General features: G+C 70.5%; 45 protein-coding genes and 8 pseudogenes (1 of these 53 only partly in view). 22 read left to right on the forward strand and 31 right to left on the reverse strand.

The features are described 5' to 3' along the window. Positions 1-98: 98 nt before the first annotated feature. From EAO77_RS20645 to EAO77_RS20655, 3 genes are all read right to left on the reverse strand, one after another. Positions 99-692, reverse strand: coding sequence for a hypothetical protein (locus EAO77_RS20645; RefSeq protein WP_147989780.1), 594 nt, complete (start codon positions 690-692; stop codon positions 99-101). A 113-nt stretch (positions 693-805) separates the two neighbouring features. Further along, positions 806-1,498, reverse strand: coding sequence for a hypothetical protein (locus EAO77_RS20650; RefSeq protein WP_315986103.1), 693 nt, complete (start codon positions 1,496-1,498; stop codon positions 806-808). 536 nt (positions 1,499-2,034) lie between these two features. Next, complete coding sequence (locus EAO77_RS20655; protein ID WP_147989782.1) at positions 2,035-2,400, reverse strand: DoxX family protein; 366 nt, start codon at positions 2,398-2,400, stop codon at positions 2,035-2,037. A 60-nt stretch (positions 2,401-2,460) separates the two neighbouring features. Between EAO77_RS20655 and EAO77_RS20660 the strand changes: the two genes are divergently transcribed. Further along, complete coding sequence (locus tag EAO77_RS20660; RefSeq protein ID WP_147989783.1) at positions 2,461-3,342, forward strand: LysR family transcriptional regulator; 882 nt, start codon at positions 2,461-2,463, stop codon at positions 3,340-3,342. 378 nt (positions 3,343-3,720) lie between these two features. On the opposite strand, the gene EAO77_RS20665 is transcribed toward EAO77_RS20660, so the two are convergent. Then, positions 3,721-4,047, reverse strand: a complete 327-nt coding sequence (locus tag EAO77_RS20665) for an STAS domain-containing protein (protein ID WP_147989784.1) — start codon at positions 4,045-4,047, stop codon at positions 3,721-3,723. 745 nt (positions 4,048-4,792) lie between these two features. Between EAO77_RS20665 and EAO77_RS20670 the strand changes: the two genes are divergently transcribed. Further along, on the forward strand, positions 4,793-5,164 hold the full coding sequence (locus EAO77_RS20670; protein ID WP_261994078.1) for an ATP-binding protein: 372 nt from the start codon (positions 4,793-4,795) through the stop codon (positions 5,162-5,164). Between the two features lie 250 nt (positions 5,165-5,414). Here the strand turns inward: EAO77_RS20670 and EAO77_RS20675 are convergent. Further along, positions 5,415-5,774: pseudogene (locus EAO77_RS20675) on the reverse strand (PfkB family carbohydrate kinase); the annotation flags it as partial. Between the two features lie 168 nt (positions 5,775-5,942). Here EAO77_RS20675 and EAO77_RS20680 point away from each other — a divergent pair. Beyond that, positions 5,943-6,263 carry a DUF6355 family natural product biosynthesis protein gene (locus EAO77_RS20680; RefSeq protein WP_147989786.1) on the forward strand — a complete coding sequence of 107 codons (321 nt, stop codon included), beginning with the start codon at positions 5,943-5,945 and terminating at the stop codon, positions 6,261-6,263. Positions 6,264-7,376: 1,113 nt separating this feature from the next. Next, positions 7,377-7,682, forward strand: coding sequence for a DUF6191 domain-containing protein (locus EAO77_RS39485; RefSeq protein ID WP_222723683.1), 306 nt, complete (start codon positions 7,377-7,379; stop codon positions 7,680-7,682). Positions 7,683-7,902: 220 nt separating this feature from the next. On the opposite strand, the gene EAO77_RS20690 is transcribed toward EAO77_RS39485, so the two are convergent. Further along, on the reverse strand, positions 7,903-8,358 hold the full coding sequence (locus tag EAO77_RS20690) for a MarR family winged helix-turn-helix transcriptional regulator (RefSeq protein WP_147989788.1): 456 nt from the start codon (positions 8,356-8,358) through the stop codon (positions 7,903-7,905). Between the two features lie 129 nt (positions 8,359-8,487). Then, entirely contained in the window at positions 8,488-9,093 is a 606-nt protein-coding gene (locus EAO77_RS20695) for a maleylpyruvate isomerase family mycothiol-dependent enzyme (RefSeq protein WP_147989886.1), read from the reverse strand. Positions 9,094-9,164: 71 nt separating this feature from the next. On the opposite strand from EAO77_RS20695, the gene EAO77_RS20700 reads away from it, so the two are divergent. Together EAO77_RS20700 and EAO77_RS20705 are read left to right on the forward strand one after the other, a co-directional pair. Next, positions 9,165-10,085, forward strand: coding sequence for a LysR family transcriptional regulator (locus EAO77_RS20700; RefSeq protein ID WP_147989789.1), 921 nt, complete (start codon positions 9,165-9,167; stop codon positions 10,083-10,085). Between the two features lie 148 nt (positions 10,086-10,233). Further along, positions 10,234-11,271 carry a COX15/CtaA family protein gene (locus EAO77_RS20705; RefSeq protein WP_147989790.1) on the forward strand — a complete coding sequence of 346 codons (1,038 nt, stop codon included), beginning with the start codon at positions 10,234-10,236 and terminating at the stop codon, positions 11,269-11,271. On the opposite strand, the pseudogene EAO77_RS40185 reads toward EAO77_RS20705, so the two are convergent. Then, a pseudogene (locus EAO77_RS40185) lies at positions 11,231-12,122 on the reverse strand (IS5 family transposase); the annotation flags it as partial. The gene EAO77_RS20705 and the pseudogene EAO77_RS40185 sit on opposite strands and share 41 nt — an antisense overlap. Before the next feature lie 206 nt (positions 12,123-12,328). Continuing rightward, on the reverse strand, positions 12,329-12,697 hold the full coding sequence (locus tag EAO77_RS20720) for a low affinity iron permease family protein (protein ID WP_147989791.1): 369 nt from the start codon (positions 12,695-12,697) through the stop codon (positions 12,329-12,331). Between the two features lie 132 nt (positions 12,698-12,829). On the opposite strand from EAO77_RS20720, the pseudogene EAO77_RS20725 reads away from it, so the two are divergent. Beyond that, positions 12,830-13,287: pseudogene (locus EAO77_RS20725) on the forward strand (IS5 family transposase); the annotation flags it as partial. A 29-nt stretch (positions 13,288-13,316) separates the two neighbouring features. Then, positions 13,317-13,604, forward strand: a complete 288-nt coding sequence (locus EAO77_RS38740) for a hypothetical protein (protein WP_187283343.1) — start codon at positions 13,317-13,319, stop codon at positions 13,602-13,604. 210 nt (positions 13,605-13,814) lie between these two features. On the opposite strand, the gene EAO77_RS20730 is transcribed toward EAO77_RS38740, so the two are convergent. Beyond that, the gene (locus EAO77_RS20730) at positions 13,815-15,242 is read right to left on the reverse strand and encodes an endo-1,4-beta-xylanase (protein ID WP_147989792.1); all 1,428 of its coding nucleotides are present in this window, start codon (positions 15,240-15,242) and stop codon (positions 13,815-13,817) included. Positions 15,243-15,807: 565 nt separating this feature from the next. Here EAO77_RS20730 and EAO77_RS20735 point away from each other — a divergent pair. Then, on the forward strand, positions 15,808-17,274 hold the full coding sequence (locus tag EAO77_RS20735) for a non-reducing end alpha-L-arabinofuranosidase family hydrolase (RefSeq protein ID WP_147989793.1): 1,467 nt from the start codon (positions 15,808-15,810) through the stop codon (positions 17,272-17,274). A 212-nt stretch (positions 17,275-17,486) separates the two neighbouring features. On the opposite strand, the gene EAO77_RS40195 is transcribed toward EAO77_RS20735, so the two are convergent. The 5 genes from EAO77_RS40195 to EAO77_RS20760 all read right to left on the reverse strand — a co-directional run bounded on the left by EAO77_RS40195 (position 17,487) and on the right by EAO77_RS20760 (position 23,320). Continuing rightward, positions 17,487-17,612, reverse strand: coding sequence for a hypothetical protein (locus tag EAO77_RS40195; protein ID WP_261994060.1), 126 nt, complete (start codon positions 17,610-17,612; stop codon positions 17,487-17,489). Positions 17,613-17,864: 252 nt separating this feature from the next. Continuing rightward, on the reverse strand, positions 17,865-20,462 hold the full coding sequence (uppS, locus tag EAO77_RS20740; RefSeq protein ID WP_261994061.1) for a polyprenyl diphosphate synthase: 2,598 nt from the start codon (positions 20,460-20,462) through the stop codon (positions 17,865-17,867). 243 nt (positions 20,463-20,705) lie between these two features. Then, the gene (locus EAO77_RS20745; RefSeq protein ID WP_147989795.1) at positions 20,706-21,044 is read right to left on the reverse strand and encodes a hypothetical protein; all 339 of its coding nucleotides are present in this window, start codon (positions 21,042-21,044) and stop codon (positions 20,706-20,708) included. Continuing rightward, complete coding sequence (locus EAO77_RS20750; protein WP_410088620.1) at positions 21,041-21,604, reverse strand: ATP-binding cassette domain-containing protein; 564 nt, start codon at positions 21,602-21,604, stop codon at positions 21,041-21,043. The genes EAO77_RS20745 and EAO77_RS20750 overlap by 4 nt, the downstream gene beginning before the upstream one ends. A 1,284-nt stretch (positions 21,605-22,888) precedes the next feature. Continuing rightward, positions 22,889-23,320 (reverse strand): hypothetical protein, encoded by a 432-nt coding sequence (locus EAO77_RS20760; protein ID WP_147989797.1) that lies wholly within the window; start codon positions 23,318-23,320, stop codon positions 22,889-22,891. Between the two features lie 607 nt (positions 23,321-23,927). Here EAO77_RS20760 and EAO77_RS20765 point away from each other — a divergent pair. Further along, a complete protein-coding gene (locus tag EAO77_RS20765; RefSeq protein WP_187283334.1) occupies positions 23,928-24,665 on the forward strand; it encodes a PQQ-binding-like beta-propeller repeat protein in 738 nt (245 codons plus the stop codon). A gap of 71 nt (positions 24,666-24,736) precedes the next feature. Beyond that, entirely contained in the window at positions 24,737-25,330 is a 594-nt protein-coding gene (locus EAO77_RS20770; protein ID WP_147989799.1) for a PQQ-binding-like beta-propeller repeat protein, read from the forward strand. A 57-nt stretch (positions 25,331-25,387) separates the two neighbouring features. Here EAO77_RS20770 and EAO77_RS20775 read toward each other — a convergent pair whose 3' ends face one another. Next, the gene (locus tag EAO77_RS20775; RefSeq protein WP_187283335.1) at positions 25,388-26,290 is read right to left on the reverse strand and encodes a helix-turn-helix domain-containing protein; all 903 of its coding nucleotides are present in this window, start codon (positions 26,288-26,290) and stop codon (positions 25,388-25,390) included. A 447-nt stretch (positions 26,291-26,737) separates the two neighbouring features. On the opposite strand from EAO77_RS20775, the gene EAO77_RS20780 reads away from it, so the two are divergent. Next, complete coding sequence (locus tag EAO77_RS20780) at positions 26,738-28,075, forward strand: cytochrome P450 (RefSeq protein WP_315986104.1); 1,338 nt, start codon at positions 26,738-26,740, stop codon at positions 28,073-28,075. A gap of 87 nt (positions 28,076-28,162) precedes the next feature. Here EAO77_RS20780 and EAO77_RS20785 read toward each other — a convergent pair whose 3' ends face one another. The 4 genes from EAO77_RS20785 to EAO77_RS20800 form a co-directional block, all read right to left on the reverse strand. Then, the gene (locus EAO77_RS20785; protein ID WP_147989802.1) at positions 28,163-28,660 is read right to left on the reverse strand and encodes a hypothetical protein; all 498 of its coding nucleotides are present in this window, start codon (positions 28,658-28,660) and stop codon (positions 28,163-28,165) included. Positions 28,661-29,790: 1,130 nt separating this feature from the next. Further along, entirely contained in the window at positions 29,791-31,188 is a 1,398-nt protein-coding gene (locus tag EAO77_RS20790) for a cytochrome P450 (RefSeq protein WP_147989803.1), read from the reverse strand. A gap of 242 nt (positions 31,189-31,430) precedes the next feature. Then, positions 31,431-32,753, reverse strand: a complete 1,323-nt coding sequence (locus EAO77_RS20795) for a cytochrome P450 (protein ID WP_261994062.1) — start codon at positions 32,751-32,753, stop codon at positions 31,431-31,433. 368 nt (positions 32,754-33,121) lie between these two features. Continuing rightward, positions 33,122-33,493, reverse strand: a complete 372-nt coding sequence (locus tag EAO77_RS20800; protein WP_222723684.1) for a BlaI/MecI/CopY family transcriptional regulator — start codon at positions 33,491-33,493, stop codon at positions 33,122-33,124. A gap of 193 nt (positions 33,494-33,686) precedes the next feature. Between EAO77_RS20800 and EAO77_RS20805 the strand changes: the two genes are divergently transcribed. After that, positions 33,687-35,024, forward strand: coding sequence for a cytochrome P450 (locus EAO77_RS20805; RefSeq protein ID WP_147989805.1), 1,338 nt, complete (start codon positions 33,687-33,689; stop codon positions 35,022-35,024). Positions 35,025-35,107: 83 nt separating this feature from the next. Here the strand turns inward: EAO77_RS20805 and EAO77_RS20810 are convergent, their stop codons facing one another. After that, entirely contained in the window at positions 35,108-35,857 is a 750-nt protein-coding gene (locus tag EAO77_RS20810; protein WP_147989806.1) for a hypothetical protein, read from the reverse strand. Positions 35,858-36,356: 499 nt separating this feature from the next. On the opposite strand from EAO77_RS20810, the gene EAO77_RS20815 reads away from it, so the two are divergent. The 3 genes and pseudogenes from EAO77_RS20815 to EAO77_RS20830 all read left to right on the forward strand — a co-directional run bounded on the left by EAO77_RS20815 (position 36,357) and on the right by EAO77_RS20830 (position 38,334). Further along, on the forward strand, positions 36,357-36,689 hold the full coding sequence (locus tag EAO77_RS20815; protein WP_147989807.1) for a hypothetical protein: 333 nt from the start codon (positions 36,357-36,359) through the stop codon (positions 36,687-36,689). 815 nt (positions 36,690-37,504) lie between these two features. Next, positions 37,505-37,741, forward strand: a pseudogene (locus EAO77_RS20820) (transposase); the annotation flags it as partial. Positions 37,742-38,019: 278 nt separating this feature from the next. Continuing rightward, positions 38,020-38,334, forward strand: a complete 315-nt coding sequence (locus tag EAO77_RS20830) for a hypothetical protein (RefSeq protein ID WP_147989810.1) — start codon at positions 38,020-38,022, stop codon at positions 38,332-38,334. Between the two features lie 642 nt (positions 38,335-38,976). On the opposite strand, the gene EAO77_RS20835 is transcribed toward EAO77_RS20830, so the two are convergent. From EAO77_RS20835 to EAO77_RS41395, 6 genes and pseudogenes are all read right to left on the reverse strand, one after another. Then, positions 38,977-41,988, reverse strand: coding sequence for a hypothetical protein (locus EAO77_RS20835; RefSeq protein WP_147989811.1), 3,012 nt, complete (start codon positions 41,986-41,988; stop codon positions 38,977-38,979). A gap of 18 nt (positions 41,989-42,006) precedes the next feature. Next, on the reverse strand, positions 42,007-43,935 hold the full coding sequence (locus tag EAO77_RS20840; protein ID WP_147989812.1) for an HSP90 family protein: 1,929 nt from the start codon (positions 43,933-43,935) through the stop codon (positions 42,007-42,009). A gap of 147 nt (positions 43,936-44,082) precedes the next feature. After that, positions 44,083-45,072, reverse strand: coding sequence for a hypothetical protein (locus tag EAO77_RS20845; RefSeq protein ID WP_147989813.1), 990 nt, complete (start codon positions 45,070-45,072; stop codon positions 44,083-44,085). 51 nt (positions 45,073-45,123) lie between these two features. Beyond that, positions 45,124-45,573, reverse strand: a complete 450-nt coding sequence (locus EAO77_RS38745) for a hypothetical protein (RefSeq protein WP_187283336.1) — start codon at positions 45,571-45,573, stop codon at positions 45,124-45,126. Between the two features lie 39 nt (positions 45,574-45,612). Next, positions 45,613-46,194, reverse strand: a pseudogene (locus tag EAO77_RS20855) (SMI1/KNR4 family protein). Positions 46,195-46,243: 49 nt separating this feature from the next. Next, positions 46,244-47,850: pseudogene (locus EAO77_RS41395) on the reverse strand (ISL3 family transposase). A 633-nt stretch (positions 47,851-48,483) separates the two neighbouring features. Here EAO77_RS41395 and EAO77_RS41400 point away from each other — a divergent pair. From EAO77_RS41400 to EAO77_RS20880, 5 genes and pseudogenes are all read left to right on the forward strand, one after another. Continuing rightward, positions 48,484-48,696, forward strand: a pseudogene (locus tag EAO77_RS41400) (GntR family transcriptional regulator); the annotation flags it as partial. Positions 48,697-48,819: 123 nt separating this feature from the next. Further along, on the forward strand, positions 48,820-51,063 hold the full coding sequence (gene tap, locus EAO77_RS20865) for a telomere-associated protein Tap (RefSeq protein WP_261994064.1): 2,244 nt from the start codon (positions 48,820-48,822) through the stop codon (positions 51,061-51,063). 12 nt (positions 51,064-51,075) lie between these two features. Next, complete coding sequence (gene tpg / locus EAO77_RS20870) at positions 51,076-51,636, forward strand: telomere-protecting terminal protein Tpg (RefSeq protein WP_147989815.1); 561 nt, start codon at positions 51,076-51,078, stop codon at positions 51,634-51,636. A 271-nt stretch (positions 51,637-51,907) separates the two neighbouring features. Beyond that, the gene (locus EAO77_RS20875) at positions 51,908-52,414 is read left to right on the forward strand and encodes a hypothetical protein (RefSeq protein ID WP_261994065.1); all 507 of its coding nucleotides are present in this window, start codon (positions 51,908-51,910) and stop codon (positions 52,412-52,414) included. Between the two features lie 226 nt (positions 52,415-52,640). Next, positions 52,641-52,868: a hypothetical protein gene (locus EAO77_RS20880; protein ID WP_147989816.1), complete on the forward strand. Its 228-nt coding sequence runs from the start codon at positions 52,641-52,643 to the stop codon at positions 52,866-52,868. A 953-nt stretch (positions 52,869-53,821) separates the two neighbouring features. On the opposite strand, the gene EAO77_RS20885 is transcribed toward EAO77_RS20880, so the two are convergent. The 3 genes from EAO77_RS20885 to EAO77_RS39490 form a co-directional block, all read right to left on the reverse strand. Beyond that, positions 53,822-54,064 (reverse strand): hypothetical protein, encoded by a 243-nt coding sequence (locus EAO77_RS20885; RefSeq protein ID WP_147989817.1) that lies wholly within the window; start codon positions 54,062-54,064, stop codon positions 53,822-53,824. Positions 54,065-54,156: 92 nt separating this feature from the next. Beyond that, entirely contained in the window at positions 54,157-55,494 is a 1,338-nt protein-coding gene (locus EAO77_RS20890) for a hypothetical protein (protein ID WP_147989818.1), read from the reverse strand. Between the two features lie 6 nt (positions 55,495-55,500). Further along, positions 55,501-55,956 (reverse strand): hypothetical protein, encoded by a 456-nt coding sequence (locus tag EAO77_RS39490; protein ID WP_222723686.1) that lies wholly within the window; start codon positions 55,954-55,956, stop codon positions 55,501-55,503. 265 nt (positions 55,957-56,221) lie between these two features. Here EAO77_RS39490 and EAO77_RS39495 point away from each other — a divergent pair. After that, positions 56,222-56,404, forward strand: a pseudogene (locus tag EAO77_RS39495) (DUF6009 family protein); the annotation flags it as partial. A 193-nt stretch (positions 56,405-56,597) separates the two neighbouring features. On the opposite strand, the gene EAO77_RS20905 reads toward EAO77_RS39495, so the two are convergent. Next, positions 56,598-57,261 carry the 3' portion of an ABC transporter ATP-binding protein gene (locus EAO77_RS20905; protein WP_147989819.1) on the reverse strand. It continues 80 nt past the right edge of the window, so the window shows 664 of its 744 coding nt (coding positions 81-744); the start codon falls outside the window, past its right edge — the gene reads right to left on this strand; it ends in the stop codon at positions 56,598-56,600.

The following is a 57,261-nucleotide window of genomic DNA, read 5'->3' on the forward strand; positions in this document are numbered from 1 at the left end:
CCGCCATGCCCTGCGGAACACCCCTCTGCCGGGCCCGCACCCCTCGGGCAGCAGGCCCGGCTCCTGACGAGCCCCGGCCCCGGGGCGCCTGCCGCCGTTCAGTCGCCGTCGGATCCGGCCGTGTCCGCATCGCCGCCGGCGGTGCCGTCGTCGTCGTCCTCCCAGCCGTGCCCGCCCGCCGCACGGCGCCGCGCCCGCACGCGGTCGGAGACGACGCCCCCGGCGATCAGGCCCGCGATGCAGGCCAGCACGAGGGCCGTCCCCATGAACAGCACGGCGCCCCACTGCGCGTCCGCGTCCGCGCCGAAGAGGAGGAGCAGCACCACGCCGGGGATGAAGGCGAGGAAAAGGACGCCGAAGAGCGTGGTCGTCGTCAGGCCCTCGTGGATGCCGGCGTAGTCCCTGACGTCCTGCGGTGTCGCCCTGCGTCCCGGTGACACGACGGGGAACAGGGCGACCGCCTGGCAGAACAGGCACGCGAGTTGGACGAGCAGGTAGTCGGCGAACACGAGCGGATCCGACCAGTGCCGCACCACCCCGGCGACGGCGCAGACGACGGTTCCCGCGTTGCCGACGGCCACCCAGATCGAGCGGGACAGCACGACGTCGACCAAGGGCTCGCCCACGTCCTCCCAGAAGGACCGCCAGGTCAGCTCCCTGAGTCTGCTGCTGTTCCTGATGCCGTCGAACATGCGCCCCCCGCGTCCTCGTCACCGCCCCTGCCGGACAGCATCCCCGCACGGGGCACGCGGTATTCGCGCAGGGCGGCCCAGCCGATCATGGTCAGTCCCTCGACCCGGGTGGGCTACGTCATCAACTCGATGTGCGGATGCTCGGGCTCCGCCGGGCAGACGAACAGGTGCTGCCGGTAGCCGCTGCCTATCTGGACACCGGTCGCGTTGTAGCCGCGGTGGCCGGGGTACGGTCCGGCGCCTGGGTGGGGGTGCGGAGACCAGCTGTTCCCGGCGTCGTCCCCTTCCTCGAACGTGGCGACCGTCATCAGGACCTCCATGCCGGTGCCGCACTCGGAGCAGGTGTGCGAGCTGGGGTCGGTGGAGTTCCAAGCGGGCCAGCCGCCGACCTTCCAGCCGGGTGCGTTGGACAGCACACAGTCGTAGTACGTGTCCGGGTCCATGTCTTCCTCTGCTGCCTGCGGCACACTCCATTGCCTGAGCTGCTCCCGCAGTTCTTCGCTCAGCTCCAGATGGTCGGGGTACTCGGTGATCCGCTCCGGTTCGAGCACGCACGGATCCGGCAGATAGCCGTCGAACTGCACCGCGGGCGGCTCGGGGGGCGCGTCGAGGACGTCGGTGACGGCGGCTGCCGAACGCCAGAAGAGCAGGGTCCTGGGCATGATCGGATGATCGAAGGGGCACCACAGAACCTGCAGCAGGTCCTTGCCCTCCGGCGGGCTCAGATCGGGCACGTCCTGTACGTACAGCTGCGCGACGGGCAGCATCGCCATGGGGCCGTCGTACGCCTGGACCGCGAGCCTCACCGGATACGTCCGAGGGGGTCGGATCCGCTCGAGTGTCTCCCTTTCCTCCGGAGTCAGGTCCCGGCCCTGCGAGGCGGCGAGGATCCGTCGTTCCAGCCGCAGATCCGCTGGGGACCGGGCTGGGTTGATGCCATCCACCACATGCGGTTCCTCGCAGTGTGGCCACGGCTCCTCGGCGGGCCACAGCAGCGGCCCGCCGATCGAGCTGTCGTGCCAGGTCGGCGTCCCAGGGCGGGGGTGCAGGCGGGTCGCCGTGCGGGCCAGCGGAGCCAGTTCGGGAAAGACCGCGGCAACGTCGATCGGCCGTGGCGGCGTGGAAGGAGTGACATGCATGGCCGCAATCTTGCCAATCGCCTCTGACAACGGCCCTTGTGACCGACCCACGAAGAGTTCCGGCACGGGCGGCACCCGGGAGAGCGCTACCGCCGATCCGTTGCCATTCGCAGTCCGCCTTCCATGGCTGCGGGTCACTCAAGGCTCCCCGCAGCGCTTCACAGGAGTGACAGTTGCTCGCCGGATACCGAGAGGTGTCGCCATCAGGAGGACACGGCCAAGCCCAGCGAGGCGACCGCAGTGGCGAAGTAGAAGCCGGGAAACGCGATGTTGTGGAGCACGCGGGCGCGCAGATGGAAGGTGATCGCGCCCAGGTAGAGCAGAGCGAGACCGCAGGCCGCGGCCACGCCGACAGGGCGTAGCGCAAGGTCGTGGAGGCCGAGGAGGAGGCCTGCCGCACCAGCGAGCTTGAGGGCCGCCAGCCGGGGGAGCCAGGAGCGAGGGACACCCACCTGTGCAGAGTTGGCCAGCACGAAGCGCGCCCGGGCGAGGTCCGCGGCGGCGATACCGACGTTGACGGCGGCAGTGAGCAGGGTGACGACGAGGAAGGCGAGCCGGGCAGCAGTCATGCCTTCAGCTTTCGCAGGCACCGTGCAACTGTCCAATGCCTGCTTCTATAACCTGGTGGCATGGACGTGGACACGCGCCTGCTTCGGTACTTCGCCGCAGTGGCGGAGGAGGGCAGCCTGACCGGGGCAGCGAAGAGGCTGTTCGTCTCGCAGCCCGCGCTGACCAAGCAGATCCGGCGCCTGGAGGATGATGTGGGGGTACGGCTCTTCGCGCGTTCGCGGTCCGGGATGGCACTGACCGAGGCCGGTCGAGAACTCGCCGCGCGTGTGCCCGCGCTGCTGGACGGCTGGGACGAGGCGGTGCAGGCGACCGGCAGGGCGGCGCGGGTGCTGCGTCTGGGCTTTCTGGACGCGGGCGCGGTGGGCGCCGTCCCCGAGGTCATCGCCGAGTTCCGCCGCACGCGGCCGGGATGGCAGGTGGAGATGCGACAGGTCGACTGGTCGGACCCGAGCGCTGGCCTGGCCACAGGGGAGATGGATGCCGCAGTGGTGCGTTTGCCGTTCCCGGGGCAGGAAGGCTTCGCGGTGCGGGAGTTGTTCACCGAGGAGCGTGGAGTACTGCTGCCGGCTCGGCATCCGCTGGCGAACAACGAGACGGTGGAGTTCTGCGAGTTGTGGGGCGAGCCGTTCGTCGCGGCCGGAGCGGAGACCGGAGCTTGGAGGGAACACTGGCTGGCCGCGGATGAGCGGGACGGGCACCCCGTCCGGGTCGGTGCCGTCACCAGCCGTCCCGACGAGTGGCTCGGAGCGGTGGCCGGCGGCTGCGTGGCGCTGGCCCCGGTGTCGGTGGCCCGCTTCTACTCCCACCCGGATGTGGTGTTCCGTCCGGTCCGCGGGGTCTCACCGAGCCAGGTGGCACTGGCCCGGTCTCGGCGGCGGACGCAGGAGGCGGTGCTGGATGAACTGCTCCAGGCCATCACACGGCGGCTGAGCCGGGAATGAGGACTGCGACGGCAGCTCACCGGCGTGCTGCCCGGCCGGGTCGGCACCGCGTGCCGCCGTGAGCTGTCGCAGGCGGGTGGTGGAGCACCGAGGGGGCCGAGCGCCTCATGGTCGTCCAGTCCGGGATCAGATGCCGGGAGAACGTCCGTCGAGCCCTCCGCCCCCGCGGCGCACGCGACCTGTGCGCGCTCCGCGGGATGACGGACCAGCAGCACGTCCACCCCCTTTGATGCAGATGGCCGAGGAATCAAGGCGGCAGGGCTGGTGGCCTCGCACGGCATGACCCTGGTCGTTCCGCCCTGCAACGTGCCTGTCTTCCCCCGCCTCGCCCCGACTGCGCCTCTGGGCCGCGTGCCTCCCACGGAGCTGCCCGTGGTCCTACGCGGCGTGCGCTGCGCCGGGTCCGTCCAGGTAGCGGTGGAAGTCCGCGTCGGGGAAGACCTCGCACGCGACGGCAAGGAATCTGCGGGGCTGCGGGCGCAGGTTGGCGAGGCCGGTCTCACGGGGGGAATCGTCCCCGCTGCGGAGGAGGTGGAGGCATGCGACGTCGACGAAGGATGTGTCGCGCAGATCCCATGTCACTGCGGTCACCGTGGACGGAAGCTGGTCCAGGCTGTGGCGCAGCTGGTCGAGGTGCTGGAAGTCGATGTCGCCGTGCGGCGTCAAAGTCGCGCTGGTGCCGTGGATCTCGGCAGTGATGTCCATGGCGGGCACCCTCCTTCCCGAGGGTTGATGAGCCCACGGACGAGGCGGCCCTGTGCTGCGGCCGACGACCATGGCAGGTCCCGGGATGCCCGGATCGGGGGCAGTACCCGGAAACCCAAAGGAGCCGGGCCTTGGCGGCACCGGCTCAGTCTCGTGTTCGTCCAGACTGGCACACCCAGTGCCATGAACGCCAGGAATGGGCAATCCTTGACCGGCCGTGAGGTACCGGAGCTCGCGCACGCACACCATGAGAAGGCACATGCGCCGTGAGCCCAGACATGCTGGATTCGAGGGCGGTCCGTTGGACGGGGGGCAATGGCGGTCGGCGCGGACGGGGAGGGTCTGCCGCCCTTCCGGGAGGAACGGCGCGGAGCCGTAGGCCGGGTGCCGTTCTGTATCGCACCGTCCGACGACCGGTGGCACTATTGCTGTCGCCCTGAACCGGCAGCGGGGCCGGGCCGCGGGCGAGAGTACGAGCGTCGACGAGTGCCGGCCGTAGGCCAGGGCGGGGCAGCGTGTGAGCGAGCGCACCACGAGACGTCAGGTTCTCTCGTCCCGCTGAGCGGCCGCGCACGGACGAGGATGCGTCTGTGGAGGTACGTTGCGGGTGTACGGGGGAGAAGAGTGGGGGGCCATGGACGATACAGAACCTGCGCCGGCCGGCGGCAGCGATGTCGGCACGAGCGAGCCGGTCTTCAGCGCCGCTCTGGACGGTGACGGCTCCTGCATCTCTACCGCGCGCCGTATGGCCGCGGACTTTCTCACCCGGGTCCAGGCCGTACACGGACTGCCGGTGTCGGAGCGTGCGATGGACCTCACCCAGCTGGTCGTCAGCGAGCTGGTCACCAACGCGTGCAAGTACGCCCCGGGCCCGATGCGGTTGGAACTGCGGATCCTCGGCGACCTGGTCGAAGTCGTCGTCTGGGACAGCGACCCCATCCTGCCCATGGCCCGCGCAGCGGACCCCACGCGCGTCGGCCAGCACGGCCTGGAGATCGTGATGACCGTCGCCCAGTCCTTCGAAGCGCAACGCCGGCCCGTCGGCAAGAGCATCACCGCCCGCATCGCCCTCCCCGACGACCCGGGCGGAGCCGTCGCCGGACGCCGCCCCCTGTAGGCGCGGCCCGCGAAACAGCCACGCAGCTGCCCCGTCGGAGGGACGGAAACGGTGTACGTGGTCGGGTCCTGAGGACGGGGTACGGCCGGGCGCCGGCCGTGTTCCCCCGGCCCGGCCCGCGGTGSCACCGCGGGCCGGGCCGGGGTCCAGGGCCGGGCCGATCGGCCTCGGCGTTGCCCGCGGTCGTCGCCAGGCCGAGAGCAGCCGGCCCCGGACGGCATACGTGCGGTCCTGTTCGACCGCAGGGGTCTCATCCTGCTGGACGTGGGAGGCCGTCTGCGTCGCCCTGTTCCATCTGACCGGCCCAGGGCGGGTCGGCGCCGGGGACGGAGCAGGTCAGAGCGGCGACGCGGGCTGCGAATGCGCAGGCGTCGTGGATGTCGTCGGGGGTCAGCGTGTCGAGCCGGCTCCCGAGGTGCCCGCGTGCGGCAAGGCGGTGGAGGAGGCCTGCGGTGAAGGAGTCTCCGGCGCCGACGGTGTCGACCACGGTGACGGGCGGGGCCGTGACGGTCACGCGTGTGCCGTCGAGGGACGCGAGGGCACCGTTCTTGCCCCGGGTGATGATGACGAGGCGGGCGCCGGCGGCGTGCCAGGTGTCGCATGCTTCGTCGAGTCCGGTGGAAGCTGTGACGGCGGCTGGTGAGGAACGGTCATGGTCCCGTCACACTCGCCGCGCGGTGCGGTCATGGATTGCTGGGAGTCTCCTGTGTGGCCCCGCGACAGGTCCGGGGAGATGGAGAGGCACAGCATGTCTTCGCAGAAGAAGAGGAATCCTTCCATGCAGAAAACCGCAAGCACGCTCCGCCTTGCCGCGGCCGCGTTCGGCGCCGTACTCCTGGCGGGCACGGCGCTCTCCGGAAGTTCCCACGCCGCGCCCGAGGGGAAAGCCGCCGCAGAGATGGGGGTCAAGGCCTGCGGCTACTACGAGACGCAGACAGACGCGTACTACGGACACTGCGGCAGCACGTGGGTCAAGATCCAGGTCGACATCGACTGGTGGCCGACCGACATCAAGAGGTGCGTCCCGCCGGGCGAGACCCATCTCGGGACGACCGACGGGATCGACAACGCATGGGCCATCGAGGGCACCTGCGGCTGAGTGCACGGCGGTCACGCTTCCGCTGCCCCGGGAGTGCGACAGGTCCTGGTACGCGAGCGACGCCCCGCTCCGGCCCCGGAAACGGGCGGGACAGCCGCTGTTGCTCACCGCGCTGCCGCACCAGGGCCTGGCGCCGCCGTTCGCGTCCGGCAGGCGTCACGCGGGTCCCCTGCCCGTGACGGGTACGCGTGCGTGCTCGCCCTCGCCCTTCGTCCTTCGGCAACGCCTGTTGCCGGCCGGCCCGCCCGGCGGTCGGCACCGGGCATGGTCCGTCGTGTCCCGGCCTGTCCCGGCCTCGCTGGTCCCCGCGGCACGGCGGCACGGCGGGGGCCTGGCGGTCTCCGCCGTGCCGCGAGGGGGCCCCGCCCGGTTTCGACGCTCCACGGCCTCGTTTTCTCGCTCCAACGGACGCGCGTGATCGTCGCTACGGCGTGCCGGGTCGTCCCGGCCAGCGCCTCGACAAGGAAGCCGACCGGGGTGCTGGTGCAGGTCCGGCCGTCGTGGCCCGGCACCGGCCGGCTGGAGGTAGGGGACGGCCGCGGCCGCAAGCGGGCCGGTGAGGGGCTGCGAGAGAGCGACCTGGCCGTCCGGGCGGCGTACGGCGCGTGCCCGCGGCCGTGACCGCGCGCCGGTGCAGCCGACGACGACCAGGTCCTCGACTGACGACAAGGTATCGACTGTTGAATGGCGCATTGTCTGCCAGTCGCGGGAGCCGCCCCGGTAGGGCCCGCCCGCTCGCTGACACGATCCCCTCAACACACTGCCCTTGGCGGGCGTCGTACCAGACCATCGCCGTCTCGTAGTCGTCGGTGGCCGGCCGCACCTGGATCGGTGGCCCGACTCCGCCGATCCAGGTGCGGCCGGGCCGCTCCGAGCACGGGCGTCCCCGGACGTCGCCCGGCTCGGGGTGGGCGAGGACGTCCCCGACAACGTACGACGCCGACAGATGCTCGGCGAGCGTCCGGGCCCCGGGAACGGGTGGAGCTTTTCAGACTGCGAGGTGTCTCATGAGACACCGGCGCCTGCGCTGCCCCTCTTGCCGCCAAGTGATTGGCTTGGCTCGGCCTGGCGGTCGTGCCCCGCTGGTCAGCAGACTGTCAGCACGAATCATCGGTGCCCGGAAGGCGAGAACCTTTGCTGCTTGCGACTGGCAGTGTCGTCATTTGCCTATGGCTGTTCCTCTTCACGTGGGTCGGCTGGCGGCGGCGCAGGCATGGCGGTGGCGGGGCATCCACTGCCGAGGCGTGGAGCGAGCTCTTCCATCCGTCACAGCGCCACGTGCACCAGGAGCGGGAACGCCGACTTGTTCTCCGGGACGACGCCGAATCCGGTGCACCCCCCAGCTCTGTGGACCTCGACTCCGGCACGGCGGTCATCCGCCCCGTGCAGGGCGCCGCGAGCAGGTACGACGCGCCGTAACGTTTTCCTGTGCGCCCGTGCTCGACTGCCGGGAGTTCGTCTTCGGCTCGTACCACCAGCGCGCTGCGATGTCGGGCGACGCCGCCAGCCGGGCAGCGAAGAGCCAGGCTTGCAGACACATGCACCACGAGACGGCAGGTGTGCCGCCGCCGCTGTCCGAAGCGGCACTGAACCGGGGCGGGCCCGACCCGGGGTTGCGGCAGGCGGGGCGGGCCGAGCATCACCCCTGGGACACGTCTCCACCCGCGTTGTGCAGCATGCGTTGCAGTACCTTCAGAGTGATCAGGTATTCCTGGTCCGGGATACCGGTGTGCACCTGTGTCCGGCTGGCGCGCTGCGTCTCGCCTGCACGCCGGTGCAGCGCCCTGCCTTCCTCGGTGATCTGGAGCCGGCCGGTCCCGTCCAGTACGAGCAGCTTCCGCTCCTCCAGAAGGTCGATGTCGGGAGCAAGGCCGGCGCCGACGTCCAGGTGGGCCTGGTGGGCACTGATGACCTCGTGCCGCGTGGCGCCGGCTTTGCTGAACAGCACGTGGTGCAGCACCCACCACTGAGGTTGGGTGATTCCGATGGCCGCGAGCCGCCCCCTGACATACGCCGTGAGAGTCTTGTTCGCGGCCCACGTCCAGTACCCGATCGGCTGGTTCACCAGCTCCTCGTCGTTGTGCGAGTACTCCATCACGCCACCTCTTCTCCGTGAGTCGGCTCACCGCGCCCTCCGAGCGGCCGTGCCACGCGGACGTCCTTGACGCCATAGCGGCTCACCTCGGTCATCGCTGCGGTCCGCATGGGGGGGACCGCAACGGCGTCAGTCGTCTGCGGCCACCGCTGGGAGCGTGCGCCCGTAGGCAAGCAGCAGGAGCTCTTGAGCGGGGCGCGCCACCCGGGTGCCCCCGCCGTACGTCCATTCCAGGTCGGTGGCCCGCAGTTCGACATCGTCGAGGTGCGCCCGGAAGAAGCGGAGCGTGCTCGGTCTGACGGTGTCCAGCACGATCCGCAGACGCTGCGGGGGGACCTGCCGTCCAAGCCGTAGCGCGACGGTGATGTCCAATCCGTGAACGACGTCGTGCCCGAGCGCCGTTGCCAGGCCGCCCACCGGCGGCTTCCAGGGGTGATGGGCGTTGTCCCGCATTGCTGTGGCGAGTTCATGGGGCATCAGGACGGAGGCGTCACGGCGCGCGACCCGGTCCGTCATCCGGTGCAGGTTGCCGCCCGACCGGGCAAGCTCCAGGGCAGTGCTGCCGAACGAATAACGGAATCCCATGCTCATGTGTGCGGCGACGTCCCGAACCCGCCACCCCTTGCACAAGGTCGGCGCGTCCCACTGCTGCTCGGTCAGTGTGTCCAGCACATCCGCCAGTTCACTCCGCTCGGCCGCGATCTCGGCACGGACGTCCACCGCTGCGCTCTCCATGATCACCAGCGTCTCCGGCGCTGGGCCAGAAGTCCAAGAGACAGCAATTCTCGCAACTAGCATCTCTGCTTATGGAACTCCGCCAGCTGCAGTACTTCCTCACGGTCGTCGAAGAGGGCAACTTCACCCGCGCTGCGGCGCGCCTGCATGTAGCGCAACCAGGGGTGAGTGCCCAGATCCGGCAGATGGAGAAGGAGCTGGGGCAGCCCCTGCTGGACCGGTCCGGTCGAAGGGTGACCACCACCGAGGCGGGCGGGGCTGTCCTCCCCTACGCGAGGGCAGCACTGGCGGCCATCGAGGGGATGCGGCAGACGGTGGACGAGTTCACCGGTCTGGTCCGAGGCCATGTCACCATCGGCGTCGTCTCAGGGGCGGCCACCGACGAGTACGACCTGGCCGCCCTGCTCGCCGATTTCCACGACGACCACCCGCAGGTCGAGATCTCCCTCACCGAGGACACCTCCGCAGGCATGATCACCGCCCTGCGTCGCGGTGAACTCGATCTCGCCATCGCCGGCGTCACCGATGAGGCTCCGCCGACGGGCATCAGCCTCCAGGTCGTGATCGACACTCCACTGGTCGCCGCCATGACGCCGAACGATCCGCTGTCCCTCCCCGGCCGCACAGTGCTCCCACTGGCGGCGCTCGCCGACCGCCCACTCATCAGCCTTCCACGCGGCACCGGCATACGCAGCGCACTCGAACGCGCCTGCCGACAGGCCGGTTTCCAGCCACGCATCGCGTTCGAGGCTGCCGCACCGAGCCTGCTCACACGCTTCGCCGCCCGCGGCCTCGGAATTGCCATCCTCCCGGAGATTCCCCCCGACGCCGCAGCAGCTCTCGGCATCCGCACCCTCCCCCTGGCCTCTCCCCGTGTCCGCGGCCGGATCGCTCTCGCATGGCGGACGGACGGCCCCACCACTCCGGCAGCCAGGGCACTCCTCAGCCGCATGCGAGAAGCGCTCCCGCCGGCCAGGCCTTTTGGGGCCTAGGATCCGGCCAGGCCGCTTTGGAGCATGCCGCTTCACACATGGCCACGCAGCCGTTCATGCCCCGGTACGCCGCAACCGCCTCGGTCGTCGCTGCACTCCCGGCGAACCCCCTCCATGAGGAATGACGTCATGAAGTTAACGTGAGCCCATGCACACTCCTGCATCCCCGGCTCGCGCGCCGTTCGCGCGGTTAGCCGCACGCTGGAATCCGCCCCCGCGGACCGTCCGCCGCGCCACGACGACGGCTCTGGTGATGGCGGTGGTGATCGTGGTCACCGGCGGCGCCGTTCGTCTGACCGGTTCTGGACTGGGCTGCCCCACCTGGCCGAGCTGCACCGACACCAGCCTGACCACCACCGCGGCCATGGGCTGGCGCGGCGCCATCGAGTTCGGCAACCGCCTGCTCGCCTACGTCCTGGCCGCCGCCGTCGGCTGGATCATCCTTGCCGCGCGCTGTACCCAGCCGGCCCGGCCCGATGTGCTGCGTCTTGGCTGGGGACAGTTCGCCCTCGTCGTGGCCAACGCCCTGCTCGGCGGCATCACCGTCCTGACCGGCCTCAATCCCTACACGGTCGCCGGGCACTTCCTGCTCTCCACCGCCCTGATCACCCTGGCGTACCTCGCCCGCAGCCGTACCGCACCCGCGCCCGTCGCCGTGAGCGACCAACCCTCTTGCGCGCTTGCCCGCGCCCTGCTGACCGCCTGTGCGCTGCTGATCGCCGCCGGAACCGTGGTCACCGGCACAGGCCCGCATGCCGGCGATTCCGGCGACGTCGCCCGCATCCCCCTCGACTGGACGCTCGTCACCCGCGTCCACTCCGCCCTCGCCTGGACCGTCCTCATCCTCGCCGTACTCCTCCACACACGCCTGCGCCGCACCGGCGCACCACACGTCACCTTGCGCCGTACCCGCCTGCTGCTCGCCGTGCTGGTGGCGCAGGGGGCCGTCGGGTATCTGCAGAGCGCGCTGGGTCTGCCCGAGCTGCTGGTCGGTGTGCACATGCTCGGCTCCTGCCTGATGTGGATCGCCGCGCTGCACGCGGCGGCCTGGCTCACGACAGCAGTCGGCCCCGGGGTGCGGGAGAACGGTGGGGCAGCGGCATGCACATCGGCGAGCAGCCGCCTCCTTGATCAATCGACGGCTGGAGGTCTGGACAAAGGCGCTGAACGTGTCGGTGGGTCATGAGGCTGGCTGCGAGGCCGAGGAGGGCGTCGTGGACGTCGTCGCGTCGTTCCTACCGGATTCGTAGGCGACCACAGCCGTGCAGCCAGGCGATGGTTCGCCCGGCGACCCACCGGTGCACTCCGAGGCCCGACCCGTGCGGGACGCCGCGGCGGGCGATCACCGGTGTGATACCCAGGGCAGGACGAGCCGGCGGTACTTGTCGTGGTCGTGGTCCTAGCCGCGGTCGCCGAGCACTACGTCAGGCCTTCGCCGCGGCCGCCCGGCCAGACCGGCGACGGACGGGACCTTGTCGAGGAGCGGCAGCAACTGTGTGACGTCGTTGCGGTTTCCGCCGGTCAGCGACACCGCGAGCAGGATGCCCTGTCCGTCGACGAGGACGTGGTGCTTGCTGCCCGGACGTGCGCGGTCGACCGGGCTGGGGCCGCTTCTGGGCCCCGCCGAGCGGCCCGCCGTGTCTGGGGCCGATCACCCCCTGTTCCAGTCGAGCCGGTCCGCCGCCCGCAGCTGCGACAGCAGGACGACGTGGAGCCGGTCCCACACGCCCGCCTCGTTCCAGGCGGCGAGCCGCCGCCAGCAGGTCATGCCGGAGCCGAAGCCGAGCTCCTGACCCGACCTTGCTCTTCTCCGAACTGCAGGTGAGCGAAATCCCGTTTGGGTGAGGCAAGCCGGTCTGGGCAGGCTCTCGCCGACTCAACCGCGCGGCACGTACTCCCACGGGATCCGGTGTGCAGCACGAACAGGATCCCCCACAGAGCCTGCCGGTCGGGGACCCTCGGCCGCGCCGCGGCCGACTTCGGCCCCGGCTCCGGCAACAACGGCTCGATCAACGAGCACAGTTCGTCCGACAGGATCTACGGACGCGAGTTCCTCTTCCCTGCGAACAGAGCAACGAGCATCCGAGCCGACGGTCACACCATCAGCCGCTGCTGTGACAACCTCTCACGACCTCACGCTCATCACGCACGAGGTCGTAAGGCTGGGCTTTCGGGCGTCGCGGGCAGGGCGGCCGCCACGACAGCGCACGTTCTGTCGGGCGGGCCTGCCATCACGGTCTCTCTCAGGTCTGCTCCTCGATACCGATGGCCGTGCGCAGGGCGCGCTGGGCCGGGCCGGGGGCGCCGTGCTGGGTTTCGATCAGAGCGGCGGCGATGGCGTCGAGTTTGCGCTGCACGGCATGCTCGGCCCGGCGTTCGCTGTTCTTCAGCAGCGCCAGCAGGAGGAGAGTCACCGCGGTCATGGACTCGCCGGCGAGCAGCATCCAGGTGAGCGGCGCCTTTGCGATGTGCACGCCGATGACGGTGCCGACCAGGAGCATGCAGATCCCGAAGAACGCCGGGCTGCTGGTGAAGTTGGACGCGCGCTCGGCGAGCCGCTCGAAGGGCCCGCGTCTGCTGCCACCGCGGTCGGCCGGGTGCTCCAGGGTCATGTGTCGCCTCTTTCGGTGCGGCTGGGTGCCGGTGCGGTGCTCCTGCCCGTTGGGCGGCGGACCAGTCCGGACCGGCTCGGGGTGGGCGAAGGCCGGGCCCTTCAGACCGTGTCCTGCGTGGTGAGGCGAGCGTTGGGCAGTTCATGGGGCGGGAGTTGGATTGTTCCGGACGGGCTGTGGGACATCGCGAAGCCGTTGATCCCTTCGTCGAGGGTGCGGTCGCAGGGCGGTGGGACTCGGGACACGCCTGATGAGACGGTGTTCGCGGCTCTCGTCTATGTGTTGGTCAGCGGTTGTGCCTGGCGCGCGTTGCCGCCGTGCTTCGGGATATCGAAGTCGACGGCCCATCGTCGGTTCATGATCTGGTCGAGGGCCGGCGTGTGGGACCGACTTCACGAGGCGGTCCTCGACCGGATCGATGAGTGCGGCCTCCTCGACCTGTCCCGGACGGTGCTTGACTCCGCGCACGTGCGGGCCAAAAAAAAGGGGGCGAACTCACAGGTCCGAGCCCCATGGACCGGGGCAAAGCAGGTTCCAAGATGCACGCCCCGTCGGACGCGAACGGACTGCCCCTGGTCGTCGGCGTCTCCGGGCGCGGCCGTGTGGTTACGGTGCCGGTGTGGTGTTTGATCTCGTCCTTGCTGTGGCTGAGGCGTTGGCGCGGGCGGGTTTCGAGGAGCCGGCGCCGGGGACGGACAGTCTGCGTCTGCTCGACGACGACGGTGCCAGTGACTATGTGCGAGGGGGCTGGCAGCCGGATGACCTGCTGCGCCCCTCGTGTGACCTCGAGGCCGACGCCCATCTGGTCGCAAAGGCCCTGGAGGGTCTGCACCGTGCTTTCGACAACGCGCGGACCGCGGTTCTCACCAGCGCGGGCGTCCATGTCGAGTCGTGCCCTGAGGGCTGATTGCGTGTCACCCGGCCCTGGGCGGGGCCCAGCCGGTCGGGGTACCGCCGCGAGTTCAGAGGGCTTGGCCCGCTCATGTCCCCGCCCCGGTTCGGGACGGTCCGGGGCGGGCATGGCCTACCGACCCTGCGGGGCCGTGAAACGGGGTGGCGTTCCGCCCAGGGGGTGCCGGTCGCGGCGGTCGTCGCGACCGGCACACCCTGGGTCGCGTCAGGCGCGGGACCAGCGCTGGTTGGTGCCGTTCGAGCAGGAGTAGAGCTGGATCTGGGTGCCGTTGGCGGTGGCGCCCCCGACCGCGTCGAGGCAGAGACCGGACTGGACGCCCACGATGGATCCGTCGGAGTTGAGTCGCCACTTCTGGTTGTCGCCGCCCCAGCAGCTGTAGATCTGGACCTTGGTGCCGTTGCCGGTGCCGGCGGCGTCCAGGCACTTGTCGCCGTAGCCCCTGAGCTCACCGGCTTCGGTGTACGTCCACTGCTGGTTGGCGCCGCTGTGGCAGTCCCACAGCTGGACCTGGGTACCGTCGGCGGTACTGCCGGGCACGTCCAGGCACCGGCCCGAACCGACACCCCTGATCGTCTCGCCGTCGGTGGGCGGAGTGGTGGAGCCGCCGTTGAGTGCGTTGAGGACGGCGGCGTATGCGGGCTTCTTGCTGCCGTCGTTGTAGAACAGCAGCGGCGTGTGCTCGGACCGCCACGAGTCGCTGTCACGCACGCCCCAGACGGTGACGCCGAGGCAGTGGGAGACGGCCAGGCAGTCGTTGACGACGCTGGCGTAGGTCGAGGACGGGGCCCCCTGGATGTCGAGTTCGGTGACGGCCACGTCGACACCGAGGGCAGCGAAGTTCTGCAGGGTGGTGCGGAAGTTGCTGTTGTAGGGGCTGCCGCTGTTGAAGTGCGACTGGAAGCCGACGCAGTCGATCGGCACGCCGCGCTGCTTGAAGTCCCGCACCATGGCGTACATGGCCTGGGTCTTGGCCCAGGTCCAGTCCTCGACGTTGTAGTCGTTGTAGCAGAGCTTGGCGGAGGGGTCGGCCGCGCGCGCGGCGCGGAAGGCCGCCTCGATCCAGTCGTTGCCGGTGCGCTGCAGGTTGGAGTCGCGTCGGGCGCCCGAACTCCCGTCGGCGAAAGCCTCGTTGACGACGTCCCACTGCGCGATCTTGCCCTTGTAGTGGCTCATCACACCGTTGATGTGGTCGATCATCGCCTGGCGCAGCGCACTGCCGCTGAGGCTCTGCATCCATCCGGGCTGCTGTGAATGCCAGGCCAGGGTGTGCCCGCGCACTTCCTTGCCGTTCTGCACCGCCCAGTTGTAGACGCGGTCGGCGGCTTGGAAGTTGAACTGGCCCCGCTGCGGCTGGGTGGCGTCGATCTTCATCTCGTTCTCGGCCGTCACCGAGTTGAATTCACGTGCGGCGATCGACGCGTAGGTCGCGTCACTCAGCCGGTTCGCGGCGACGGCGACGCCGAAGTAGCGGCCGCTCTGCGCCGCCGCCGCGCCGAGCGTGCTTTCGGCGGCCAGAGCGGGCGGCGGCGCGGACAGCGACGCGATCACACCGAGCACGCCGGCGAGCAGCGTGAGGAGCAGAGCTCGGGCCCCGCGTCGGCCGACGGGACTGGGACGGGCGTATGAGCCCATGACTGTGCCTCCAGGGTGATGATGACGGGATCAACGGGCACCGCGGTCCTGGGGCCCGGCGGGATCTCGGCGGGCCCGGGCGGGCCAGGCGGGCCGCCGGGTGAGGTGCCCCCGGCGGCGGTCTCACGCCCCGGGACACGCGGGCGGGTACTTCGTCGCGGCCCGCTAGGGAGTCCGCTCCGAGCCGTTCGAAATTTCGTCTTACGATCGGCTGTCCAGACAGGATGATTGAGGGATTGACGGTGACTCGTCAACCCTTGGGAGTTGGTCAGTTTCCGAATGTTTTTCGAAACTTGCGGGGCAGGTTGCAGGTCAGCGGATTGCCGGAACTGCAGGTCGCGCGACGCTCCACCTGGGGTCTTACATGGAATCAGGGATGGTCACGCCCAGGGGCGAGACGTCACCTCGCATCCGGAGGGACGACATCCCTTGACCTGAAGGCAAAGCGTTCCTACCTTGTGGCGTCACGGAACCGAAAGGTTTTCGAAACATTCGACAACGAGCCCAAGTGCGAAAACCGCCTGCGGTTCGGCGGCATCTCGCTCCCGCCCCCAAGGAGGCCCTGATGTGGTTCCACCCCCCGTCCCCGGTCCGTCCGCGACGATTACTCGGCGTCCTCGCGCCCCTGTTGCTGGTGGCCACCTTCCTGGGCGCCCAGCCCGCCGAGGCCGCGGCTGTGGACCCCAACGCCTCATATGTGCTGGTCAACCGCAACAGCGGCAAAGCCCTCGACGTCTACAACATGGCGACCGGAGACGGCGCCCGCATCACCCAGTGGACCAGGAACGACCAGAGCCAGCAGCAATGGCAGTTCGTCGATTCCGGCGACGGCTACTTCCGCCTCAAATCCCGTCACTCGGGCAAGGTTCTGGACGTCTACAACTGGTCCACCGCGAACGGCGGCTCCATCGTCCAGTGGGCAGACCTGAACGCCGCCAACCAGCAGTGGCGGCTGGCCGACAGCTCCGACGGTTACATCCGGCTCGTCTCGCGCCACAGCAACAGGGCCCTCGAAGTACAGGGCGCCGCCACCGCGGACAACGCGAACATCGTCCAGTACGACGACTGGGGCGGCGCCAACCAGCAGTGGCGGCTCGTCAAGGTCGGCGCAGACACCCCGGGCACGTGTGATCTTCCGTCGGCCCTCCGCTGGACCTCGACAGGCGCACTGGCGCAACCCAGACAGGGCTGGGCCTCGCTCAAAGACTTCACCGTCGCCCCCTACAACGGCGGCCAACTCGTCTACGCGACCACGCACGACACGGGGACGCGGTGGGGGTCGATGAACTTCGGCCCGTTCACCAACTGGTCGCAGATGGCCTCGGCCGGCCAGAACGCGATGTCCGTGCCGACCGTCGCACCCACCCTGTTCCACTTCGCGCCGAAGAACATCTGGGTGCTCGCCTACCAGTGGGGCGGAACCGCGTTCTCCTACCGCACGTCGAGCGACCCCGCCAACCCCCATGGCTGGTCGTCCGAGCAGGTGCTCTTCTCCGGAACCATCCCGGACTCCGGTACGGGGCCCATCGACCAGGCACTCATCGGTGACGGGACGAACATGTACCTGTTCTTCGCCGGCGACAACGGCAGGATCTACCGTGCCGGCATGCCGATCGGGAACTTCCCGGGCAGCTTCGGCTCGACCTCGACCGTGATCATGAGCGATTCGACGAACAACCTGTTCGAAGCCCCGCAGGTCTACAAGTTGCAGGGCCAGAACCGCTACCTCATGATCGTCGAAGCCATCGGCGCGCAGGGCCGTTATTTCCGCTCGTTCACGGCCACCAGTCTGACGGGCTCCTGGACACCCCACGCCACGACCGAGGGCAGTCCCTTCGCCGGCAAGGCCAACAGCGGCGCCACCTGGACCGACGACATCAGTCACGGTGAACTGCTCCGCACCGGCGCCGATCAGACGATGACCGTCGACCCCTGCCGTCTGCAGTTTCTCTACCAGGGACGCAGCCCCGACTCCGGTGGCGACTACGGCCTGCTGCCCTATCGCCCGGGTCTGCTGACTCTGCAGCGCTGAAACATGACCAAACGGTCGTTCCAGATGGGCTGATCCTCTCCCGCGCAGACACAGCGCTCGGCGTCGGGCAGCGCCGCTCTCTCACGGCCGGGACACGGCCACCGGAAAGCCCGTTCGACCCGGCGGCGCGGCAGACCCTGGCGGGCTCCGCCGGACCGTGGCGGCGCCCCGGACTGCTTTCGACACGGCAAGGGGCTCCGTCCCCTTGCTCCCTACCGGGCGCGCGTGATGGTGACGACGGTGTGCCGGGTGCCGCCGGTCAGCGCTTCGACGAGGAAGCCGGCCGGGGTGCTGGTGTAGGTCCGGCCGACGTGGGTGCGCCCAGGGGGAAGCACCAAGCCCCCGGCCGGTGGCCGGGGGCGAGGGTGGCTGCTCGTGCTGAAGGGCGTCGGTGACGTGGTCTGCTCAGCGGTGCTGGTTGGTTGGAACTGTCGTGCGCTCGATGACGCTCGACTGGGTTGGAGCGGGATTCCGTGAGTGGGGCGTTGGCCGTGGCGCAGGTGCTTCCGGCGTCACCGTGGACCTCGACCGTGAACGGGACGGGGCCGAGGTCCTCGAAGGACAGGGTGACCAGTACGGGTCACGCATGATCACCCGGTGAATGCTTGTTCATCGCGGTTGGTGGGTGGGGAGGGGGTGGCACCGAACCGACGGTCGCGGCGGGTGTAGGTGTCGATGGCCTGCCACAGGTGGGTGCGGTCGGTGTCCGGCCACAGGGTGTCGAGGAAGACGAGTTCGGCGTAGGTCGACTGCCAGGGCAGGAAGTTCGAGGTGCGCTGTTCGCCGCCGGTGCGGATGAGCAGATCCACGTCCGGCAGGTCGGGGTGGTGGAGGTGGGCGGCGAGGTGGCGGGGGGTGATGTCCTCGGGCTGGAGGGTCCCCGCGGCCGCTTGACGGGCGAGTTCGCATGCGGCTTGGGTGATTTCGCTGTGGCCGCCGTAGTTGATGCACATGTTCACGGTCAGGCCGGTGCGGTGGCGTGTGAGGTGCTCGGTCTGGCGCAGTGCGCGCACCAGGTCAGGTGGCAGGCCTTCGGGGAGGCCGGACCAGCGCAGCTGGACGTCGCGTCGCCAGACTTCCTCGGTTTCCATGACGAGGCCGTCCTGGACCAGGCGCAGGATGGCCTGGATCTCGGCGGCGGGACGTGCCCAGTTCTCCGAGGACAGGGAGTACAGGCTGAGGTGGGGCAGGCCGATTTCGAGGGCGCCGTAGATGACGTCCCGCACCGCGAGCTGGCCGGCTTTGTGGCCGGCGGTGCGCGGCTGGCCCCGGTGGGTGGCCCATCGTCCGTTGCCGTCCATGATGATCGCCACGTGTCGGGGGATCAGGTGGGCGGGCAGTTGGGGCGGCTGGACACCGCTGGGGTGGGGCACCGGTGGGAGCGGAGGGGTCGTGCGCGCTGCGTCGTGGTTGCCTTCTGCGGGGTGCGGCAGGTGGATGGTGGAAGGAGTGGTGGTAGCGGTCCGGGTGCGGCGGTGCCAGGCCCTGGCCGTGCGGAGTCGGCCGCGCGCCAGCGTGAGGTGGAAGCGGACCGGGTTGGCCCGGGAGCGGCGCTGCAGCAGTGCGTGGGGTTTGCGGTCGATGCGGTCCAGTTCGAGCAGGTGCAGGTCGATGACGGTTTGCAGTGCTGCGGCCATGGGTGGGTGCTGGGCGCCGACGGTCGCGGCCTGGGCCAGCCACTGGCGGGCCTTGGCGGTCATGGCATGGACCATGTCGGCATACCGGCCGTCCGCCTGGCCGTGGGCGAGGGCTCCAGGGCTGACGTCGTGCTCGTCGAGCACGGCGGCGGGCAGCTTGACGAAGCCCTCCGCGGCGTCTTCCCGTAGGTCGCGCAGCACGTCGATGAGGTTGAGCGCGTCGGTCCACACGCGCAGTGCCTGAGCGTCTTCGGGCGTGAAGTCCAAGCCGGGGGTGGTGAGCAGGGCCATCAGGCGCTTCACGCCGAAGGGGAAGGTCAGGGCGTGCCAGTAGGTGTACCAGTCGTCCCAGGAGGTGATGGCACTCTGGCCCTTGGCGTCCTGGCGGTATACGGCGTTGAGTGCGGTTACTCCGTCGCTGGGCAGGTCCCAGGTCCATACGGCGTGCACGAAGGCCGCGCGAAGGGCGTCTTCGCTGTGGCCTGCCCGCAGATCGGCCTCCAGGAGTTCGCTGAACCGGCTGACGCGTTCGACTCGTTCCTGCCGGTCGAGGTGCTGGGTGTCGGAGAGGTCGTCGAGGTGCCGGCCGTATCCGTACATGGCCCAGAACAACGGTCGCAGCCGGCCGGGCAGGAGCTTGGTGAGAGCTGCTTCCACCGGACCCGACCGGTGCATCAGGCGGCGGCAGATTTCGTAGCCGGTGATGACCGTGGTGTCGTGGATACCGGCTTGGCGGTAGATGTGCGTGCGGACCGGGTGCAGTAGACGCAGGGCGATCCGGCGGGCGCGGGGCCCGTTGGCGCGCCCGCCCAGGAGTCTGTGTGTGATGGTGCGGCGGCTGGTGCGGGCGGTGAAAGCAGCCAGGCCGGCGGCGGTCAGTCCTGCCGACCAGCACAGGCCGAGCAACAGGTGCCGCCAGGGGGTGTGGGGGAGGTCGACCGCGGACACGGCGGACTGCATTGCCCCGTAGGCGGGCAGCCACTTCAGCAGCGGACTGTCCGCAGAAGGGTTGGCGACGGGGTTCTGCAGCGTCAGATCGATGAAGCTCAGCATGATGACGGAAAACATCCCCGCCAGCTCACTGCGCAGCAGCGCCGCCAGGAGGATCCCGACGCCCCCGTACGTCAGGGCTCCCACCATGAACGCCGCCGCCAGGACGTCCAGGCGCTCAGGCCGGTAGAAGAAGCACACCCATGCCGTGGCATACGAGGCGGTCAGTGCCGCGGTGAGGAGCAGTACGGTGCTGCGAGCCAGCAGCAGGCAGATGCGCGGGTAGCCGGCGAGCACCATGCGGTGGTCGAATTCCGCGGAGCGGCTGGCAGCGAGGAACATCATGAACCCGACGATCAGCGCCAGGGAGTGCAGCCCACCCGACAGCTGGCTGACCGTGTTGGCACCCAGGGCCACAGGCTGATCGGCCGCGCGCAGGAAGAACCGGACCGGGTCGCTGGGCAGGACCTGGTAGGCGAGCGTCAGCCACAGCGGAACGAAGAAGAGCACCAGGACTAGCGCGAGTTGGTTGCGGGCCTGCTCCAGCGCAGCGTGGCGCACCGCTGTCCCCAGACACCGCCCCCACCACCTCATGCGGCATGCCCGGTGACGCCGCGTCGGTCGGCGGTCGGAACGCCGTCCTGCGACCGGTGCAGGTGGCCAGGGTTGTGCTGGGTTGTTGACACTTTCACTCCACGAATGCGGTGGGAGGCCGGCTCTGGCCCCAGGGGTGCGCACGGGTGACGGGACACGGTCACTGCGAGAGCGGCGCCCGTCATGCGGTTCGGTTGTGCACGGCCTGGTTCAGGTCGCGAGCAGCGCGAATGCCGCCGCGGCAGGCAGGTGGGCGTGATGCAGGCGTTCCAGGGCCTGGTGGTGGCGCTCTTGGATGAGGTCCTCCACCGCWTGYCGGGCGCCGCACTCCTCCAGCAGCCCCTGGACGCGGGCTGCCGTATCGGCGTCCGGATCCGCAGCGCCGACCGTGCTGAGAAGCAGTTCCTGACCGGCCCGGTTTGCCCGGCGCAGAGCGCAGGCGAGCAGGGCTCCGCCGGAGCCCACGGAGCGGGCAGGGCACAGCAGCGCGGACATTGAACTGGAGGCGTCGTCGCGCACCGCGGTGACCGGAGACTGCCGTCGGCTCATGCGACCCTTCCCGCGGCGCTGCTGTGGTCGACGGCCAGAACGCCGTCCTGGAGCCGGTGCAGCACGTCCAGACGCTCGCGGTCGTAGGCGAGGTGGGAGACGACCACGACCGCCCGGCCCCGCTCCCGCAGCCTCTGAGCGATGTCCCAGAACCGCAGGTAGGTCTCCCAGTCGAAACCCTGATACGGCTCATCCAAGAGCAGCACCTCAGGGTCGTGCATGAGCCCCAGGGCCAGGTTCAGCTTCTGCCGCGTCCCGCCGCTGAGCGTGTGCATGCGGCTGCGAGGGCTCTCGTCGAAGCCCAGCTCTTCCAGCAGCTCCCACACGCGCGCACAGCTTTCGAGCCGGTAGGCGGCCTGGAAGGACCGCACGTGCTCAGCGACCGTGAATGCCGGGTGCAGCACAGTATTCTGCGGGCAGTATCCGATGCGCCCTCGGCACTGGACCGTCCCGCTGTCGCCCGCGGCCTGACCCGCCAAAATGCGCAGCAGTGTGCTCTTGCCGGCGCCGTTCGCGCCGACGATGCCCAGCAGACAGCCCCGCGGCACGTCCAGGCTCACCCCGCGCAGTACCGGGCGCCGGCCATAAGCCTTACGGACGCCATGGAGACGCAGAAGGGTACCTGCGGACGCCCGGGTTGAATTGTTCACACCATGAGCAACGACTGGGCTGCGCGATGGTAGCGCGGTCACAAGCGCTCCATAGCGTGCGACCAGCACCCGACGTCCACGGTGCCACCCATCAACCCTGCGAACCCGCTCGCAAAGCCCGCCCCTGGCACCTCCGACACTCGGGTTCAAGCGTGGGCACTCCCCAGATTCCGCGAACCCGCGTGCTTCGGGGAGGCCGGCGCGGAATCGTCCTCCGGCACGCAGGTCCTCGACGAAGGCCGTCACGGTCTGGCGGAAGCGGCGGCGCTGTTCCGGCGTGAGGCGATCCAGGTCGTTGGTGAAACGAGGCAACGTCTCGCAGGTCGGCACGTCGGTCCTCCAGGCAGCAAGACGCCCCCGGCGCTGCCGGGGGCGGAGAGTCGGTGACGTGGTGCAGGGGGCGGCGTCCTTGGCTGCCGGGTGGGGGAGCGGTGCACAGGTGTTCGCTGGTTGACGGTGGAGTCAGTATGTGAAGAATCACGGCCACCTGCCCGGCGAGCGCGGCCGTCACCAACTGGGCCGGTGGGCGGCGCAGGAGACCCGGCCCGCGAAGAAGCAGAGCGGACCGGCTACGTATGGTGCTGACCCGTCGCCGTCCTTGACGACCCTGCCAACGGCCAGTTGATCGACGACGGCGAGGACCGCCCGCTGTACAGAGCCGCCGTCCACTGACGTTGCCGTCAATTCTGCCGTCAGACACCTCTGTGGGCCCGCCGAGCGTGCACCGGCCGAAGCGATACAGCCGACGCCTCCAACGCTTGGCGGCGGCCCGCGAGGCCGGGCTCGCAGACATCAAGGTCACCCTCAACGAGGACCTCGGCACCAACTCCGACGAGGTGCTGGAGTCGGCGCTTGTCGCCAACGTTCACCGGCGCGACCTCGACCCGCTCTACGAGGCCCGCGCGCTGCAGCAGCTCCTCGAGGGGGTTCATTACGGCGTAATGAGGGAGTCGGCAGCGGGGGAGGGGAGTGGCCCTGCACCGGCCGTGGTGGAGGAGCCGGAGACGGTACAGGTCCCGGACCCCCGTCCCGATCCGTCGGCCAAACCGCAGATCAAGATGCCGTGGAACGACGGGGGAGCTGCGATGGATATCGCCTTCGACAAGCTGACGCGCAGCGGTCAGCGGCAGGCCGCACTGGCCCGTTACGTCGAACTCGTGGGCGGCGCGGAGGCCTTCGCTGAGGACCTCGCCGCTAGACCGAGGTCAGGAGGTGACCTGTGGGGCCGTAGTCGATCTTCCAGTCGGCGTAGATCCCGCAGAAGCCGTCCCGGGTGCACCGCAGGCCGACCGCCACCCAGCGGACCTCTCCGTCGGCGCCGAGCGAGAACGCGACCGCGGCCTCGAACTCCTCGCTCCCACAGGGGCAGCAGGCCGCACCCGGCTCGTCGTCCTCCCAGCACTCCTCGCTCCAGTACTCCTCGCTGTCGGCGAGGAACGCCCGGCCCCCACAGCCGGCGCATTCACGCTCTGCTCCGGACGCGTTGACCAGCACCGAGAACACCCGGCCGCCGCACTCGGCGCACACGCAGGCGGCGATCAGCACGGGACGGCTGTCGTCACCCCTGCGCAGAACAGTCGCGAGCTCCGGGGGAACGTCTTCGCCGACTTGGTCATCAGCACGCATGGGGCGCATCGTGCCAGACGCCTCGGACAGTCGCCGGGACCAGACCACAGGAGCCACAGGGCCACCGGGAGCCCGGGGGAGAGGGACGACTCCCGGGCTCAGGGGGGGCCTTTCGGTGTGCGGCCACGTGGTAGACGGCACGGCCGCCAGCGTGCGGGTTCGGGTGACCCACTCTGCGATGCGGCAGCCGTAGGGCAGGAGGCCGCACACTAGCGGCTCGTCCACCAAGCGAGGGTGAGCGCCGCATTGCATGCTCACATGCATCGCACTCCACGGGCGGATCCTCACCCGCCTCCACGCATGCCTGCAATCCGCTCACACCTCGTGACTTACCGAACACCTCCGCCGGGACAAACGCTCTTCGCGGACTTGGGCGCGACCATCGCGGTCGGCATGTGGCCACCACTTCGAGGGGGTGAGTGGCAGGGGAAATCCCTTTTCCGCCAGCGTGAGAGCCCTCCGGATTGACGGCAGGATGCGCGAGTTGCTCCCGCACACTCTGGAGTTCTCCATGTCGCAGTCCAATCCGCCCACGTCGTCGCCTCCCCTCGGGCCTGCTCGACCGCCCGTTCCGCCTGGACCTCCTCGGCGACGGCGGATGCCGGTCGTGGTGGCCGCCGCCGTCGCCGGGGCACTGCTCGCGGGCGGCGGTCTCGTATGGCTCGTCCGGGACCAGGGGCAGCAGGACCGTTCGTCCAACCGGCCGGCGACGGCCTCGCCCTCTCCCAGTGTGCCGGCGGGCCCGGTCCGTGCCCGGCCTGTCTGGGAGGTCGAGAAGCCGGAGGCCGACCCGAAGCAGCGGGAGGTCAGTGCTGACGGGGCGTGGTACGTGAAGGGGACGTACGTCACCGGGGTGTTGGACGGTGTCACGGGATACGACCCGGCCTCGGGGGCGGTGAAGTGGACCGTGCCGCTTCCCGGTCATCTGTGCGATGCGTCGCCGACGGCCACCCGCGACGGGCAGATCGCCGTCTCCTACAGCACCGGGACCGGGCTGAAGTCCCCCTGCTCGGAGTTCGCCGTCATCGACGCGGCCGCAGGGAAGATGGTCTGGAAGACCACCCTCACGGGGCCCGCCTCGCGGGGGCTGGGGCTGACCGTGGCGATCAGCGAGAAGACGGCGGCTGTCGGCTGGATGCGTTCGAGCGAGCGGGACGGCGGCGGCTCCCACGGGTTCGACCGCGCCACGGGCCAGGTGATCTGGGACGAGTCCGCGGTCGGCGGGGACGGCGAGGAACACCGCAGCGCCGGAGAGGGCTGGTCACGCACAGCTTCGGCCTCGAGCGCTGGGCGGGCTACTCGTCGCTGCCGACGGAGCAGAGGTTCGGGGTCCGGGACGCGGTGACCGGTGAGGCGACGTGGCGGTACACCACGCGCGGGCTGGGGGCGTGGATCGTCTCGGCCGAGCCTTTGATCGTGGCGGTCGACACCGGTCTCCGGGACTTCCCCGACAACCCGAACTCGCTGCGGTCCGTCGGTACGGACGGCAGCGTGTCGGCGCAGTGGACGCTGCGCACGAGGAACAGCGACCGCTACGTTCTGGGCTGCGGGGAGCACTACGACCGCGGGTGCGCCAGCGCGGTGAGCGCGAACGGGATTCTCTACCTCGCCACGGACAACCCGGTCGGCACCCAGGGCGAGATCCACGCCCTCGACGCGCGCACGGGCGGGAAGCTGTGGTCGTTCACGCCGGACACCGATCACCGCAGCGTCGGGCTGGTCCCGGTGGCCGCGGACGGGGAGAGCGTGACCGTGATGACCCGCCCGGAGAGCACGCGGGGCACCAAGGTCTACCGCGTATCGGCGCGGGACGGATCGGCCCGCCTCCTGCTGGAGACGACCAAGGCCTCCACCTTCGGGTCCGCCCCTGAGGAGGACATGTACGGGAGCTTCACCGAGGACCCGGTCATCTACGCCGACCGGCGGCTGTTCTTCCACCGGAAGAACTTCCTGGCTCCGATCGACGCGCCGATGACGATGGCGCTGGCGGCCGCCGACGACAGCAGGTAGAGCCCGCGGGCAGTCACGGGTCGGGGGCCCACGCGAGTGGCGTGGGCCCGTTCGCTGTCACCGTGATGGCGCGATAGCGGCTGGGTGGCGTCGGCGCGGGTGCGGGAACAGCGCCAACTGGGTGTGGGGCGGCTGCTCGGGTTCGGCGTCGATCTCCTGGAACGTGAACGTGGAGTGCTGGAGCGCGGGCGTCATGAAGCCGAGATGGAGCTGGGTGACGATGAGGGCGTTCACCGGGCGGCCGATGCGCGGGTCGAAGAACCGGCGGGGGATGGGCTTGATGACGATGTCACCGTTGGCGGCGATCCAGGCCGGGACGGTCTGGTAGGCGCGGTGGATGGCAGGCCGTCTGCGGATCTCGGCCAGGATGTCCAGGAGCTTCGGCTCGCCGGGCTGCTGCTCCATGGTGGCGCTGAAGACCGCGAGGGCGGGCATGAGCCACTGCTCCCGGTAGGCGACGGGATCGCTGGCGCCCAGCAGCAGGGGGGCGTCGGGGTGGAAGAAGATGAAGCGCTGCGTGTTGCGGGTCGGGTGGGCCATCGTGTGCCGGCGCACGCTGCCGAACACGTCGCGGAACGCCTGGTTGGTCAGGACGACGTCCCAGCAGGTGGTGTGCACGACGGACGGGTGGCGCATCCCCTCGATGAGGTCCTGGTAGACGGCCATCTCCGGGGTGCGGCGCAGCTCGCCGACCGGCGGCGGGGGCGGCATGTGGCCGGTGAGCATGAAGAGGTTGGCCCGGTTGTCCCCGTTCAGGTCCAGGGCGTTGGCCATGCGGCCGACCTCGGTCGCGGTCCAGGGGGTGTCTCGGGCAAGCCAGTAGCGCAGGGTGCGCGGGGTGATGCCGATACGGGCGGCGAGGTCGTTGGCGGTGAGCTTCTGCGCGCGTCGCACGTCGCGGACGAACTTGGCGACGAGCGAGTCCTTGCCGCCACCGGCGGCGCGGCCCTCGGCAGTCACGAGGCGAGGCCTTCGGCGCGGGGGGCCGCGGACCGCGGGGGAGGGCAGGCGCGCGTGGCCGGGTCGTAACGGAGCTCCGTCACGGCGGGCACTGTGGCGTGGCGGGCCTTCCGGCCGCCTGTGCTGCGGGCACGGACGCGGCGGCCGGCCGTTTCGGGGCCTGCCTCTGGTGCGACGGTCCTCACGGTCGCCTCCCATTCCCCTGGTCACGCGTCATTCCGGCACCCTATGGGGCTGCCGGGACGAGAGGAAATTGCGTTTCCTCTCGCTGGCATATTCAAGCCGCAGGGCAATGATGAAGCCACAGTCGGGCTTCGCCCACAGGCCCACCGTCGCCGAAACAGCCGCCGCCGCATCGGTGTGCGGCTCGCAGGGGGTCCAGGACCAGTGCCCCCGCCGGCGTCGCAGCCGCCACGTGGCGGCACCGTCGTCCGCGAAAGGATCCCCGTGACCTCCCTGCAAACCATTCCGCCGGCCAAGGGCGCTGTGCCCGTCCTCGGCCACCTCCCGCGGCTCATGCGCGACCCGCTCGGCGTGCTCAGGTCCCTGCACGCCGAGGGGGACATCCTCGTCCTGCGGGCCGGGACGATGCCCATGGTCTACGTCACCAGCCCGGAGCTGGTGAACCAGGTGATGGTCCAGCGCGCCCGGTCCTTCCGCAAAGGCCGTCTGTTCGACCGCGCCCGGCTGCTCGTCGGGGACGGGATAGCCAACTCGGAGGGCGCCAAGCACATCCGCAACCGGCGTCTCATACAGCCCATGTTCTACAAGGAACGCCTGGCCGGGTACGCCGACCTCATGAGCGCCCGGGCGCAGGCTCTCTCGGACTCCTGGCGGCCCGGCATGGAGGTCGACGCCACCGAGGCCATGTCCCGGCTCGCCATCGAGATCCTGGCCGACACGCTCTTCAGCCACGACATCAGCGAGCAGGCGGTCAGATCCGTGCAGGAGGACCTGCCCGTCATCATGCGCAACGTCCTGCGCCGCGCGCTGGCGCCGCAGTTCATGGACTCCTGGCCCATCTGGTCCGACTTCAACAGGGCATCCGCCCGGATGCGGGCGGTGATCGACGAGGTGATCGTCAAGACCCGCGCTTCCGGTCCCGAGGACCGGTCCGACATGCTCAGCCTGCTGCTCGCGGTGAAGGACGACGAAGGCGTGGGCTTCACGGACGACGAGATCCGCGACGAGCTGACCACGTTTCTGTTCGCCGGCACGGAGACCCCCGCTTCCGTGCTGGCGTGGGCACTGCACCACCTGTCCGAGGAACCCGATATCGAGCGGGCCGTTCTGGACGAGATCAAGGAGGTCGTCGGGGACCGCCCGGTCGACTTCGACGACGTGATGCGCTTGCCCACCCTGACCCGGGTCCTGGACGAGTCGCTGCGGCTGCACGGGGTGGTGACCCTGATGCGGCGCTCGACCGAGCCCGTCACGCTCGGCGGCCACGAGATCCCGGCGGAGACCGAGGTTCTCATCAGTCTCTATGCGCTGCACCGGCATCCCGAGCTGTACCCGGACCCTGAGCGCTTCGACCCGGACCGGTGGCTGCCCGAGCGGGTCGCGGCCCGGCCACGTGAGCACGCCGTGCCGTTCGGTGCGGGCAACCGGCGCTGCATCGGCGACAAGTTCGGGTGGATGGAAGGGGTTATCGCGCTGACCACCCTCCTGCCGCGCTGGAAGCTCGCGCCCAACCCGCAGCGGAAGGCGCCGCGCGAAGCGACCGCGTCTATGGCCATGCCCACCCGGGTCGACCTCGTCGTCCATCCCCGCGACGCCGCCTGACGGTCGTCCACGAAGCCGGGCGGTCGGAGGTGCTGGTGAACGACGAAAGGCCGGACCTCGACGAGGGGTCCGGCTCTTTCGGTCGTCTCACCGGCACGCGACGGGGACCAGCTCCTTAGCGCCGACCCTGTACAGACAACGGGCTTCGCCGACGCTCACCCGGTCCACCGCGGCTTCAAACCTCAGCTCCAGGAACGGGTCCAGCCTCTCCCGGTCACGCGGCGCAAAATCGATGGTCACCGGACTGTCCGTGCCTATCGCGCCGAGCGTCTCCAGCCGGACGCCCGACCAGCCCATCTCGCCCTGATCCCACACGCTCACGCGGATCGCAGGATGGGCATTCACCCGGTGCACACGGATGTCGGCCCGCCGACCGTCGTGCCGCAGCGGGGAGCACCGGCAGTACATGCTCCGCACGGGATGCAGCCGGATATGCCGGTGGGCCCGCACCGCAAGGGAGATGTGGGGGGTGAGGCGCTTCCGGGCCACTGGCGCGATGTGCACCTGCACCTGGGCCTCGAATGGGCTCGCCTCGATGAGCCTCAGGTCGAAACGATCGCCCTGCGTGCTGGACAGGCCAAACACCCGAGACTCCTCTGCTCGCGAAATGGTCGGGACCGGCTGGCACCCGTTACTAGGGAACCTCAACTGTCACATTAACTCGACGTAATGTCGGCCGAGTTGGCGAGATATCGCCCCCTCTTCTCGTGATTAAGGGGCGAGATAGGGGGAGGTGTACCCGACTCCGGGCACTCGCGCGCCATAGCCTGGCCGTGTCGCCTCGGCAGGCATCCCCCGTACTGCCGAGGCGGCTCGCCGTCAGCCCGGCTCTGCAGGCACCGGGCGGATTCTCCTCAGCGATCGAGGCCGCCCCGGACGATCACTCGCGACGGTGAGCAGGGTGCGTCGACAGCCAGCACATGCCGCACGCAGTGCACCGTGAGCCACATGCCCCCCGCCGCTTTGCCCCCACGGCCGTTCTCGTCCTGAGCCTCGCCCTGACCGGCTGCGTCACCACAGGCGAACCGGCCGTCCACGCGCCCGCCTCCACGGCGCCGTCCATCGCCCGCCTCGACCCCGCCGGGTCTGCCTCCTCCCCGGCCCCGACCTCGTGGCCGTCCCCCTCACAGGCCCCGATCGCACCCGGGGGGCGGCAGTTCACCGCGGAAGGAGTGCCGTGTCGGCTTGGACCTGCGAGACCTGCGGCGAGGAAGTGCCGCAGGCAGACGAGGAGACCACGCATGCCGCCGTGCGTCGGCACGCGCGCGGCGCGGATCACGACGAGGCGAGCGTGAGCCGGACCAGTGGTGGGGCCACGCAGCGGTGGCGTGTGCCGGAGGAACGGGAACGGGAGCGAACGGCGTCACGCGATAGGGCCGGGACAGCGCGGCTGCGGGCGCAGCGGGCGGAGGCCGAGCACGCGAGTACCGCTCGAACCGGAAGGGAACGGACCCGCCGCTCCCCGGCTCCGGGGTGGGTCGAAGTGCCCCGCCGCCCACCCGGACCGTGGCGGAGACGCTGGGACGCGCTGCCGCTGTCGGTCCGAGTGTGCGCGGTACCGGCCTGGCTGGCGTTCGCGCTGATGATGGGCACGATACTCGCGGAGTCCCTGGAGTCACCACCACCACCGTGCCACCGGTACTACCCTCGCGGTCCCTGCTGATCAGCACGAGCCCCGTGGCAAGTCACGCGGTCCGTGCTGAGCCTGCGGCCGGTCAGCGCCCGATGAGAGAGCGGAACCAGGACGGGCGGGCCGAGCGCGGCAGTTCGGCCYGCGGGGGCTGTGCGGCTGCGGCCGGGAGGGGCTGGGCCGCCGGTGGGGGCGCTGCCGAGGGCATGGAGGCGCCCCTCGGGCGCGGGGGCGTGAAGTGAACCGGGAGGGAGGCCGGGCGGCGGGTCAGCCAGTCGGCTGCGATGCCGACCTCGTCGGCGCCGATGGAGAGTTGCAGGTCGGGGAGCAGGGCGAGCAGTTCGTCGATACCGGTCTCGGCGATCGACCGTCCGATGTGCCCGCCCGGGCACTCGTGGGGGCCGGCGCTCAGGGCGAGGTGCGAGCGGTTGCCGTGCATCGGCACGGTGAGGTCGGGCCGTTGCTCGGGGTCGACGTTGGCGGCCGCGAGGCCGATGAGCAGGAAGTCGCCCTTCTTGATCTGCTGGTTGCCGAGGGTGGTGTCGCCGGTGGCCCACCGTCCGGGGATCACGCTGATGGAGGGGTTGTCCCACATGACCTGGTCCAGGGCGTCGGGGAGCGTCATCCGGCCGCCGGACAGGGAGCCGCGGAAGCGGGCGTCGGTCAGCACCATGCGCAGGGTGTGGGCGATCAGGTTGACGGTGCCCTGGTGGGCGGCGACCAGGACCAGGCGCAGGTGCTCGACGACCTCGGTGTCGGAGAGCTGGGCCTCGTGCAGGATCAGGCGCGAGGCGAGGTCGTTGTCACCCGGCTCCGCCCGCTTGCGGGTGACCAGGTCGCGGAGGACCTCGGTGACCAGGGCGTTGCTCGCCGCTGCGGTTTCGCTGCCGCGCATGAGGTCAAGGGTGGGCTCGACGAGGGCCGGTCCCGCGTCGGGGGCGATACCCAGGGCGCGGCTGATCACCAGCATCGGGAGCGGCTCGGCGAAGTCCCTGACGAGGTCGGCCCGTCCGGTCCGGGCGAATCCCTGGACGATCTCGCGGGTGTAGGCGGCCACGTAGTGCCGCATGCCGCGGCGGCTGAACTGGTTCAGCCCGTCGACCACTGCGGAGCGCAGCCGGGCGTGCTCCGGCCCGTCCGCGAAGACGCACAGGGGCTGCCAGCCGATCATCGGCATCAGGGGCGAGTCCATGGGGACGCGGTTCTCGCGGAACTCGGTCCACAGGCGGGAGTCGCGGCTGAACTTGGACGGGGTGTGCAGGACGTCCAGGCACTCCCGGTAGCCGAGCACGATCCAGGCGGGCAGGTCGCCGTAGAGGAGTACCGGGGCGACCGCGCCGTACCGCTCGCGGAGTTCCTCGTAGAGCCGGGCCGGGTCGGCTGTGTCGGTCAGCCGCTGGAGACCGGATGGGGCCTGGCCGTGTGCCGGGCAGCCGGGAGGCGGGGCGAGGGCGTCTGCGGGTAAGCGGTGCGGGGTGGTCACGTGGCCTCCGGGGTGATGGCACCCCTTCACGTACGTCGTTCGGGGACGCTCATGGTCGCCTGCCGGCCGCAATCGCCGCGGCCGTGCCTCCGGCCGCGCAAGGCGCGTAATCCGGGGACGGTGGGCAGCATAACGCGGCGGCAGGATCACCTGACAAGCAGTCAGACTGCTCAGTTGGGGACGGGGACCGGCCTCCGGGCCGGGCGTCGTGCCGGGCACCGGAGGCCGTCGCGCGGCGTGGGTCAGCGGTTGCCGGTGAGCGAGCGCCACCAGGATCCGGAGGAGCGCTCGGGCGCCGGTTCCGCCGGCGCGGCCGGTCGGCCGGTCGGCTCCGCGATAGGCGGCAGTGGCTGCGCGGCGGTGGGGGCCGGGCGCGGGACGACGGCGCGTCGCGGCGGGGTGAAGCGGACGGGCAGTGTGGCGGGGCGGCGGGTGAGCCAGTCCGCGGTGATGCCGAGAGCGGGGCCGGGAACGGTGAGGGCCATGTCCGGCAGCAGGGTCATCAGCGAGTCGATGCCGGTGTCGGCGATGGCGCGCCCGATGTCGCCGCCGGGGCACTCGTGGGGGCCGCTGCTGAGAGCGAGGTGGGAGCGGTTGCCGTGCACCGGGGTGTCGAGGTCGGGGCGGATCTCGGGGTCGACGTTGGCGGCGGCGATACCGAGCAGCAGGAGGTCTCCCTTGCGGATGTCGACCTGCCCCAGCTTGGTGTCGCCCGTGGCCCAGCGGCCGGGCACGATGCTGATGGACGGGCTGTCCCACATCACCTGCTCCAGCGCGTCCGGGAGCGTCATCTGGCCGCCGGCGAGGCTGCCACGGAAGCGGCGGTCGGTGAGGACCATACGCAGGGTGTGGGCGATCAGGTTGACGGTGCCCTGGTGGGCCGCGACGAGCACCAGGCGCAGGTGCTCGACGATCTCCTGGTCGTTCAGGGCGGAGGCATGGCCGATGAGGTAGGAGGCGAGGTCCTTGCCAGGGGTCACCTTCTTGCGCTGGACGAGGTCCTCCAGCACCCGGGTCACGACCGCGTTGCTGGCGGCCGCGGTCTCGCTGCCGCGCATCAGGTCGAGGGTGGGCTCGACCAAGGCCGGGCCGTCCTCCGGCTCGATGCCGAGCAGGCGGCTGACGACCAGCATGGGCAGCGGCTCGGCGTAGTCGCGCACGAGGTCGGCCGTGCCGTTGGCGAATCCGTCGACGAGCTGCTGGGTGGCCTGCGTGACGAGCCGGCGCATGCCGTGGCGGTTGAAGGCCGCCAGGCCGTCGACGACGGCGGAACGCAACCGGGCGTGGTCGGCGCCGTCCGCGAACACGCACAGCGGCTGCCAGCCGACCATCGGCATCAGGGGCGAGTCGGCGGGCACCTCTTGGTTCAGGAACGGCGTCCACCTGCGGGAGTCGCGGGAGAACAGGTTCGGGGTGCGCATGACCTCCAGGTTCTCCCGGTAGCCGAGCACCAGCCAGGCACGTATGCCGTGGTAGAGCTCGACGGGGGCGACAGGCCCGTACTGGGAGCGCAGCCGCTCGTAGGTGGTGGCGGGGTCCGTCACGTCCGGAAGGCGGATCAGCATCTCGCCGACGCCACCGCCCCCGCCGCCGGCGTGGGCGGGGCAGCCGGGCGGCGGCACGGACGAGCCAGCCGCTGAGGGAGTTTCAGGAGTCACGGGGGCCTCCGAGTCGAAGGAGCGGCCCGGGAAGGGGGATCCGGGTGCGCGCGTTTCAGCGTGGGGGTCGGCCGTTTCGACGGGCCGGTCCTGATCTACGAAGCTGCATAAGATCAGATTCGGCAGAAGCATATCCCTGGGCCGGATGCGTGTTCGTCGGGCCTGCCGGAGCGTGAATCCCGTTACTCGGAGCAGACTTTGAGCCGCAGACTCACCCTGCATAGCCGACCGGAGGCGTGCTCAGGCGGGCCGCGCCCCCGCAGTGCTGCGGGGGTTCACCGGGCGTCTTCGCCCTTCCCGGCCAGGGCCCGGTGCAGCGCCATCTGCTGGTCCTGGGACAGGGCGGTACAGAAGGCGGCCAGGGCCGCGTCCTGGTCTCCCCCGCGGTGCAGGGCGAGCAGCATGAGAGCTGCGGTGTGCTGCGCCTGGGAGCGGGTGGCGGCGTAGCGGAAGGCGCGGCCGGCCGGATGGCGGCTCAGATGTCCCTTGCTGTGGAGGTTGTCCATGACGGTGGCGACCGTGGTGTAGGCGAGGGGGCGGTCCAGCCTGCGGAGTTCCTCCATCGTCTCGCGCACGGTCATCGGCGTCTCGGCACGCCAGACCAGGCTCATCACGGTCGCTTCCAGCTCCCCCAGGTCCCCATTCACCCCGGTCACCCTAGTGGTCCAACCCGCCGCGGACCGCCTCGCCATCCGGCCAGGACGCCTCGGGAATCCGCGCGAGGTTGCCTCTTCAGGCAGCACTCATCCGGCGTCTACGATGCCGATTAGTTGATCGGTAAGGACAGCACTCCCGAGCGCCGGGGCCACCGGTGCGCGTCGCTCCGTGAAGGGATCCCTCGTGTCTCTGGCAGACATACCTCCAGCCGCCGGTGCCTGGCCCGTGCTCGGGCACGTCCCGCGCCTGGTACGCGATCCGCTGCGCGAGCTGAGAGCCATGCACGCCGAGGGCCCCGTACTGCTGATGCGGGCGGGCAGCATGCCAATCGTCTACGTCACGGATCCCGAGGCCGTGCACGAGGTCACCGTCGAGCGGGCCCGGTCCTTCGTGAAGGGGCGCCTGTTCGACAAGGTTGCCAAGCTGGTCGGGGAAGGGCTGGCGAACAGCAGCGGACCGAAGCACCTCCGCAACCGGCGTCTCGTCCAGCCCCTGTTCTACAAGGAGCGCTTGGCGCAATATGCCGAGGTGATGAGCGCCCGGGCGCAGGCTCTGTCCGACTCCTGGCGCCACGGCGAGGAGCTCGACGTCACCGAGGTGATGGGGCACTACGCGATCGAGACGCTCGCGGCCACCCTGTTCAGCGCCGACATCGGCGCCGCAGCAGTGAAGGCGGTCCGCGAGGACCTGCCGGTCATCCTGAAGAACATGCTGAGGCGGGCCCTGGCCCCGCAGTTCATGGACTCGTGGCCGCTGGTCTGGCGCGACTTCGACCGCTCGGCCACCCGGATGCGGTCCGTGATCGACGACGTGATCGCCACGACACGCGCGTCCGATCCGGCAGGCCGCACGGACCTGCTGTCCCTGCTGCTGGCCACGCGAGACGAGGACGGCGTCGGCTTCACCGACGAAGAGATCCGCGATGAGCTGACCACCATGCTCTTCGCCGGCAGCGAGACGATCGCCGGCACGATGTCCTGGGCGCTTTACCACCTGGCGCAGAACCCCGAGGTCGAGCAGGAAGTGCTGCACGAGCTGAAGACCGTGGTCGGGGACCGGCCGGCCGTCTTCGGCGACGTGATGAACCTGCCCGTGCTCACCCGGGTGCTGGACGAAACGATCCGCCTGCACGGAGTGGTCAGCCTGATGCGCCGCGCCACCGAACCGGTGACCGTCGGAGGGTACGAGATCCCGACCGGGACGGAGGTGCTCATCAGCCTGTACGCGCTGCACCGGCACCCCGGCCTGTATCCGGACCCCGACCGCTTCGACCCCTCGCGCTGGATCCCGGACCGGGACAACCCACGGCCGCGCACGCACGTCATCCCCTTCGGCGCGGGCAACCGGCGCTGCATCGGCGACAAGTACGCATGGATGGAGGCCCTGTTGACCCTGGCGACACTCCTGCCGCAGTGGAGGTTCACGCCCCGGCCCGGCAGCAAGGCTCCGACGGAGGCCATGGCGGCGATGGCGCACCCGACGCGCGTGGAGATGGTGGTGCACCGGCGCGACGCCGGCTAGCCGCACAAGCCTCCCTGTGGGGCCTCAGGCGCGAGGGAGGGGTGACTGCCGACGGGCGGTCACCCACTCGTCGTTCTGCTTCTTCAGGCGGCCACGGGCGGGGCGATGGTGAAGACAGGCGCCGGGAGCCGGTCCACGATCTCGCCGGTGTACTCGATCCGCACCGGCGGGAACTGCACCGGCAGCTCGGTCGGCAGGCCGGACGGGTCGAGGGCCAGCTCGGCCCGGGGCACCCGCAGCCACAGCCGGGGCAGGCGCTCCAGCAGCCGCGCGACGGCGGTGTCGCCGATCAGGTCGGCGAGCGCGGCCGCGGTACGCGGCGGGCCGGAGAAGGCCATGAGGTCCGTGGGCGAGTCCCCCGGTGTGCGGCCGGGCCCTGGGAGGCAGTCCGCGAGGGTGCTGGAGATCCTGCCCGCGGCCAGTTCGGCGACCTCCAGCACGAGGCTGTACAGCCGGTCCACGACGTCCGCCTCGGGCCCGCCAGCGTGGTGGTTGACCGTCCAGGACACGAGATCGGGACCGGGGTCGGCCGCCATCTCCGCGACGAGCCGCGCCAGGAGGGTCCTCAGGTTCGACGCGGCCCGGGCCGGGTCGACGGACTCGCCGAGCAGCGCGGGCAACGCCCGCCCGGCGCCTGCCGCGTAGCTTTCGTCCATTCCGCAGAACCCCGGCATGGCGAGCACGGGGACGGGGACGGCGAATCGCAGCACCAGGTCCTCACGGCCTGTGGGCGCGAACTCGTCGATCACCTGGTCGACGAGCTGCTGAATGTGGAGCGGCGTACAGACGCCCAGCTCGGCAAGGGCTGCACGGACGACGTCAGGGGCGGGCACAGGAATCTCCCGTTTCTCGGTGTTACTACCACAAGCGCAGACGGCTCATCCCGAGACCGGCATGCGCGGTGCTGGCCTGCACCGCGATGCCTCCGTCTCCGACAAGGGGGAAACTGCGTTTCCTCCTTGTTGCGCATCTGCGAGGACTGGCAAAGATGGGTCCTCGGCAGACGCGGTAACCCGGCCGACGAGCTGCTGCTCTCAATGGAGCGCAGCTCAGTCGCGTGCCCCGGTGTGCCTGCACCGGGGTTTCGTCTGTCAGTGGGTAATTAGCGGCCGCCTTGCACCACTGGGGTATCCGGAGTCCAACCAAACCGCTGGCGTCTGTGGGGCGTAGTCGACACGCCCCGCAGGCAGCATAGCCGCCGTGCAACGGAGGTTGGGAGCGTCTGCTCCCACAGCACATCTGGCCAGTGGGCCCCGAGAGCATCGGCGGCCCACGATGCGGCACACCGTTCCTTCACACCTGCCAGGCCTGGGCCTGGCGAGGGGAGTCGTCATGACCGTCATCGCCGTCCACCCGGCAGAATGCAGCCCGGCACGCGATCGGAGGCTGATCGTCTTCCTGCGCGAGCGACTAGCAGAGACTGACCAGTCCGGTTGCGGAGGTGAACGGCAGTTCGCCGGAGGCATCTCCCACCTGTTGTCGGACTTTGACCGGCTGCTCGCACGAACCTATCGCGGCGAGGGCGACGAGTACCTGTGCGGACAGATAGATGCCCTGCGCCTTTGCCTCCAGAGCCTCGCGGCAGCCGTCTATCTCGCGCATCCCGATGCACCCGCAGCCCTCACCAAGGCAGTCCAGGCCCCGCCGGCGCCCGACACCGCGTGATGTGAGCTGGCTGCCTTGGCCGTACACGGGCGAACGCCTACCGGACGGCTCGGGCAAGGGGTTCTGGATGCCTGTGCCCACGAGGGGGAGGGCGCAAGGCGGGTTCAGGGGCACCGCTGCGGCTGCCAGGTTCGGGGCATTTGACACCGAGGCCGCCAGGTGCCGGAGGGCCGGCCGTCGCCGGGTAGCGGCGGCACCGGAAGGTGAGGAGCTGCGACTCCGGCAGCATCAGGGCCGGCTCGTCACCTACGGGAGGTCGCTCCGCGAGGGGGCGCCGGCCAAGATCGGCGACGGTGACCCGGGCCCTTCGCAACCCGGTTCACCGTCGGCCGGACCGCGCCGCGCGTAGCCCGAGCGGTGCCCGTGCCATGCCCGATGCGTCCGCGGCCAGCTTGGAGACGAGCCAGGAGCGTCGTCCGCCAGGACGTCGACACCCATATGTCCAGCATGTCATGCATCCCTTGCCAAGCCAGCGAGGCGGACTCCGAGCAGAGCCGGCCAGCCGATACGGCTGGCCGGCTCTGCTGTTTTGCCGCGGCACTACTCTTTCGGCACAGTGTGATAACTGGTGGTCAACGTCCACTCAAAAGTGTGCCGGGACGACCCCGGAGTGCGGAAAGAGTGACGTCAGCAGGTTCGGATACGCACGTTCGAAAGACGGCTGTGCGTCGAGGACATGGCTCAGCCGTTCTCGCCTCAGGGTTGGCTCCAGGAGCATCCCACGCAGGTGTGGCACTACCTGGCGCGACTCGGGGCGCCCTGGAAGGACGCTGCAGATTCGGTGAGTCCGGAACTGGCGGAGGGGGCTGCGCTCGATGGCCTTCGTTGAGGGGCTGGTGCCGGAGGGACTGTGGGAGTTGTTCCGGGCTGTGAGACCGTCGATCCCCACGAGGCCGCAAGGTGGTGGCCGTCGGCGAGCCGATGATCGCGCGGTGCTCGCCGCGATCATCTTTGTCGCCACCTCAGGGGGCACCTGGCGGCAGCTGCCGCCGGTCTTCGGAGCCTCATGGCAGACGGTCCACCGGCGGTTCTCCGAGTGGACCGCTGCGCGGGCTTCGACCTTTGGCGGCTGCGCTGGTACGGGCTGAGCCTGCCGGAGCCTCTTGACGTCACGGATCAGGACCTGCGGACCGCAGTGCGGTCTCTGGAACCGCTTCTGACCGGTTCGACGTGGAATTCGACTCGGAGCTCCCGCTGGCCGCGGACTTCCGGGCGTTCGTCGAGCGCCTGACAGCGTCCCCGTCGTTCGACGACGTGGACTGCAGCCGATCGGTATCGTGAGCCGGCTCCGTACGCCGCGGGTCTGGCCCATGGAGCGACAGGGACGGGGATGCTGAACTTCGACGAGAACGAGCCGCAGTCTGTTCGCGAGGAGCGCTTCGCCGCCGAGCGGGCCAGAACCCGAGCGGCACGGAGGGCCGCGCCGCTCGATCTGCGGGGAGCCCACCTCGGGGCGCTCATCGTGACTCTCGTGGCGGTCGTGCTCGCCTGGAACGGCGAACGGGTCGCCCTCGGCATCGCCGGAGGAATCGTCCTGCTCTGGTTCGCCATCGGCCTCGCATGGGCCTACGGGGACGGCGATCACGGCCGGCACGCGCTGCAGCGCGCTTACAACATCACCTTCGGGTGGGCCGGCGGACTCTGAGCGCGGTGCCTCGAGCCCGGGCAGGCGAAGGCACCTCATGCTCGCGGACAGCCTGCGCGACGACACCGGACAGCGGACCTCGCACCGCCGGAAAACCGGCTCGTCCGCCCCGGCCGGGCACCCGGCGCGGTGTGCGCGGGGTGCCGGTGCGGAGTGTGACACCCCGAGTCGTCCGGGCTGCCGGGGCGGTCTGGGGGACGCGGATGGTTTCGGGTCAGCGACGCCGCCCGCGGAGCCGGCGCATCGCGGCGACGGAAAGGGCCAGGACGGTGGCCAGCGTCAGCACGGCGGCGACCTTGGTCGCCATGTCCATCGCTCCGAACATCATGATCCCCCTGTTCAGCGGCGGTCGGCCCGGCGCCTGCCTCGCGGAGCACGACCATGACGTGCCGTGCCGTGCCGTGCCGTGCCCGCGGACGGGGACGGGGATTCGTTGAGCCTTTCCTGAGCATCCGGTCGCTCCGGAAGGGGCGGTCGTCGGCACCCCGGTCGCACCTTCGCCGCCCCGGACTCGTCCGTCACCGGGCCGTGTGCCGGAAGTCGCCCGGAGGGGCGCCGCGGCGGGGCCGGAGCGTCCGGGCCGCGCCCCTTGCGGCTGTGGCGCGGCCCCCGAGGCGGTGCCCCCGGGGCCGCGGCGTCGCGCTACCCCTGGTCGCGCAGCCGCTGTGCGAGGGACGCCAGTTCCTCGCTCTCCTCGGTGTGACCCAGCTCGGTCAGCCGCCGGGCCGCGGTGTCGAGGCGGGACAGCGCGGCGGCGGTGCGCTCCAGGTAGATGCCCTCCACGGCTCCCGCGAGGCGGACGCATTCGGTCCACTCCCCGGCGAGGTCCGTGTCCTCCCCCGGGTCGCCGATGAGGCCCATCCCCCGGTCGAGGGCCACCAGGGCCTCCTCGTACTGCCCCGCGTGCGCGTTGACCCGGCCGTGCTCGTAGGCCAGGGCGGTGTCCAGGGAACGGCCGCGCGCCGTGTACCCGGCCTCCCGTGCCTCGTCCGCGATCCGGGCCGCCACCGCGAGGTGTTCGCGGGCGCCGGGCAGGCCCTCGGGTCCCTGCTGCTGGGCGCGCAGACGGGCGATCTCCCGCAGCGCGTTGCTGAGCTGCTCGTAGCGTGGGGCCCGGCCGTGGGCGGCGACCGCCTGCTCCACCGCCTGCCGGGCGCGGTCGAACTCCCCGGCCTCGGCGAGGAGTACGGCCGTCTCCGCGGCGATCATGGCGTGGCTGCCCGGGTCGTCGTCCCAGCCGGACGACTCGGCCGACAGCGCGAGGAACTCCGCCGTCGCGGCCTTGAGGTCGCTGCCCGCGTGCAGGGCCCGGGCGCGCGTCAGCCGCAGCTGGGCGAGCAGCCGGTCGTCCAGCTGCCCCGCCACGGCGTCGGGTTCGGTGAGGAGGGAGTCGAGCAGTGCGATGGCGTCCTCGATCCGGCCGAGGTCGAGGCTCAGCTGCGCGGCGTTGCCGTAGGCGCAGAACGCGTCCATCCGGGACCCGGCGCGCAGGTCGATCTCGGCCGACCGGGTCAGGTGCCGCAGGGCGTCGCCGGGGCGGCCCAGGTGTAGGCAGGTGTCGGCAGCGTCCGCGTGGAGCCGGGCGGTCGCGGCGAAGCTGTCCGGCCAGTCGGCCGCCAGCCGCAGGGCCTCGGACTGGTCCGCGTACGCGGCGTGCGGATCCTGCAGTCCGCGCCGCACGCGGCCGCGCAGGGCGAGGGTGCGCGGCAGGTACCAGGCGGGGCCGTGTTCGGTCAGCCGCTGCTGGAGAGCGTCGAGCCCGGCGGCGGCGGTGGGCAGGTCGCCGGAGAGGGCATGGGTGCCCGCGCGCAGGATGAGGGCGCCGGCGGCCTGCCCGAGGAGGCCGTGCCGCACGGCGAACTCGTGCAGCAGCTCCGCCTCGGCGGCGGCCGGGGCGACGTGCTCCTTCCGCCCCGAGACCTGGAGCCGCATGCCCAGCACGGAGGCCCGTACCCGCAGGAGCCGGGCCTCCTGCTGCGGGGTGAGGGGGGAGGTCTCCTCGTGCAGCCGGACCACGGCGGCGTGCGCGGCGGTCAGCGCGGCCGCCCTGCTCTCGGCCTCGTCCTGCTCCGGCCGGCTCGCGTCGCCCCGCGCGTCCGGTCCGGGGCCCGGCTCCGTGCCCTCCGGGGGCGCGGGCGGGAGCTCGGTGGCGGACAGCAGGGCACACGCGCGGGCGACGGCCGCGTCACCCGGCTCGCCGGCGTCCTCGTAGAGCCCTGCGGCCTCCTCGTAGAGCCCGAAGGCGGTCTCCGGCTCGTCCCGGTCCCTCGCCAGGCCCGCCTCGTCGTCGAGCAGCTCCGCGCAGAGCCGGACGAAGGGCCCCAGCTCGGGGTCGTCGGGGTGGGTGTATCCGGGGGCCGCGACGAGTGTGCGCAGACGCGCCCAACAGGCGGCGGCGTCGGGATGTCCCTCCAGGTCCAGCGCCCGTGCCCGGCGGATCAGTTCGGGCACCGACGCGGGGAGGGGGGCGGCCCCCCTCGACGGCCCGGCCGCGGCGGTGGGCGCGGGCGCGCCGGGCGCGGCCAGGTCGTCCAGGGCCCGGGTGCGCAGGGCCAGTTCCAGGGAGTCGAGCAAGGGGGTCCGGTCAAGGCGGGCCCGGCGGCGGTCGGTGTGGGCGGTGGTGCCGTTGCGGGCGTCGAAGCGGGCGGCGAGGTCGTCGGCGCGGGTGGCGGCCTCGGCGCACAGCGCGGCGACCGTCCAGGTGCGGCCCGCCCAGCCGGCGGCGGGCAGTTGGCCGTGGCCGAGGTGCTCGACCCGCCGCAGCAGCACCTGCACCCCGGTCAGGAAGTCGAGCAGGTCGCGCGGCGATTCGACCTCGTCGAAGAGGGCCCGGTTCTCGGCGAGCAGCTCCAGGCCGCGGGCCTCGTTGCCGGTCAGCGCGCAGAACTCCAAGTGCCGGCCGACCTCCGGGGCCATCGCGGGGTTGCGGCGGCAGGCCCGGTAGCCGGCCAGGTGGAGTTCGCGGGCCCGGTCGGCGTGCCCGGTGCGCAGCAGCGGGAGCAGCGCGTACGAGACGGAGCGGGCCGGCTCCTCCTGGCAGGACTGCTTCCCGTCCAGGACGGGGTCCCAGGCCGTCAGCGCCCGTCCGTCGTCGCCCGCCGCAAGGTGGAACAGGGCGCGCTCGCAGATCTCGCAGGCCTCGCAGTCACTGAGCCGGGTGCGGGCGCGGCCCGCCCACAGCTCGTAGGCCCGGGTGGTGTCCTCGCCGAGGTGGACGGCCAGCTGGTACGCCTGCCCGTAGCAGGGCTGGAGGCCGAGGCCGGCCTTCTCGTAGCGGTCGCGCATCTCCCGCTGCCACTGGCGCAGGCCGGACAGCGGCACCTCGGGCAGGGCGCGCAGGGCGCCGGCCACCCACTTGAAGCGCCAGAAGAGCAGGTGGCGCATGCGCTCGTCGAAGACGTCGGGCTGCTCGTCGAAGAGGTTCAGCAGGCGGGCGAAGACGACGGGCGACTTCCGGGGCTCGGAGCCGTAGGTGTACGCCTCCTGGAGATCGAAGAGGGCCCGCACGAGAGCGGTCGTGTCGTCGAACTGCTCCGCCGCGTCGACCAGTTCCTCGGCGGTGACGGTGCGGGGGCGGCCGTAGGGACGCGCGTCGTTGTCCCGGAGCGCCGCGTACAGCTCGTCCGTGCTCTGGGGGTGGGTTGCGGTCGGCATCGTCAGTCCTTGCGGAGGTCAGCTCTTGCGGAGGGCGTGGGCGAGGAGGTCGAGGAAGGAGCGGTTGATCAGGCTGGACTCGGCGGGCCGCAGGGGGCGGCGGGACAGCAGCGCGGCCTGCCCGTAGAGGGCTTCGGCGCTGGTCCGGGCCAGCTCGGGTTCACCGATGGTGACGGCGGTGCGGACCAGCGGGTTGTACTGGTTGAGGATCAGCTGCGCCCGGGGGGCCTCCTGGCGCAGCGCGCCGAGGATGTCGCCCCACAGCCCGCCCTCCTGTTCCCGGGCGAGCCGGGAGCGGGTGCGCTCGTGGCGTGCCTCCCGGCTGTCCACGAGGAGGGCGGGAGCGGACGCCGGCTGGAAGGCCCGCAGGGCGACGTCGCAGTCGAAGACGGCGAGGGCCTCCCGCGCGAGGGCCAGGTAGGCCGCGGCGGCGAGTTCCGTCTCCCGGTCGACGGGGTCGAGGTGCGCGGTGAGGGTCGCCGGGTCCAGATCGGCGACGGAGACGCCGGGGGTCACCTCGGGCAGCCGGTGTACCAGCGCGCGGTCGTAGGTGTATCCGCCGTTGACGACGCCCAGCCCGGCGGCCGAGGCGATCGCGGCGACCTGCCGGAACTCCTCCACGCTCGACGTCACCAGCACGGTGCGGTGGGTGCGGGCGAACTCGTCGAGGGTGGTGTGCCCGGCGGTGGTCTCGAACGGCAGCCACGGCAGCAGCATCCGAAGGATCTCGTCGTCGTGCACCGCGAGGGACTTGACGGCCAGGTGGTGGGCCTGGAGGAAGCGGCCGAGGAGTTCGGGGTCACTCGCCGCGGCGCGCGCGATCCAGGCGCGCAGCCGATCGGCCAGCGCGTCCCGGACGGCCGCCAGGGTGTCGTCCTCATACAGCGCCTCGCGGGAGGCGGTCGGGCGCAGGCTCTCGACGTCGACGACGCAGCGGACGAAGAAGGCCCAGTCGGGCAGGATCTCCGCGGCCTGCTCTGACAGCAGCATGCCCTTGACGTGCACCCGGTGGCCGTTGCCCCGTCCGGCGGGCACCGCGTCGGGCAGGACGCAGGCGATGCCGCGGAGGCCGACGGCCGGCAGGTCCAGCTCGATGGTGTCGAGCGGCGTGAAGCCGAGGACCTCCTCGCCGTAGGCGGCCAGGGCGCGGGAACGTGCCCCGGGCGTGGGGTGGTCGCGGGTCCATGGCGCCGGTTCGGGATTGACCGGGACGACGGGCCCCCGGCCGCCGTCGTCGAAGGTCACGGGGTGGCGCAGGAGGGAGCCGAAGTGGCGGGCCAGGCCGTGGACGCGCGTCGCGGAGGTCCACTCGCCCGCGTCGGCGCGCGGGGTGAGGGTCACGGTGGTACCGGGCCGGGGGCGCGCGGAGGCGGCCAGTGTGCGGACCGTGTAGCTTCCGTCGCCGCGTCCGCGCCATTCGACGGCGGGCGCGTCGGGGGTGCGGGCGGATCGGCTGAGGACGTGGATCTCGTCGGCGACGAGGAAGCAGGACAGCAGTCCGATGCCGAACTGGCCGATGAAGTCGCCGCGTTGCTCGGCGATCTCGTCGGCGCGCTTGCTGCTGCGGCCGATGGTGGCGAGGAAGGTGTGCACGTCGTCGACGGTGAGGCCGACGCCGTCGTCCTCCACGCGCACGACGGAGCCGTCGGCGTACACGCGGATGCCGGGGACGGGTTCGCCGGCGGCGGGCCAGGTACCGGGGGCGCCGGTGGCGCCGGTGGCGCCGGCGGTGGCGGTTCCGGTGGTCACGAGGGTTCCGGTTCCGGTTCCGGCGAGGGTGTACCGGGCGGTCAGCGCGTCGACCGCGTTCTGCAGCAGCTCGCGGAGGTAGACGCGCGGGCTGGAGTAGAGGTGGTGGGAGAGGAGGTCGACGAGTCCGCGCAGATCGACCTGGAAGGTGCGTTCGGCGGCGCCGTCCGGGGTCGCGGCGATGTCAGGAGGCGTCATCGGGGCATCCGGGGGTGTCAGAGGGTGGCCAAGGGGAGGGCGGAGCGTCGGCGGTCCGGCCCGACAGGCCGGCCGGCACGACTCCGGGGAGGCGCGCGGGCGGCGCGGGCGCGGTGCCGGAAGCATCCGGCGCCGGGCCCGGCAGCGTCAGGCGCGGCGGTGCGCGCGGGCGAACTGCTTCTCGGGATCGGAGAAGTAGGACCAAGGCTGCTCGGTGTACGCGCCGTCGAGGGCCTGGAAGACCCGCCGGACGGTGTGGGTCTCGCCGGCCAGTACCAGGGCCATGCCGAACAGGTTGAACTCGTACTGCCAGCCCGGCTGCCGCACGTACGAGGGATGGAGGATGCTGCGGTCCGCCGCGTTCCTCAGTTCGGCCCGGATCTCGGGGGTCTCCACGACCTCGGGATCGTCGGATTCGACCCATTCCTCGATGTAGGCCATCGCGATCACGCAGCCGAGGGGATGCCCTTCCGGCGCGCGGGAGAACGCCTGGCGCGCGAAGGCGAGAGCTTCGCCGGGACCGCCTCCCCAGCGGGGCTGCAACTGCGAGAGCCAGGCGAGGTGGGTCGCGAGGTCCAGGTCGTCGCGGCGCAGAGCCGCCTCGAAGCGCGCCTCGGTGACCGCGGGACCGAGCGACATCCCTCGCCCCGAGGTGAGCAGTTGCCGCCACGGCGCGATCCACCCCGGCTCCAGCTCTGCGGCTTCCAGCAGCTGCTCCTCGGCGATCTCCAGCCTCTCGTGGAACACCCGCCACTGCTCCCGGGTGACGTCCACGGCACGGGCGGAGGTGCGTGCCTCCCAGCCCCAGACGATGTGGCGCGCCCCGGATATCAGCAGCGCCGTCGCCCGGTGCTCCTTGTCCTCGGCGGCCGGCCGTCCGATCCACTCCTCGAGACGGGGCAGGTCGCTCAGTTCGCCGAGGAGGTGGTTGTCGTGCCCGAGGTCGAAGGGGGCCATCGCCTCCTTGAGAGCGGGCCAGTTCCTCGACCCTGCGGCCTCGATCATCCGCAGCACCCGCCGGTCACCGAGCGCGTGCAGCCGGTACGTGCCGTTCCGCTCCCGCTGGGGCGGGGGGAAGGCGTGCGGATCCGCCGGGGTCCGTTCCCCGCCGCCACCGCCGAACAGCCTGCCGAACATGCCGCACCCTCCCCTGGCCCCGCGTGATCTGTGGGCGCATCATAAGCGGCCTCACCGCCTCCGTTTCCACAGGGTCTTCACCACTGCTTCACGAAGGTGGCGCGGGGAGCCGCGCGCCTTCGTGAACCGCGGCGTGCAGGGCCGCACTCGTCCGTGCGTCGGTCGCGGTGCGGTGGCGGTGCCGGCGGCGCTCGCGGCGCCGGCTGCGGCCGGCCCGGGGCATGCGACCGCGTCGGGATGCTCCTGGTGAAAGGTGCTGGTCATGCCGCAGATGTCGAAGGTCGAGTTGTACGCGGCGATCCGGCGTGACCACCGTGCCGGTACGTCGATGCGAGCCCTGGAGCTCAAGTACGGAGTGACGTACCGGATGGTGCGGAAGGCGGTGAACTCCGCCTGGCCGGAGCCTCGGAAGAAACTCCCGCCGCGTGCTACCGCGCGCTCGATCCGTACGAGTTCGCAATCGACCAGATGCTGCCCTGGCAAGAACCGCAGTGCTGTCAAGACTCGGGTTCTGGCTCAGGTTCTGTGGAGTGGTCACGGCTAGTGAGCGAGCCGCTGCCGAATCGGGTGTGCTCGGAGCTGGGGTGAGGTGAGCGCCAGAGCTCGGTTGTCCTGTCCGGCAGCCATGTGGTTGAGCCATCGTTCATACCAGGCGAGAAAGTCCGGGGCTGAGGAGACGTTCGGGCCCCAGAAGCCGTCTGCGTTGCCGGTGAGCATGCGCCCGGTGAGAGGGCCGGTTATGCCTATGAGGACGAGATCGCTGCAGCCGCGTTCGATGACGTGCAGGAACAGGTCACCTCGGCGGGTGGGGCGATAGGCCCGGCTGAATCCTCTTGAGCCCGTGCTGGCGTCTCTGGAGTTCATCGTGAAGAGCGTGCAGTCCTCCAACGGGATCAGTCCGTAGTACGGAGATGCACCACTGCCGCCCATGTTGGTGAGGAAGTCTCAATAGGGCTGCGGGAGTTCCACGTCATGCTCGGCCTGAAAGGCTTCTGCCTGACGTTTGGTGAGGCGGGGGGCGAGACGAAATTCGTGCCGCTCCTCCCCAAAGGAGTGGCTTCGGTTGGGCGCGTAGGGGATGCGTGCCAGCTTGCGTCGCAACCGCGGGATGCGGGAGTCCATGCGAGCTCTTCTCTCGTGTCGCCCGCAATCTATCGCACGGCACCAGAGCTCATCCTGCGAGCAGGACTCGCTTCCTCAGCAGCTGGAAGCCGGCCCGGCCGAACATCTGACGCTTGAGCATCTTGATCCGGTTGACATGCCCTTCGACGACGCCCGAGTTCCAGGGCAAGGTCAAGCCGGCGATGACGGCGTCGCGGTCGCGGTCGATGCCCGCGGCGAGGGTGTGGAGGCTAGGCAGGTCGTCCTGCCGGACGGCGTCGAGCCAGTCGGGCAGGCGCTCGCCCTGGCGTTCGGTGAGCATGGTCGCGAAGGAGCGGACGTGCCCGGTGAGGGCGTCGAGTTCGGAGCAGTGCGTCCGAACGGCCTTGAGCTGGAGTTGCTCGGTCTCGGTGAGGGTGTCCGGACGGCGGAGATCCATTTGGCGACGGTCCGGGGCGAGGGCGGCCGGGCGGTCACCGGCTGCGGTGAGGTGCGCTTGTCGTGCAGGTAGGCGCGAACGCGCTGGTAGCTGCCCTTGTAGCCGAGTGGCACGATCTCCTCCCACAGCTTCCAGGCGTTGGTGCAGCCCCCGCTCCAGCGGTCGTCCAGATAGGGCTTGTAGTCGTGGAGGACGGAGGGCCGGTTCTGCCACTGACCGGTGAACAGTTCCTCCGGCGTCGCGGCGTCGGCGAACTGCTTGACGGTGCGGTAGGTCATCCCGAGCTGCCGCTGGACCGAGCGCCGGCTGTGTCCCGCCGTCAGCAGTGCGTGGACGGCGGCATGCCGGGCTCGGGTCCGGTCGGCGAATCCGTGCCCGCGCGGCCAGGGAGAACCGGACGAGTCCGCGGCCGGAACAGCCTTGGGTTCGGGTCCGGGTTCGGGGACCGTGGGGACCAGAGCGCGGAGGCAGCGACGGTGCTGGGCGACGCTCCGCTCGGTGGCCTCGCTGACGTTGTGCCAGAGGTGCCACCGGTCTGCGACCTGGACGGCCTGCGGTGCACCGGCGGTGGCGCCTTCGGCGAAGAACGGCGCGCGGTCCCGGCAGACGACCTCGACGCCAGGTCGCTGGGCGAGCCAGGCCGCCAGGCTCGATGCCTCCCGGTCGGGCAGCAGGTCGACAGGGCGGCGGGTTTCGACGTCGACGAGAACGGTGCCGTAGTGGCGGCCCTTGCGGGTGGCGTACTCGTCAACGCCGACCACACGCGGGGCGGGCACTTCCGGCTCGGGAAGGGCGTCGACCAGGCGCAGGACGGTGCTCCGGCTGACGCAGACCCCGAGCGCGGAGCTCAGGCGGGCGCCGGCACGGCCCGCCAGGGCGAGACCGACCGCGGCCAGCGTCGCGCGCAGCCGCTCGGTCCGCTGACCGTGCCGACGGGTCAGGCCGGGGATCTGCTCGACGAAGGTGCGGCGGGTGCACCCCGAGTTCCCGCAGGCGAACCGGCGGACCCTCAGCTGAAGAACAACGCTTCGTCCGGCGCTGGGCAAATCAGCGGGAAACCGCAGGTAGGAACCATGAACCCGGTTCGACCAGACCCCACACGCCGGGCAAGCGGCACCGTTCGCAGCGCATTCCGCGTCGACCCGCACTATCGCGATGCTCACGTCCACCGACAGCACCGCAACGTCCGCGATCGACGGGAACAAGAGCTCCTTCAACCGGAGCACGATCTCTTCCACGGCCCCGAACTGTCATCCCAAACTCCTTGACCACGGCTCATTTTCGGACGACTTCACCTACTGCCCGGAGAAGCTCAGCCGTCACTCAGCGTGGCCGCGTCACAGAAGTTGAGCCAGAACCGCTACCCGTGAACAAAGCCAGACGGCTGGTACTCGTATCCTCTGATCGGCGAGCACTGCGAGGTCGAGGTTCGGCTTGCCCGCACGGTCGGCGGCGATGGGGTCAGGCTGGCCGAGGATGGGGCTCTGACGCCCGAACTGGAAGTCCGAGCGGACACCTTGATGGCCGCTTTTGCAACTGGCTGACCAAGGTCAACTTGATGCATGAAGTGCCTCATTCCTTGAGGAATGAGAGGTGTTTGGTCTTCTCCCGGAGCCTGTGCCTGGTGTCCGTCACCGTCGCCGTCGTCATTGAGACGTGCGCGCTCCTCGGATGGAACCGAGGCCAGCCCCCGTCCGAGCTTCGTGTCTGAAGTTGGGTGCTGGGTGTGCAGTTGTGTGTGTGCCCTGCGTCGACGGATCGTTCGATGACGTCCGTTGGCCTGTGTCCTTTCTACTGGTGTGCCAGGTGAGTGGTGGGCGGGATGGGGCTGGCTGCCGGAACTTCGTGTCTGAAGTTGCTAGGGTGTGGCTATGTCACAGCCTTCTGGGGGGCACGAGCCTCCACCGATTCGGCGGATCGTCGACGACTTGCGCCGGCGTATTGCCGCGGACGAGTTCCGGCCGGGCAGCAAGCTGCCGAGCACGCGGGAGCTCGCTGCTGCTTACGGGGTGGATCCCAAGACCGTCTACCGGTCGATCGCGCTGCTGAAGGAGGCTGGGCAGGTGGTCAGTCGACAGGGGGCGGGGGTGTATGTGTGCGGCCCGCAGACGCAGGACGCCTCGGAGCAGGAGCGGGTGCCTGTTGCGGTGGCGCAGCGACCCACGGCCGGAGCAGGTGGGGAAGGGGCGAGCCGTCGCAGGGGCGATGTGGCGAGTGAGCTGTTCGATGCGGTGGACGCGCTGATCGCGTCCCAGGTCCCGCTGCCGGCCCTCGAGGAACGCACGCGCCTGCGCCAGGCTCACGGCCTGACCCTGGACCAGGTGGCGGTCGCGCTGAAGGTGCAGCGAGCCACGGTCTCCGGATGGGAGGCGGGGAGGATCGAGCCTGTGCCGCCGGAGCGTGAGGCTTACGCCCGGTTGTTGGAGAAGCTGGCGGAGCTGTACCCCGCCCCTGCCCCCGCCTCCGCTCCCGCTCCCGCTCCTGCACCCGACCCGGCTCCTGCGCCCGGGACGGCGGGCGAAGCGGTTGTCGGGCGGGCTGTCGTGCCCGCTTCGGGGCGGGTCGTTCCTGCGGCGGAGCGGCGTGAGGGCAATGCCGGGTTTGCGGAGCGGGCCGTGGCGCCCCGGCCCGCTCGCACCGATCGCACTGCTCCATCCACCCCGGCTTCCCGTCGGCCCGCGGCACGGAAGCCGGCTGCGGCCGGTGCCCCGTCGGGCGCAGCGGATCCGCGGTTCGAGAACGGGCCGCTCGCCGTAATCGACGTCGACGCGGACGGGCAGGTGCTGGCGTACTGCACGGGCGGCCTGGTCCTGGACGTGCCTGCCGGGTCCCTGCCGTCGCTGGTGGAGTGGACCCTTGCCGAGGCCCGCCTCGGCGCGCCGCGGCTGGCCGGCCCTGGCAAGGATGCCGACCCGCTGCTCGTGCTCACCGCGCCCGCGCTGGAGCACTACGGCCTGCCCGTGACGCTCGGCGAGGAGGAGCGGATCGCCGGCCGGATCCCGGAGAGCCACCAGGCCGTCAAGCAGCTGGCGCGTGCCGAGTGGCAGTTGACGAAGCGCGGGTTCGGGCCGTGGGCGCGGATCTATCGCCCGGCGACCGGCTCGGAGCGGGCGTGCGTGCAGTTGTGCATCCCGTCGTGGAACGCGCTGGATGCCCGGCACTGGGGGAGCGCGGCCGCTCTGCCGCCCGCGGACCTCGCCCGTGTGCTGGGCACTTACGCGGCCCGGGTGTTGACCCCGCGCGGTTCCACCGCGGTGACCGGGCTGGAGTTGATGACCGCGCTGCACCCGCCGACCCGCGCCTCGCAGCCCGACGCCGACGGCCGCCGGCACTCCCAGCACAACCCGGGCAGCCTGGGCACCGACCCGGTGGACTGCGCCCCGTGCGAGGCCCCGGACGGGCACCCGCTCCTGGCGGACCTGCCCCGCTTCCATGTCCGCGGCCCCGCCGAGAAGCTGGACGAGGAGGCCTACGACTGGGCACGGCCGCTCACCGACGAGGAATGCATGCGCACCCACCTGGTCGGCATCGACGTCAACATGGCCTTCGCCGCCGGCGCCAACGGTCTCAATGTCGGCCTGGGCGCGCCCGTGCACGTCACGAACCCGGTGTTCGACCCGAAGCTGCCCGGCAGCTGGCTGGTCGACCTCAGCCATGTGGACCTGTCCCGGGTGAAGATCGGCAAGGAGTGGACGGGGCTGGACGGCAGTCTGCTGCCGTCGCCGTTCACGCCGAGGGGCGAGTCCCCGACCGGCCCGGCCTGGTATGCCACGCCTACCGTCGCCTACGCGGTGGAGCTCGGCTACCACGTCGCCCCCGGCGAGGCCTACGTCAGGCCGGAGTCCGGCCGTTATCTGGACGGCTGGTACGCCCGGCTGCGCGACGCCTACCTCGCCACCATGGCCGACCTCGGCGTCACCCCGGACCTGGCCCCGGCCGACTTCCTCACCGCGATGCAGGGGCACAAGACCCGCGACCCCGATCTCGCGATCGTCGTCTCCGCCGTCAAGGCCACCGTCAAGGGCGGCCTGGGCAAGCTCCGCGAACGCCCCCGCGGCGAGGCATGGCGCCCCGGACAGCCGTGGCGCGCCCTGTCCCGTCCGACGTGGCGGCCGGACATCCGAGCAGCAGTGATCGCCCGCACCCGCATCAACCTCCACCGCAAGATCGTCAAGCATGCTGCCGCGACCGGCCGGTACCCGGTCGCGATCCTCTCCGACTGCGTCGTCTACGCAGCCGACGGACCCAGCCCGCTGGACGTCGTCCCCTACCGGGACGGCAAGCCGCTGCTCGGCGGCTTCAAGCTCGGCGTGAACCCGGGCCTGGTCAAGCACGAAGGCACGCAGGAGGTCCTGTGGGGCGAGGGCCTGCGCGAGCAGCACCAGGCCCCGGAGCTGAACCTGGCCCGCTACATCAAGTCCGGCGACGTCCGTGACGACAGCGGCCGGTAGAAGGAAGCCACCATGAGCACCGACTTCGCCACCGGCCTCGACGCTGCCGTACAGCGCGCCTTCACCCGCCCCGCACCCAGAACACCCGGCGCACAGATGCGCTACCTCGTACGCCAGATGAAAGGCACACGAGCCGTCGCGCAACTGCTGCGGATCTCCCAGCGCACCGTCGAACGCTACGTCAAAAACGAGATCAGGAAACCACGTCCCGACCTCGCCGCCCGCCTGGAACGCGAGGTCAAAACGCGCTGGCAGCCACGCATCCGCGCCCAGGCACGCGCCAGAGCCGCAGCCACCGACGGAATCATGATCAGCGTCCAGGCCCGCCTCGGATACACCGGCGCCCCAGGCACCACAGACGACGGACGTATCCGCCACCTCACCGTCGCGCTCCCCCCACAGCACGCAGCCCGCCTCTTCGACGCCCAGCAACAAGGAGCCGGCGACGACCAGCTGCGCCGGCTCACCGCCCAGGCCCTGCAAGAGGTCTACTTCCAGGACGACGGCAGACGCGCCGGAACGCTCCAGGAAGTGCAGCTGACGGACGTGATCGACCTGGAATTCGAGCTGTAGGCGCCGCACCGAGAAGCGGCCGGGCCCCGATGCCGTCTGAGCGGGTGCCGGCACCGGCCGTCGCGGGCGGGTGGAGCACTGGCCCCGCGGCACGCGGTGGTGGCGCGGGGAGTGCTGGCTGGCCACCACGACGCCACGGGGAACGGAGACAGCGGCAACGACCGTGGCGGACGACAGGACGGGTGAGCAGCTCGCCGAGAGCCCGCTGAACAGCACCTTCGATGAAATCCGGTCGACCTGGCCGTGCCGTGAAGGGAATCATGGATGAGTGATGCCGACCGAAGCAGCAGCAATCGCTCTCCAGGACCATGCCGCTCTCTGGAGCATGGGGGAAATCCGCGCGAGCGACGTGGTGAACGCTGCCTGTGATGCGCTCGTCGCCGGACTCGACACCCCCGGCCTTCGGATTCTCGCCGCCTGCACGCGCGCCGAGGCGGACTACGACGTCCACGACCTGCTTCCCGAAGCACTCGACGAACTCGGCCTCGCCTTCTATCCGGTCGGCAGCGAGGCCGGTCAGGAGGCCGTCGCCCGAGCCCTCGCACGCCGCATGCTCATGGGAGAGCTCACACCTCGGGAGTTCACCTTCCGGATTCACCAGCGCCACGGACACGGGCTGCCCCTGACCGAGCGCCTCGCTGAACTCGACGACGAGTACGACATCCTCGAATACGGCGACAGGACCGTGGACCAGGTGGATGCCGAGGTCACCGCCGAAGCCCGCCGCCTCGCAGCCCACCCCACGGTTCGCGCCGAACCCACGGATTCGCGCAGCTGATGCACACGGACCGACCCGCGAGTTCCCGCTGAACACACTTCGGTTTTCCTGAAACCGCGGGCCTCTCCGGCCTCGGGACTGGTAGGCCCACATGGTGAGGTGTTGCGCGTTCCTGCTTGGACGGCTCTCGTTGGTCACTCTGGGTGGCGAGGCCAGTGTTATTGGTCTGTTCTCGGACGGATAGGCTCACCGTGGTGTGTTCGAGCCACGTCTGGAGGGGTCACCGGTGGACATTGCCGCGATCATGGAAGCGTTGGCCGAGCAGGGCATAACCGTGCTGTTCAAGGCTGATGCTGAGCGGATGGCAGAGAGGCGGAAGCCCTGGACGTTCGTGGCCAGTGGCGCTCCGTTGCGTGATGACATTCTCGTGCGTACCGACGCTGCGTCGGTGGAACAGTGCCTCGAAGCCTGCCTGCCCCGCCTGCGCGAATTGGGCTTCACTTTTCCCGAGTGACGAGGCATGCCGGCTGGAGCGGCGCGACGACTCACCGTGTGTGGGGTCACCGGGGGCGTATCGGCCCCAGGTTCCGCCGGCCTCGGTGACCAGGCGGGTGGCGGTCTTGTTGTGACAGCCGAGTGCTTTCGCGATGACGGGGGCCTGGGCTTGGCGGACGAGCTGACGGATCGCGGAGGTCCTGCCGCGCTGCGGAGGGACGCGGATCTCACGCAGGTGGACTTGCAGGCTGACCGGGTTCATCGTCTGTCCGGGCTGACGGCCGGGAAAGGACCGCTGTGAGCTGCATGAGGACCGGCCGGATGCCCCGCCTCACACTGCCGCCCGCGGTCATCACCCAGCACCTGGAACCGCTGCACCAGCACCGCCGGCTCGCGATCCTCCGCCGGGTTCTCGATGACGTCTCCTTGCCCCCGGCGGGCCCGCGTTGCCGCCGCCCTCGTCCTCACCAGCGCAGGAATGACCGGGACGGACGGCGGGTGGCCGGACTTTCGGTGTGCCGTGCATCGATGTCGGCCTGCTGACACTGCCCGATTGTGCGCCCCCGGTCGGCGAGCCGTGCGAGGAAGGCGCCGGCCTGGGTGACTTCCTGCTTGGTGTGGTTGGTCTGGGAGCGTCCCAAGGGGTGCCTTCTCGGCCTTTGCCCGCAGGCGCCTCAACTGGTGCCAGATGGCGAAGTGCCGGAGAAGCTGGTGGTGTTCGGGTTCCTCGATGCTGGCGAGGCGTTCGGTCAGCCAGCGCTTGTAGAGCAGGAGCTGCCGGTCGACTCGCGGGAGGACGCCGCTGTCCATCAGCAGGTCACGCAGGTGGGTAACGGTTCGCCAGGGGGTTTCCTGGTGCAGCCCGTCGTGGGTGAGCGGAATGCTGCCGGTGGCCAGGCCCCGCAGGAGACGGACGACGTTGGGGTTGCGGAGCCAGATCAGGCGGCTCTCGGGCAGGTCCACGTCGTGTGGTTAACCTGCCGGTGCAAACACCGTCAGGCGCAGCACCGCGGTGAGGGCGATCAGTGCGGGCACGATGAACCACCAGCGGCGCAGCCAGCCTGCCTTGACGAAGAGAAGCGTCAGGATGCCGGTGACCGTGGTGACGCCCGCCCCCAGGCCGGCCGCGACGCCGGAGTGCGTGGTGGTCTCCGCGGTGCCGGGCTCGACCATGTAGGCGAGCAGGATCAGATACGCGGAGGCGAGGTGTCCCACGCTGATCAGAACCCCGCACGTGATGGTTCCGATGCGGCCTGCGCCGCGGCGTTCGGCAGGATGCCCAGGGGTGGTGCTTGCTTGTGTGGCAATCACCGCAAGGACTCCTTCGCATCGTCCAGGTGCTGATCGAATTGGCGGCCGTAGCGCTGGGCGTCGGCGCTCTCGTAGTACGGGCCGCCGTTGTAGCGGGCGGCGAGTTCCTGCATCTGCTCGCGTGTCATCTTCTCCGGCGGGACGTCGGCGAAGCCGCTCTCCGCCTTGAGCTGCGCCAGGTACTCGGAGGCGATGAAGATGTTGGTCGCGGGGTCCTTGACGGCGTCCACGACGACAGCGCGTTGCGTGTCCGTCAGCGTTTCCGGGTCGTAGCCGAGGACTTCGGCGGCGCGACGGATCTGGATGGCCATGGGCCCCATGGAGGTCCGGTCCGGGTCTTCGCTGCCGGGGAGGATCTTGCGGCCTTCGAAGGCCGCGTCGTCCAGCAGGCCGGGGTCACCTGCCACTTCCTTCCAGGCTATGCCTGCCACCATTTCCGGGGGGAGTCCGGAATCCGCCGCTGCGGCCTTGAGGAGTTCCTTGTTGGCCGCGATGTACTCGCGACGGTCCTCGTCCGACGTGGACAGCCACCAGTAGTTGTTGCCCACGCCGTCCGGCAGACTGTTCACCCGCGTCTGGATGCGGAACAGCGCCTCCGACATGTACACGTGCTCACCCACGGTGGGGATCGAGTCGATCTTGGGGCCTGCTCCCGGCAACTGGGTCCCGGGGGTGCCCCTGGCTTCCAGAGCCTCCGTCTGGAGTGGCCCGAGGCCCTTCAGGAACGCCGTCATGTCGGGCACCGTGCCCTTGAACTCGGGTATCGCCTTGTAGGCCGCCTTCAGGTCGGCCACGCACAGTCGGCGGGCGGCGGACTCCACTCGCAGTGCATCTCCGTAGTGGTCCTTGGTCTGGTTGTAGAGACGTTCGGCGTCCTCACGGATCGCGTCCACGTCTACGGTCGCCTCGGCGAGCCAGTCCATGACGCCTGTACTGGCGCGCAGGTCTTCCCACTGACGCAGGGGTTCCGCCGCCCGTGCGGTGGGGGTGATGGCCGACGCTTCCCTGGCCATGACCTCGGAGAGCTTGCTCTCGGAAGCCCAGCCGTTCCGGTAGTGAGTCTTCGCGGTCGCGACGGCGTCAGCGTACGTGGCGAGCGCTGCCGCGGCCTTCCGGAACGCGTCCGATAGACCATCGGCCAGCGAGCGGCTTTCCTGGAGCCGCTTGGCATACCGATCGCGCGCCGAGCTCACCCACGCGATCCGCCCCGCCTTGCGGAAGGCGTCGTCGGTGGATTCGAGGAGCGTGTGCAGTCGCCGGAACTCGGCGGCGTTCCGGTCGATCAGTGCCGGATTCGCTTCTTCGAGGAAGGCGACGTCCGCGTGATAGGCCATCGCCGGTCACCTGCTTTCGGGCGGGACGAAGGTGCCGCAGTCGAGGATCGAATCCATGCGGCCCTGCACGCCCTTGTCCACGGTGACGTAACTGCTGCCCGCTGCCTGCAGCTTGGTGGCGAGGGACGCCAGGAGAGCGACCATGTCGTCGTACTGGTCCTGTGCGAAACGGGCGAGCGTGTCGACCTGCGCGGCCACTTCGTCGTGGGCGCGGGGAACCCGGGCTTGAGTGGCATTCTCGCCGTCCATGCGGCCCTTGTAGAGGAGACCGGCGATCTCCATGAGGAGGTGCGAGCTGCCGTTGATCGACGACTTACTGACGGAGTATCCGCCCCCTGCACCACCCGCCCCACGGGAACCTGTGTCCGTGACCGGCACCCCGTTGAGTTGCATCTGCGCGGCATCCCGACGCCGCGCGAGCGCGGCCTCCTTGAGGCTCGCCCACTCCTCATCGAACGACATCGCTCTCCCCCTGAGCTCGCACATCCGCCGGTCTGACCATCAGTTCATTGACGATCAGGATGTCACAGGTCGACGGTATGGTCCGGCCAGCATTGCGCCAGGAAACATGCACCCCGCCGGAAACCCCGGCGCTGCGCCGTGCGCGGAAGGGAACCTCGCCCCGGATCTCCTGCAGGGACAGTGATCGTGCGAAGACGGATGCGCGTCAGTGCCACGGTCTCCGGCTCGGCGTGCGACGCTTCGGGATCCGGGTCGTCGTGCCGGAGGCTCGCTCCAGCGCCGCATCCTCTTCCTCATCCCGCACGACCGCCCCAACGAACCCGAAGGCCTCTACAAAGAAGGCGCCCCGGGCGAGGCGGTCGATCCGCGGACCCTCGAGCCGCGCCGGGTGGGGGAGAAGACACCGCGCTCGCAGGGGAAACGCAGGAGCGAGCTAGTGGTGTCCTGACGGGTGATGACGGGTGCCGTCGACCGCCGTCGCTGCCGCGGGCATGTGCTGCCCGCTCCTTCACCGGCATGAGCAACTCGGGCTTCGGCCCGCCCAGTATGCGCCACCGGCCAGGTCTGCTCACCTGAACAGCATTCCCGGCTCAGCAGGCCAGGTCCTGACGTCGAACGCATCGGGGCGCTGCGTTGCCGGCCTACGACCACGCCCCGTCTTCGGTCAATGCCGTGTAGGCAGCCTCGGCCCGGCGTGCTGCCGGCGCGGAATCCGGCGCGTGTGCGAGGAACGCGGCTGCGGAGCCGGAGAAAGTGATCGTCCCCCTGGCGAGGGTGGTGACATGGTGCGCTTCCTCCGCGAGGTCGGCCACGTCGTGTGTCGAGAGCAGCACCCGTATGTCCCGGGAGGCCAGCCCGAGGACGAGGTCGCGGAAGACCCGGCGCTGCGTGGGGTCCATGCCGGCGGTGGGCTCGTCGAGGAGCAGGACCTCGGCACCGTGCACCAGCGCGGAGGCGACGCCGACGCGGCGTAGCTGTCCACCGGAGAGCCGCTTCGTCCTGGTGTCGGCGTGTTCCGTCATCCGAACCCGTTCCAGGGCGCCCAGGGAGGCGTCCCAGGCGGCCCGGCGGCTCATTCCCTTCAGCCAGCCGGTGTAGGAGACCTGTTCGCGGGCGGTGAGGCCGGTCATGGCGGTGACCGTCTGCGGCATCCAGGCGACCTTCGTGCGGAACGCCTTGGAGTCTGAGGCCAGCGGCCCGAATCGGACCGTTCCCTGATCGGGCTGGTGCACCCCGGCGGCGAGCTTCAGCGCGGTCGTCTTCCCGGCTCCGTTGGGCCCGAGGAGGATTGTGAAGCCATCGGGG

Source organism: Streptomyces sp. T39 (assembly GCF_008042045.1).
Taxonomy (GTDB): domain Bacteria; phylum Actinomycetota; class Actinomycetes; order Streptomycetales; family Streptomycetaceae; genus Streptomyces.

What these genes read in the sequence shown, in the direction of transcription:
- EAO77_RS20645 (WP_147989780.1), bottom strand. Translation starts at nt 692, where the DNA reads ATGTTCGACGGCATCAGGAACAGCAGCAGACTCAGGGAGCTGACCTGG.
- EAO77_RS20655 (WP_147989782.1), bottom strand. Translation starts at nt 2,400, where the DNA reads ATGACTGCTGCCCGGCTCGCCTTCCTCGTCGTCACCCTGCTCACTGCC.
- EAO77_RS20660 (WP_147989783.1), top strand. Translation starts at nt 2,461, where the DNA reads ATGGACGTGGACACGCGCCTGCTTCGGTACTTCGCCGCAGTGGCGGAG.
- EAO77_RS20665 (WP_147989784.1), bottom strand. Translation starts at nt 4,047, where the DNA reads ATGGACATCACTGCCGAGATCCACGGCACCAGCGCGACTTTGACGCCG.
- EAO77_RS20670 (WP_261994078.1), top strand. Translation starts at nt 4,793, where the DNA reads ATGGCCGCGGACTTTCTCACCCGGGTCCAGGCCGTACACGGACTGCCG.
- EAO77_RS20680 (WP_147989786.1), top strand. Translation starts at nt 5,943, where the DNA reads ATGCAGAAAACCGCAAGCACGCTCCGCCTTGCCGCGGCCGCGTTCGGC.
- EAO77_RS20690 (WP_147989788.1), bottom strand. Translation starts at nt 8,358, where the DNA reads ATGGAGTACTCGCACAACGACGAGGAGCTGGTGAACCAGCCGATCGGG.
- EAO77_RS20695 (WP_147989886.1), bottom strand. Translation starts at nt 9,093, where the DNA reads ATGGAGAGCGCAGCGGTGGACGTCCGTGCCGAGATCGCGGCCGAGCGG.
- EAO77_RS20700 (WP_147989789.1), top strand. Translation starts at nt 9,165, where the DNA reads ATGGAACTCCGCCAGCTGCAGTACTTCCTCACGGTCGTCGAAGAGGGC.
- EAO77_RS20705 (WP_147989790.1), top strand. Translation starts at nt 10,234, where the DNA reads ATGCACACTCCTGCATCCCCGGCTCGCGCGCCGTTCGCGCGGTTAGCC.
- EAO77_RS20720 (WP_147989791.1), bottom strand. Translation starts at nt 12,697, where the DNA reads ATGACCCTGGAGCACCCGGCCGACCGCGGTGGCAGCAGACGCGGGCCC.
- EAO77_RS20730 (WP_147989792.1), bottom strand. Translation starts at nt 15,242, where the DNA reads ATGGGCTCATACGCCCGTCCCAGTCCCGTCGGCCGACGCGGGGCCCGA.
- EAO77_RS20735 (WP_147989793.1), top strand. Translation starts at nt 15,808, where the DNA reads ATGTGGTTCCACCCCCCGTCCCCGGTCCGTCCGCGACGATTACTCGGC.
- EAO77_RS20760 (WP_147989797.1), bottom strand. Translation starts at nt 23,320, where the DNA reads ATGCGTGCTGATGACCAAGTCGGCGAAGACGTTCCCCCGGAGCTCGCG.
- EAO77_RS20795 (WP_261994062.1), bottom strand. Translation starts at nt 32,753, where the DNA reads ATGCTGATCCGCCTTCCGGACGTGACGGACCCCGCCACCACCTACGAG.
- EAO77_RS20815 (WP_147989807.1), top strand. Translation starts at nt 36,357, where the DNA reads ATGACCGTCATCGCCGTCCACCCGGCAGAATGCAGCCCGGCACGCGAT.
- EAO77_RS20830 (WP_147989810.1), top strand. Translation starts at nt 38,020, where the DNA reads ATGCTGAACTTCGACGAGAACGAGCCGCAGTCTGTTCGCGAGGAGCGC.
- EAO77_RS20835 (WP_147989811.1), bottom strand. Translation starts at nt 41,988, where the DNA reads ATGCCGACCGCAACCCACCCCCAGAGCACGGACGAGCTGTACGCGGCG.
- EAO77_RS20840 (WP_147989812.1), bottom strand. Translation starts at nt 43,935, where the DNA reads ATGACGCCTCCTGACATCGCCGCGACCCCGGACGGCGCCGCCGAACGC.
- EAO77_RS20845 (WP_147989813.1), bottom strand. Translation starts at nt 45,072, where the DNA reads ATGTTCGGCAGGCTGTTCGGCGGTGGCGGCGGGGAACGGACCCCGGCG.
- tpg (WP_147989815.1), top strand. Translation starts at nt 51,076, where the DNA reads ATGAGCACCGACTTCGCCACCGGCCTCGACGCTGCCGTACAGCGCGCC.
- EAO77_RS20875 (WP_261994065.1), top strand. Translation starts at nt 51,908, where the DNA reads ATGCCGACCGAAGCAGCAGCAATCGCTCTCCAGGACCATGCCGCTCTC.
- EAO77_RS20890 (WP_147989818.1), bottom strand. Translation starts at nt 55,494, where the DNA reads ATGGCCTATCACGCGGACGTCGCCTTCCTCGAAGAAGCGAATCCGGCA.
- EAO77_RS39490 (WP_222723686.1), bottom strand. Translation starts at nt 55,956, where the DNA reads ATGTCGTTCGATGAGGAGTGGGCGAGCCTCAAGGAGGCCGCGCTCGCG.